Source organism: Oceanobacillus bengalensis, assembly GCF_003628445.1.
Classification (GTDB): Bacteria; Bacillota; Bacilli; order Bacillales; family Amphibacillaceae; genus Oceanobacillus; species Oceanobacillus bengalensis.
Map to the genome: position 1 here is coordinate 1 of NZ_RBZO01000003.1, position 57,671 is coordinate 57,671.

Sequence of the window (57,671 nt, forward strand, 5' to 3'; positions counted from 1 at the left end):
GTTACTTTTATTATAATAGAATCGATGCTTATAAACACGTAAAAATCCATATTTTCCAGAAATTAATAAGGGACTTTTTCAGTGCCCTCTGCTGACGCACTACGGTGTCTCATCTAGGCCTCTCCTCCCACAGAAGTCTTCGTGTCTTTCCTCCACTATTATCCTGCTCTACTTTTCTACAAATTAGAAATATGCTTTTGTTTAACAAAGAACTATCCAAAACGTGATTTCATGTTCTATAACCTCAAAATAATTAGAGCAACTACCATAGCGGAGGCAGAATACGTAGACTCCTCGAAAATAAAGAACAATTTTCTTCGTGCGATGTGTCGCTGTCGAAGCATTCCTTGTCCTACGGGAAAAGCACGTGTCCGAAGACCCCGCAGCGGCGGTCTTTCCGCGAGGAGGCTGAGGCCGTGCCCGTGGAAAGCGAAGTATTCTGCCGCAGCGAATCCAAGCACATAACAATCATAAGAATGAGCGAGAGCGTTACAAAAGTTAATTTTCGTTACTTCACATTTCATATCAAAAATCTTTGGAGAGCTACCTTATTAGAAACTATCGGATAAACGGATTGTTTTCTTTTTCATGCTTTATCGTCGTTTTCGGTCCATGGCCTGGATAAACTGTATACGCTTCATCTAACGTATAAAAGTTATTACGAATGGTTGCAGCTAACTGGTTAAAATCTCCCCCTACCAAATCTGTCCTACCAATCCCTTGCCGAAATAAAACATCTCCTCCAATAATGAATTGTTCATCATGAAATATAAAACTTACACTTCCTGGTGAATGTCCTGGTGTATGGATTACATCAAAAGTGAAGAAGTTGATTTGTACTGTTTCTACCTTCAGTTTGTTTTCTGCTTCACCTATAATGATTTCATCCTTAAGTAAAGATAATGATCCATTTAATTGTGGATTGCCTAACCATGTGTGCTCCAATTCATGCAAATATAACTCAAGTTTATATCTTTTTCTAAGCTCGTCCACGGCACCAATATGATCAAAATGAGCATGCGTTAATAATATTGCTTGTGGAATGATTCCCTCTTGCGATAATGTTGCTTGTATCCTATCAGCATCTGCACCCGGGTCAATAATCAGCGCTTCTTTGTCCTTGATTATTAGATAACAATTAGTACCAATCGGCCCCACAGGTAATACTTTTACTTTCATTCAAAATCCCTCCAATTCCTTTATAATAAAATACTCTGTATATTTCTCGACAAACTCCATAGATTACTATAAAATAGTAGTTGATATATACATAATAAATCAAACATAATTCCCAATTCAGGTAATAATTAATTAGGGAGAGATACTTAAGGAGGTATGTAGAAAATGATGATGCATATCGTGTTAGCGGTATTATTTCTATTAGTTGCCATACTAGCTGTTATTTCAGTAGTTCGTCAATTAAAATTTAAAAATCTATTTGCATTACTGTTTTCAGGGCTTACAGCTGTAGCATTTGGATTTTTCTCCATCGCAACTTTGATTTCCGAGATATCCTCATTGTAGAATTAATACTTTATTATAAGAAAAGCTGCTTATCGAAAGCAGCTTTTCTTATTTATAAGGTTACTCTAACGTTTGGTGTTCTCATTTTTGTACGTCTAGCCTTATTCTTCTTTTTCAAAATCTAGAAAACGCAATAGATCTCCATAAATTAAATCGTCAGAGTGCTGTAATTCCGTTTGAACTTTATCACCGATTAAACTACATGCATTCTCTTCTTGCCCCTTATCGGAAGTTGTTTCATCATCTGTGGCAACTGGCTCTCCTGTTTGACGATCATAGCAGATACCAACAGTTGAGATATATTTTTCACTTATAAAGTCGCCATTTCTCAGTGCAATATATTCTTTACGATTATCAGAAAATAAATCATTCCCAAAGTAAACACCATTGTCTTCTTCAATTCCTAGTAAGCTTAACATCGTAGGTTTAATGTCAATCTGTCCAGCCACATCGGACATTACTTCCCCTTCACCATGGCCAGGAATATGAATAAATAAAGGTACTTTCTGTAATTGTACTTGATCATATGGTGTAATCTCTTCCTTATCCAAATACATACTCATCGCTTTATTATGATTAGCGCTTATTCCAATATGGTCACCCATAATAACGATAATCGAGTCTTCATATAAACCAGATGCTTTCAACTGACTAAAGAATTCTTCAAGCGCTTCGTCCATGTAACGGACTGCTGGGAAGTAATTATTTAACGTATTCGAGTTTGAGTCATACGCATCAATCGATTGATCTTCTTCATCTAATTCAAATGGAAAATGGTTCGTTAGTGTAATAAATTTAGCATAATATGGTTCTTCCATTGATTGTAAATACTTAATTGACTGTTCAAAGAAAGGTTTATCCTTTAAGCCCCATCCAATCGAGTTCTCATCTGTAACTTGATAAGCTGTCTCATCATAAAACAAGTCGAATCCTAAACTATCATACATTTGAAACCTATTCCAGAAGCTCCCATTATTCGCATGTAGTACAGAAGATGTATAGCCTTCTTCTTTGATAATTTCTGGAGTTCCATGGTATTCATTCCCACCATGGGTGAAAAAGACAGCCCCTCTGGATAATGGATAAAGTGAATTTTCGATGAGAAATTCAGAATCAGATGTGTTTCCTTGTCCCGTTTGCTCATAGAAATTTTCGAAATAGTACGTATCCTCATCCTGGGTTAGTTGATTCAAGAAAGGCGTTACTTCCTCCCCATTTACCTCATTATTTATTACAAAGGTTTGAAGAGACTCTGCGTTGATCCAGATAACATTTTTTCCTTCAGCAACACCAAACATTTCAGATTTCTCATCTGATATTTTCACATTTTCATTGATATAGTCCATAATGTCAACTAGCTCATTTCCGTCAGCAAATACACGCTGTGTTTCGGCTTTTGAATGTTGAACAATATCATAGACATGATAATTAAATAGGCCAATATTTTTCACCAAATACTCACGATCAAATCCTCGAGTAAATAACTGTGGTCTCTCCATTTCAGCTAAAAAGAAATTACCGGCTAGTAACAACAACGAAATGGAAAGTGCAAATACCTTACCGCTTCGTTGGTATTGTACAACCATCTCATCTTGACGCTTTTTACTTAAATACCAAATGATAGCTGCATCTACGAAAAGTAAAAGATCATAAGGTTTAATAAGCGTTAATATACTTGATCCTAAATCAGACATATTGCTTCCCATAAAGAGTTGTGGAATCGTAATAAAATCTGTAAATTGTCTATAGAACACAAGATTTGCAAAGACGATAAAAGATGTAATAAATACAGAGTATCGTATATATTTCATCTGTCTAGATGGCTTCTTAAACCAAACACTTATCGCAAGGATTAGAAAAGCCGAAACAAATGGATTAATAAACAAGATAACTTCTTGCATTACATTTTCTAACTCAATATTAAACATAAATCGATACACAAGATATGTTTTTAGACCGAATAAAATACTAGCAACCACATATAGCGGCAGCTTCGGACGTTTTAAATTCATACAATTATCCTCCCAAATTTCTTCTAATACTTTCTATCTATCTATTAAGAAATAATGAAAACAAGAAAAGATGGAGTAGTAGTTTTCATTATAATATATACTATAAGACGTATTATACAATAAAAAGGTTTCATTTACTTTACATTATCTTAATAATTATATATATTATAATGTTCTATTTTCGTGGTAAATAAACCCTTACGTTTTAATTACTTTTATCTAACATCTGTTTTACAAGAAATGCTCCACCAATGATACCCGCATCATTTCCTAACCTGGCAGTCTTTATTTCACACATTTCACGTAAGTTAGGTATTGCATATTTTTCAAATGCAGTAGTAATTTCTGTAATTAAGTAATCTCCTGCTTTAGAAACACCACCACCAATTAATATTACCGATGGATTTATAACGGTCGCTATATTTGCTATTGCTAATCCCAATACATCCGTAGTTTTTTTAACAATATGCACACAGGTCTTATCCCCACTCTTTGCTAAATCAAAAATATCCCTGGCAGATAATCCCCCTTTTTGCTTATAAAGCAAAGCTAAGTCGCTATTTGGATTTAAGGCAACCGCATCCATCCCTTGTCTTGTAATTCCAGTTGCAGAAGAAATGGTTTCTAAACAGCCAACTCCACCACAATTACACGGTGTTCCATTAGGATCGACCTTAATATGACCGATTTCACCAGCCATACCATTTTCTCCATTCAGGATAGAGCCGTTAACAATAATTCCACCACCAACACCAGTTCCAAGTGTAACAGCGATTATATTTTTCGCTTGATTTCCAGCACCTTGCCAATTTTCTCCTAGTGCAGCAATGTTAGCATCGTTTTGCACGAATACTGGGAGCTTACTTTTTTCAGTTAATTGTCCAGCCAAGTCGAAATTTTTCCAGCCAATATTTACCGCCTCGAATACAATCCCTGTTTCTGAATCAATAAATCCGGGAGCTCCTACACCAATTCCTAAAACAGATTTTATGTCTATATTTGCACTCGTAAATTTATGGTTTATCGCGTTCCATATATCATCGACAATTGCATGACCAGCATTTGTTTTATTTGTTTTTATTTCCCACTTTTCAATAATTTCTCCAATATGATTAATAAATCCTATCTTTACGGTTGTACCACCAATATCAATACCAATCATCATATCCTGCATTACCATTTTTCCTCTCTTCTAGATAATCTTGTTCTTTCTTTTCTCAATATTAATTTTGCAAACGTATAGTCATCCTGGTGAATGAATTTATAGGAGAACAAATCATCTATCTCCATTTCCATTAGCTCTATATCACCAATTCTGTCACCTGTATATACAAACGTTCCGTATTTTTTCAATAATTGTCTGACATCATAAACGGTTTTCAATGTAATCACCAACCAATATTATATCAAATTTATAGGCGTTAATGAAGTACGGACTAAAAAAACCCAAATCGATTTAACGATCTGGGTCTTGTGGATGTAAAAATTCTGGCCGATTTCTTTGCTGAGGAATTGGTGTACGAATAAATATCTCCTTAAATCCACGAAATGAAAATGGTAAAAATGGCCAGAAGTAAGGAATTTTAAAAGTTGTCATTCGTGTTAAGTAAAGAATCCATAATGTGATTCCACCTATATAACCAATAATACCAAAGGAAGCGGTGATAAGTAGTAGAACAATACGTACGATGTGATTCGCTAAACTCATCTCGTAACTTGGTGTCGCATACGTTCCAATCGCTGCAACAGCAATATATAGAATGACTTCATTTGAGAACCAACCAACTTCAACTGAAATTTGTCCAATTAAAATTGCCGCTACTAAGCCTAAAGCAGTCGCAAGTGAGGAAGGACTGTGAATGGCCGCCATTCGCAGCATATCCATTCCAATTTCAGCAATAATAAACTGGAGTAATATTGGTATATTTCCCTGTTCATTTGGTCCAATGAAATCTAGTCCCGCTGGAAGAAGGTCTGGTTGTACGGAAACCAAATAATATAATGGCAATATAAATATTGAAAGAAATACAGCAAGATAACGCACCATTCGTAAATATGCACCGATTAACGGCTTTTGCCTGTATTCCTCTGCATGCTGCAAGTGCTGCCAGTAAGTTGCAGGGGTTATCATGACACTTGGTGAGCCATCAATAATGATTAAGACATGACCTTCATATAAATGGGCTGCTGCAGTGTCAGGCCTTTCTGTGTACCTAATGGTTGGATATGGATTCCAGTGACGGCCACTAATGTATTCTTCAATCGTTTTCTCAGCCATTGGTATGCCATCCGTATCAATCTTCTTTAAAATATGTTTTAAATGCTCTACCCGCTCTGGTTCCGCAATATCCGCAAGATAACAGATCGCTATATCAGTCTTGGAACGTCTTCCTATCTGCAGGTATTCCATCCGTAACGATCGATCCCTTACCCTTCTTCTAGTTAGAGACGTATTAAAAACAATCGTCTCCACATAACCATCCCTTGAACCCCGTACTACTCTTTCTAAATCTGGTTCCCCTGGTGAACGAACGGTATATGTACGAGCATCAATAATAATTACTTTTTCAATGCCCTCCACAATAAGAACAGTTGGACCTGCTAAAACGGTATCTGCAGCTTGATTAAGATCCTCCACATTATCCAATTCCATATATGGGATGTAGGTTTTCAACAACTTTTGTAATGGATCAGGTTCTAATTGCTCAGGTTCTAATTTTGCCAAGAATTTCATTAATAGATGTAAAATATCATCCTTTGCAAATCCATCGACCATAAACATAGCCATTTTTCTACCTGCGTATTCTAAATCTAAACGGATTAAGTCAAAGCTCTCATCAACGCCTAAGCGTTCATTCATATATTCAACATTTTTGGTAAATGATCGAAATACTGGCTGTTTTTCACTTTCCATTCATCTTCACACCTGTCATTTCCTAATTTACGTTTAGTTTCTTCTTGTTTATAATTTCTATACGTTATAAACCAAACTCATCTAAGAAAGACGGTTCTTACAAGCTAATATGAATCAAGGACCAGGCTCACCGATTATTTCTTCATATAGTTCTTTAAAACTTTCATTAGTTGAATCCATACGATACGCTTTACGGATATTCTCTCTAGCAGCTTCTATATTACCTTGATTAAAGTAAAGCAAAGATAAATTATGATAAGATTCTGGAATAGCTTCATAGGTTATGCTGTTTTCTAAATCATCGATTGCCCGTTCAATCATATCGAGTTCGATATATGCGTAGGAACGTTGAAAGAGTAGTAGACCCTCTCTATCTCCACCTGTTTCTAGCGCTTCTGTTGCAACTTCTACTACAGTTTCAAACTGTTCTTCCTCTATTAGTGATTCAATTTCCATTAAATAATAAGTTTGATTATTTAGGTTATTATAGGTACCAAAATAGATGAGACCCGCGACCATTACTACATAAACAAGCATAGCTACAAACTGCATCACTATTTTTTTCTTATTTGGTAGATGAATAATTGCAGACGCAATAAAGCCCGCAACTAATCCACCGATGTGTGCTGCCATATCAATTTGCTCTAACGTAAACCCAAATGCAATATTAATACCGAGTACAACTAAAATATTTAATCCCATCGTTTGGAAAAAGATTCGTTTATGAATGATACCAAAAAACAATAAGGCGCCAAACAATCCAAATATAGCACCAGATGCTCCAGCAGATACATTTGCAGAAAATGCGAAACTAGCAAGCCCACCACCGATACCTGCTAAAGAATAAATAAAAATAAAACGCCATTTCCCGTAGATTTTTTCAACAGCTGTTCCCAAATAATAAACTGCGAGCATATTCATTAATAAATGGAGAAAGCCAATGTGTAAAAACATGGAACTAATTATTCTCCACCATTCATTATTCTCAATGATGGCAGGATTGTATTTCGCACCATAATCAATCAAGGTATCAATTACCATACTTCCGCCGTTTATTTCAAGCAGAATAAACATGATAATATTTAAAATAATGATGGCAAAGGTAAAAAATGGCTTTCCAAATGAAAATACATTATGAATTTCCTTACGTTTCTCTTCAACCGTTAAAACAAGCTTCTCTTTGTATCTTTTCCGTTCTACTTCCAATTCTTCATCTGAAAAATAGGAATCATCCTGGGTGATTTTGTTTACGTCCAGTGTATCTATAAGTCTCGTTAATTCTGATTTATAATTCTCTTCATCTAGATAGTAAACGTTCATCTTAACTGGATTTTTCTCTTTCAATTGCATCGGTCTCTTTAAAGCTTCCCAATCATCAACTGGAGGGTACGAAGAAACATAAATATTATATATCTCTATCTCTTTTCCCCTTAATAACTTCTTCATATTCTTAGCCTTTTGAAAAACGATGGCAATATCTTTTCGCAAATGATTTTGCCAATCAAAGCCTTTATGAATCAATCTGATAACTTTCGATTTTTTGTTTTGATATAATTCAAGCCAAATCTCATTTATATTTGTATCTATATGTAAAATTTCATACTTTTCACTTTCAACTAATTGATAAGCTATCTTATATAACATATATTGTTCATTTAAATGCATATATTCACATCCTTCCTTTCATCATAACAATTGTAACATTTAAAAAAGAAGTTGCACGTTAGACAACTTCTTCATCCATCCTTTTTACATTTCGTTTCTAAATAAGCTTGGAAGTAATTTTGCTCTTAACCCGGGGAGATTCATGGAAATTTTTACAGCTAGTTTCCTGATAATACCTATTGCTAATAGTGCATTCATCACACGGTATCTCCATTTATATAAAAATGAGACAGCTGATGCGATAAAGACAATACTGACGAAAGCTCTCAATATTAACACCTCTTTTATCAATGGTATTAATAGTTTTGCTTATTCCACATCAATTATGCATTGTACAAGTAAAGTAAAACTCTCACCACAAAATGTGATAAGAGTTTTGTTATTTACAAATTATTTTGTTTCACGGTGTAAAGTGTGTTTTTTAAGACGTGGGCAATATTTCATAAGCTCGATACGCTCAGGATTATTACGTTTATTTTTCTTAGTAATATAATTACGATCACCTGTCTCAGTACAAGCTAGTGTTACGTTTACGCGCATGATTTTCCCTCCAAACTATAAAAACTTGCTAATGGTTCCTAAAAACATTTAAAGACCTAATTTATAATACCAAAATTTAAATAAACAATCAATATTAAATGGAAAATAATTAAAGTTTTCTTGTAGTGCTATCTATGGTATAACTGTATTGTGTTAAAAAAAGAAGATCAGCTAGACTTATGCAGATAGATAAATGGTATAATTACTTATCTGCTAAAAAAGGAGGTAACAAAATGATTTCTGTAGTAATTTCCATCCTAATTGTTGCAGTAGCTTTATTCGTGCTGTCCTATTTCGTCAATGATAAATTTGAAGAACTAGAAGGGCAAGTGGAACAATTATCGATTACTACCATGCAAGATACATATCAAATGAAGAAAAAAATTAAGATTTTAGAGGAAGAACTTCTACCAAATAATCTTGATGATGATATGCTATCAAATCAAAAATAGATCAATCTAATAAAGAAGGAGAAACATATGAAACAACTTCTACGCTATTTTTCAGTAGGATTATTTGCCGCTGGAATCATCATGCTCATTGGATTGTACTTTACAGATACAAGAGATGTTGAAGAGTATACTGCGAAAGAATTAATACCCTATGTTGAAAATGAAGGTTATCATGTCATAGATAATGAAGAATATATTTCTTTAACATTAAACTCTAATAAAGTAACTGAAGAAGATAACCAATCAAAAGAAGCAGATTCCACAAAGACGGAAAGTCCTAAAGAAGATAAAGAAGAACCAGCTAAAGATGTAAAAGAATCAGCCAATGAAGAAAAAGACACAAGAAAAGAAAATGAAGAAGACAAAGAGAAAGAAAAAGAAGAAGAAGTAAAAGTAACAAATTACACACTTACGATCGAATCTGGAATGCTCACCTCAACAATTAGTTCTATATTAGAGGAAAATAAAATTATCGATAATGCCAGAGAATTTACCAACTATTTAGATGATAACGATTATAGTTTACTTGTTCAGCTTGGTGATTTCAAATTGAATAGTGATATGAGTTTCTATGAATTAGCTGAGGCAATTACGAATTAGGTAGTCTCACCCAAAACATATCTTATATCCAAAACAACAAAGGGTAGATAGCGTAACGAAAAGCTATCTACCCTTTTAGTATATCCACAAATCTTAATTCAAGTTAAAATTCTCACCTTTAACAAGATATAATATACTTTCACCTACGTTTGTAACATGATCCGCATACCTTTCTAGGTATCTAGCACAAAAAGAGACTTGCATAATATACTGTATTTTATCTGGATTTGTAGCTGTTTCTCCTAACAACTCGCTAACAACCGTTCTATACAATCTGTCTACTTGATCATCCATTTCACCTAGCTTCCCTGCTATACCTGCATCTTCATTTTGGAAAGCTAGAATAGCTGTTTGTAGCATTTTTGTTGTTATTTCATGCATGTTTTTTATGTTTTGTGGGATAGTAGAGAAATTCTTACCTAGCTTTATCGTTGATTTGGCAATATTCTTTGCATTGTCTGCCATTCTTTCAATGTCTGTTACAATTCGTAATGCAATAATAATTCTCCGTAAATCAGTTGCCACAGGATGTTGCTTGGCAATAAGTAAAATTGCTTTATCATTAATTTCCATTTCAGACCGATCGATATGATAATCATTTTCGATTACTCGTTTTGCTTTTTCTAAGTCTTGGTTATAAAAAGCCGTAATTGCCTCATTTAAAGCTTCTTTTGCAGCGAAGGCTAATTTTACTATTTGATTATTCAATGCTTCTATCTCATTTTTAAATTGATCTCTTGTTACCATATTTCATCCACCTCCACTAGGTTCATTTCCACCATTATACCTAAAGATTATTAATTTCGTATAAATATTTTGTAAGATTTCGTTTACAATAGATGAAAATAGCCAAGAGCACAACAAAGTTGGGCTCTTGGCTGTCTATTCATTTTCTGTTTCTTCTTCTGAGTCATCAGTAGTAGAGCCGTTGTTTCCACTTGCTCTCTCTTTTTTCAACTCGAAATAGGTGTCCATAATTTGTTCACCTATTTTATTATTAATACCAGTATAGCTTGGATTTAGATTCGGTACTACAATTGCAAAGGCAATCTCCGGATTATCATAAGGTGCGTATCCAATCAAATTTAGGTTTACCGTTTCGACGCCATATACATCACCATTTGCATCTGTTTCAAATACTTCACTTTCAGCTGTACCCGTTTTACCTGCTGGTTTGTATTCTTTATTTCTGAAGTAACTTGCAGCGGTTCCGCCTTGCTCCTGGAATACCCTACGGAATCCTTCCTGTACCCGATCAAGATAGTCCATACTAATTCGATTTAATACTTTGGGATTTTGCGTTTGATAAATTGCACCGACCTCATCTTCTGATGCTTTCGGTTCACGTAATTCCTTCATAAAATGAGGCTCTACACGGTTGCCACCATTTGCAATTGTAGATACATATTGCGCTAATTGCATGGTCGTATACGTATCAAACTGTCCGACTGCATAGTGGAGTAAATTACCAGCTTGAAAGTCGGTACCTACATAGCCAGTTGCTTCATAAGGAAAATCAATCCCCGTTTTTACTCCAAGACCAAATTGCGAAAAATAATTTCTAAATTCCTGAAAAGCATTGTTTAGAGATATGCGATCAATTGCGACACTGCTACCGTTAGGATATGGATATCGATAATCTCCACCTAATCTTAATGCAATATATCCCATATAAACGTTTGAAGATACTTTTAACGCATCTATATCATTTACTGCACCAAGAGTACTGCTCCAAGAACTGAATGGATTTTGCGGTAATCCAATTGTACGATCGTAGAATACTTGGCCAGGCGAAATAACTCCAGATTCAAAACCAGATAATACCGTTGCTCCTTTTACGACTGAACCAGGTCGATGCGCATCATAAATTGTTTTAAAAGCAGCATTACTGAATTCATCATTTTTTCTATCATAGTGCTGTCCAGAAACAGCAAGTAGTTCTCCTGTATTCGGGTCCATCACTACTGCAAGCACGTCATTTAATTTACTATTTGCAGGTACTGCCTCTTTTAAAGCGTCTAATAGTATTTTATCGACTCTTTCCTGAAACTCCATATCGATTGATAAAACTAAATCCTTTCCACGTTCTCCTTCAACAACCGTTTCTGCACCAATAATACTACCATCTTTCGTTGTTGTATATTGAATTTGCTCTTTTCTTCCTTTAAGTAAATCTTCGTAATACTCCTCTAGTCCACTTTTACCAACCCGGTCATTTCTACTGTAACCTCTTGTTAAATAATAACTTTCATTTTCAGCTGGAATACCCTCTTCCTGAGTTGTAATCGAACCGAGTAAACTCTGTATTGTAGATTCATATAAATATTCCCGGTCCCAATCTGTTGTAGCATTGATCCCTGGCAATTCCGCTAAATGTTCGGAGACTTTGGCATACTCATCAACTGTTACCCCCTCATTCTTGACAATTTGAGGAGTCAGGGAATATGCCTTATCCAATTCTTTCTTAATTGAAATTACTTCTTTCTCTTCCAAACTAAAATTGCTGATTTCCTCTTCTGTAATTAAATCTAATGTTGCGTTATACACTTCTGCATTAGACAAATCAGCCGTTTCTTCTGGAGAGATTCTTTCGTCAGCTTCCTCTTTATTTTCTAAATACCAGTATTCTTTCAAGTTTCTTTCCGTTAAGGTATCATCGAAGTATTCCTCTGGATCTTCATCCACCGGAACCATCGTAATAAACTCTGCTAATTTCTTAGCAACCTTAAGCCGATCAATAGCCTGTACACCTTTTGCTGGTGTATACGTAATCGAATATATTGGCTTATTATCAACAATGATGTTGTGGTATCTATCATATATTTTCCCTCTAGGAACTGGAATCTTCGTTGTGTCTTGAATCGTTCGGTCGATTTCATCTTGAAAAGCTTCCCCATTTAAGATTTGCACAACACCCAATTGAAGAATTAATACTGAAAAAAGCAAGAAAATAACAAAAAATAGTATATTTATTCGAAAGGGAAGTTGTGCTTTCTTTTTTTTCTTTTTCTTGTCAACCATCTGTTCTCCCCCACAATTTGTAAAATCATATTTTTATTCCATATTGATTTTACCATAGCTAACGATTTTTTTCGTCAGTAATCTGTTCTTTCATTAAAATTTCCTTCTTTGGAGAACTTCCCAAATATATATTCTTAACAAATAAGTAGATAAACAAATGCCCAGAACCCAGCATAACAAGAAGTACAGGGATAACTCTTTCTGCTTCAAAGAAATATACCGCAATTAAAAAAATAATTACTGATACAAGTCTACCTATATTCAGAAACAATTCACGAATTACGATGTACTCGATTCGCATTTCTCCAGCTTTACGCGCCTTTCCGATCACATCATAGGTAAGCGAGATATATGGTACATTGATAATTGGAAAGGCAATTCCAATAATAATCGCGTAAATGATTAATAACAAATAATTTATTTCAAATAAAATAATGAAAATCGAGAAATACACTAGGAGTGCCCCTAATAATATTGCTTTTTTCCTAAATGCTGGCTTAATGAATTTTGTCACGATAAAATAAAGAACAGCAGAGAGCCCTGACAGCACGAGATTAAAAGTACCTAAAGCGAACTCACTTTGTGTAACGACGAACACCCAAATCGAAATCACAAATGCAAATACACCTTCTCTCATCCCTTGAAAAAAATGAGCATGTAGGATTCGTTTCCAGTTTTTATTATGATGCCTTTCTGCTAAGATACGTTTAAAGTAGAAAGTGCCTTCTGCTTTTCTTCGATTAATAAAGAAACTCAAAACTACCGCAAGTATGAACAACGTAAATGAAATGGTAAAGATGGTGGTATACCCAATATTATCGGACATCTTTGATATAATAATCCCTGCTAATAGTGGTCCAACCATACCACCAAGTGATTGCAGAATTCCCAAAAAGCCATTAAAGAAATCTCTCGTATCTGGTTCCGTAATCTCGAAAGTCAATACATTAAATGCTAGCCAATAAAATCCATACCCAATACCTAGCAAACTTCCCAGTAAAAAATTGTACTTAGAGGCTGCATCACCAATCAATAGAACACATAAAAAAAACAATGCTAAAAATGTTACACCTAACCTTAATACAATGATACGGTCAACCTTCTTCGCAACCCTACCCGCGAGTATGAAGGTGAGCCCCATAAAAAGATTCGTTGCAAGATGGTAAACAGCAATCGTTACATAGTCACCCGACTGTCTCCACAAATAAATGTTTACAAAAGTATTGGAAAGAAATATCCCTAAAGAATAGAATCCCCCTATTAATAATAAAAGCAACAAATCCCGACTAATATTTAATTTCTTCAAGAATGTTTGTAGTGTTTTCTGCATATCTAACTACTCCTTTTGTCTTTTCTTAGTGTAAACGAATAAAGAGTAGATATACGCAAAAAAGCGAAGAGCACCTGTTTGATCTGTGTAACTTCACCGATTGGCTTGTAACGTGGTGAAAACATTACTTTTTTAGCAGCACGGCCCATTTCATTTTTCTTCGTGTATACTTCTATACCTTTTCAATTCATAACAACCATCAGTATAAATATCATAAGAGAACTCATTACCTAAAAAAGAAGACATAATCTCAAAAACAGAGAATTATGCCTTTTTTTATAATATAGGGATTTTTTTGAGGTGCATGAAAATCCCACGTATTTTTTTGTATTAGTTATTTAGCTGCAGAATAATTCTTCGCAACTTCATCCCAATTTACTACATTCCAGAATGCTGAAATGTAATCAGGACGTTTGTTTTGATATTTAAGATAATAAGCATGCTCCCAAACATCCAAGCCTAATAATGGTGTTTTCCCTTCCATTAACGGTGAATCTTGGTTTGGAGTGCTTGTAACTTCTAGTTCTCCATTATTCACGACTAACCAAGCCCAACCTGAACCGAAGCGAGTCTTTGCAGCATTTGCAAATTCTTCTTTAAAAGCATCTAAACTACCAAATTTTTCATTTATTTTATCCGCTAATTCTCCAGTTGGTTCGCCACCACCTGTTGGTGATAATGTTTTCCAGAATAAACTATGGTTAGCATGTCCACCACCATTGTTACGTACAGCTGTACGTTTTGCTTCAGGAACAGCATCTAAATTACTGATTAATTCTTCTACTGTTTTTCCAGCAAGGTCTGTACCTTCAACAGCACCATTTAAATTTGTAACATACGTATTATGATGCTTCGTATGATGTATGTTCATTGTTTCTTTATCGATAGTAGGTTCAAGTGCATCGTATGCATAAGGTAACTCTGGTAATTCAAATTTTGCCATAATTAATCTTCCTCCCTAAATGAATTGGTTAAAAAAGGTATTAAACCCTTTAATTAGAAGATTATCACTGCTACACTACACTTGCAAATTATTTGCTCCTAAATATGAACAAAAATAAAAAAACAAGCCAACGCTTGTTTAAAAGGTGGCTCGGGACGGAATCGAACCGCCGACACAAGGATTTTCAGTCCTCTGCTCTACCGACTGAGCTACCAAGCCATATTTAGTTTAAAAACGAAGATGAAGTTCTTGCTTGAAATTTAGCGTCGAAGCTTATTCGAAGAGGATAACGACTCTACCTCTACTTCTACTAGTTTATTCAAAGATGATTGGTGTATCGAGGTTACTCGTAGCTTATTCGGGAGAAGTATTGCTCGTTGCTCTACCGACTGAGCTACCAAGCCATATTTAGTTTAATTATTTCTCAAGTTACTATCAAATTATATGTATGGAGGAGGTAGAGGGATTCGAACCCCCGCGCGGTTTGACCCGCCTGTCGGTTTTCAAGACCGATCCCTTCAGCCAGACTTGGGTATACCTCCGAGTTTATTATGGTGGACCCTGTAGGACTCGAACCTACGACCGATCGGTTATGAGCCGATAGCTCTAACCAACTGAGCTAAGGGTCCTAAATGTTTTTTATCAAATGGGGCGACCGGTGGGGATTGAACCCACGAATGCCGGAGCCACAATCCGGTGCGTTAACCACTTCGCCACGACCGCCATTTTAAACATTATATAATTGGTAGCGGCGGAGGGGATCGAACCCACGACCTCACGGGTATGAACCGTACGCTCTCGCCAGCTGAGCTACGCCGCCACTTGGCTCCACAGGTAGGATTCGAACCTACGACCGATCGGTTAACAGCCGATTGCTCTACCACTGAGCTACTGTGGAATTTTATATTGCTATTATTTATAACAGCAACGATATTTAATTTAACATAAACTTTATATGTTGTCAATAATTTCCATAAGATTTTTTGACAAACTTCTATAATCATTCTTTAAAAACGACAATGTTTATATTAACATCTTTTTCTTAATAATTCAATAGCCAAAAACATTAATTATATAATCAAATAAAACATAGGAAAGGAAGGTCTTCACCTTCCTTCTCCTCCTTTAATCTCCTAACACATCTTCAGCAATATTTACAGCATGGTCCCCGATTCGTTCTAAATTACTAATAATATCAACGAATACTATTCCAGCTGGGCCACTGCATAAACCTTCATTCATACGAATGATATGTTTCTTTCGGTAATCGCGTTCCATTTTATCAATTTGCTCTTCCTTCTGAACAACCTCAAGCGCCTTTTCTCTATTTGACTCATCTAATGCATTGACTGCTTGTTTAACAGTCATCAAAGTAAGGTCAAACATGTTATTTAAATCTTCTAATGCGCCTTCAGTAAGATGGACTTTATTTGAAATTTTATAGTCGACTAATTCAATAATATTCTCAAAATGATCACCAATACGCTCAATATCACGAACAGTATCCATTAAAGCGGTGTGCTTAGCACTTTCCGCTTCAGACAATGAACCAGCAGAGACTTGTACCAAATAATCCGTGATTTTCTGATCAAGATTATTTAATGCACCTTCTATCTGCATTGCCGCTTCCGAATGCTTTTGTGAATTCGTTGTTAAGTAAAGAATCGTTTCTTCTAATCCCTTAGCCGCATATTCTCCCATACGCACAATTTCAGATTTTGCTTGATCCAAAGCAAGTGCAGAAGATCTTTCAATAAAAATTGGATCTAAATGCTGTGGCTTGTACTCAACAATTGCATCCTCACCTGGAATGATTTTTGTAACAATCCATGCAAGCCCCGCAATAAACGGGAATTGAATTACTGTGTTTAGAATGTTAAAGCTACCGTGCGCAAAAGCAATTGTCATCTCCGCATTCAAGTTTAATTGTCCTTGTAACCAAACAACATACGCTGTAAAAGGTACCAATAAAATTAAGAAAATTGTAGAACCTACTACGTTAAAAATAACATGAGTCAATGCTGCTCTTTTCGCTGCAACTGACGCACCAATCGATGCTAAAATCGCAGTTATGGTTGTTCCGATATTATCACCGAACAATACAGGCAAGGCCGCATCTAGTGCCATTGCCCCTTCTGCATATAGTCCCTGTAGAATTCCAACTGTTGCACTAGAACTTTGAACAATTAATGTGAAAACAGTACCAATAACAACCCCAAGTATTGGATTATCACTCATACTCACCGTAAGCTCATGAAATGCTTCTAAACTACGTAATGGTTTCATTCCACTGCTCATTAATTCCAAACCGTAAAATAGAGCACCAAAGCCAAAAACAGCTTGACCAGCGGCAGTAATAATTGGTTTTTTAAAGAAGAAAATAGTAAATGCTCCAATTGCTAAAATCGGTAAAGAATAGGCACCAATATCAATTCCAATGATAAAAGCAGTAACGGTTGTACCGATATTTGCACCCATTATAACACCAATCGCTTGCTTGAGTGTCATAAATCCTGCACTTACTAGCCCCACAGTAATTACTGTCGTACCAGAACTACTCTGAATAAGTATAGTTACAATGATACCAGCGAGTACACCTAAAAACGGATTACTTGTAAATCGATCAAGTATATCTCGTAACCGATCACCAGCTGATTTCTGTAGCCCATCCCCCATAAATTTAATACCTAGAAGGAAAATACCTAGTCCACCTAAAAATTCAAAAATTAGTCCTTGCAAATCTAGTTCCAATTATGTAACATCCCTTCACTGATGTGATTCTTTTTATACCCTCATCTATCTTAATGATAAGTTAAGGTATTGTAAATATTTTTCGTCAAAAATTTACATTAAATTTACAAATCATACTATCTACTGTTATTTTCCCTCGAATTTTAAATCTCATTCATTGTAAAAAATATTTAATTTCCCTTCTAATTCATTATTTTTCACACAAAAAAACTCCCACAATAATAGGAGTATTTCTGTTTTAATATACTTTTTCAACTAGTATTTTTGTTCCATCGACTTGCTTTACACGAATTTTACTGTTTTTCTCTATCCATTGACCATTTGAAACAGCACTAAAATCCTTTCCATTAACATTTATAACACCAACTGGACGTAAATCTGTTCGTGTAATTCCTTCTTGATTTAGAAGCTCTTGGTATGCCATATTCATGGAGTTATAACCTGCTTCACTCGTTAGTTGGTCTTTCAGCGCAAGTTTGGTCCACATGTTTCGCCGTTTGAATACCTTTAAGAATAAAAACGATCCTGCTGTACCAATAATAACACCTAATACAGCGTATAATCCAGCAGTGAAACTAGGTGCTACCAACGCAACTGCAACTAACATAATTCCTAACCCTAACGTTGCAAGTGTTCCATCATTTACAACTTTTCCATCTACAATTATAAGTAATAATCCAACAAAGTATAAAATAAGCATAATAATAAAAGAGCTTGTTTCTACTACATATGCACCAAAGTACACAGTCATAAAGCCAATTCCTAATAAACCAAATATACCCCGTGCATTAACTAATATTTCCCCCAAAAGAAATAATGTACCAAGACCTGTTATTACGATTCCAATCCATTCTATATTAAATAATTCCATTAAAATCCCCCCCTCTTAAATAATAGTACGGATTTCTAATATAAATTGTTTCATTTAAAAGGAGAAAATACAATGCATTTTTTTAAAAGAATGTCACTTTATATAATTATTCTAATGCTAATTGCAAGTATATATAAAGACTTATCTTTAGGGACTGCAAATAATAAGGTAATGGACATACCAGCTAATACAGAGACAATTAACCATATATCATATGATATCATGCAAATAAAAATTTCACCTGGTGATACCTTGTTATCAGTCGTTGAGGGGATTAATAGCAGCAATGCAAAACTCAATTTTGATAACTTGATAAATGATTTCAAAGCATTAAATCCAAATGTGGATCCTTACAAGCTCGAGCCAAATACCTTTTATTATTTTCCAGTATATAACAGAAAGGAGACTGAATAAAATCCAGTCTCCTCATTATATCTAAAAAAATGGTATTATAAAGAGGGTAATCAGAATAGAAATTGCACCTGCTGCAATTGCTATATTACCTAAAGTGTCTGCACCACGGCTTCTAGAAACAAATCCCATAATAATACCAGCAGCACCTAAAATGACTGGCCATACAAAAAAGGAAATAATCGATAGGGCTAGACCTATCCATCCATACATCGTATTTACTTCCCCATCACTATCAGCCATGTTTCTTACTTCATAATCGTTTGCGGTGAATTCAGCTGCGTACTCTTCATTTCTAGAGCTATCTGGTTCAATGCCGACATAATCTTGGTTCTTAATTTCTTCCCCATGATTTGGTGCAGCTTCTATATGGTCTTTCTCATCTGGATACTTTTCCATATATCTGACCTCCTTCTTAAGTTGAGGTGCAGTTATAGTGTATGGATTCTGGGCATTTCTATTATGTTATTTTATGGAAGCAGGTTAACTTTCTGTTGCAACATGCATATAGTACTTAAGAATCTCAATAAAGGATGTTCAAAAAGGAGTTAGTTAAATGTCTTTTATCATCAAAGAATTGGTTAAAAATAAATTAAAACAAATCAGCGCAAATGAACTATTACAGTATGGAAAACAATACGGATTCACATTATCACAAAACCAGGCTTCAGAAATTACTCATTTTTTAAGAAATAACACGCTCGATCCCTTTCAAACAAAGGATCGTGAAGAAATGTTCCGCAAGTTGGCAGAAATTACCGATATTGAAACAGCAAAACAAGCTAGAAAACTATTAGACGAAATCATTAAATCCTATGGGCTAGCTTATTTATTCGAGTAAAAAAGAGGGTAACGAAATTGTTATCCCTCTTTTCTTTTAGCTATTCATTATTTTATCTCTAAGGTTTTCCTGAAATTCACCTTTTCTGATCATTTCTATCTCAAATTTATATGGTGCTTTTTTATTTTTCTTATCTTCACCGACATAAGGTGTTTCCAATATCTTCGGAAGTTCATCTAATTGCGGGTGTTTAATGATGTAATGTAGTGCATTAAAGCCAATATGGCCAAAACCAATATTCTCATGTCGATCCTTATGTGCACCTCGTACATTTTTACTATCATTAACATGAATAACTTTAATGCGATTTACACCGATTGTTTTATCGAATTCATTCAAAACACCATCAAAATCATTCACAATATCATATCCAGCATCATGTATATGACAAGTATCTAAACATACGGACAACTTATCGTTATGTGTGACCCCATCAATTATTTTAGCTATTTCTTCAAATTTCCGACCGATCTCAGTCCCTTTACCAGCCATTGTCTCTAATGCAATCTGTACATCCTGATCTTTTTCAAGTACTTCATTTAAACCTTCAATAATCTTCTTTATACCTTCTTCAGGACCTGCACCTACATGAGCACCAGGGTGCAAGACTATCTGCTTTGCACCAATTGCCATCGTTCGCTCAATTTCACTGCGGAGGAAATTCACACCTAATTCAAATGTAGCGGGTTTTGTAGTATTTCCGATATTAATAATGTAGGGTGCGTGTACAATAATATCAGATATCCCATTCTCCTTCATATGTTCAAGGCCTGCTTCAATGTTTAATTCCTCGATTGGTTTTCTTCTGGTGTTTTGTGGTGCTCCAGTATAAATCATTAACGTATTAGCCCCGTAGGAAACTGCTTCCTCACTCGACCCTAACAACATTTTTTTACCACTCAATGATACATGTGAACCTAATTTCAACAACTTTTACACCTCTCCTTGTCACATTTCTAATCTATTTTCTTTTATTTTTTACATTCTTTCCTAACTGCTTCTTAATGGACTCTTGTTGTCTCTTCATTTTCTTCTTATACCCTGGTTTTACTTTATTTACCTTACGAACCTGTTTCCATGCCTCTTTTTCAAGGTTTGTCGTTGTTTTTGTCCTTAATTGACGCTCATTCCACGGTTTCGCTTCCAACCATTCACCATTTTTTACATCGACAAAGGTAAATGCTAGACCTTTTTCTTCTAGCTTGTTAATTAGTTTTAAATCCTCTTCATTATAAAGACTAATTGCGGTTCCTTCCATACCAGCCCTAGCCGTTCTACCTACGCGATGTATATAGAATTCTTCCTCTTTTGGGATTTGTGCATTTATGACATGGCTTACTCCTTTAATATCAATACCTCTTGCTGCTAAGTCTGTCGCAACAATATATTGATATCTAAGGTTTTGAATTTCCTTCAGTACACGTTTTCTTTCTCTCGGAGTTAACCCACCATGAATCAACCCAACTTCTAGACCTCTTTCAATAAGTGAGTCTGCTAATTCATTTGCTTGCTTTTTCCCATTTGTAAAAATAATGGCAAGATAAGGATGAATCACATTTGAAATTTCCAGAATAACATCCGCTTCATTCCGATGTTTTAACGCAATTAGGCGATGTTCCATTGTCTCTGGTGAGAAATGATCTTCTACTTTAATATAAATTGGATTTTCTAAGTATTTCTTAAAAAAGTGCTGAAGTCTTTCTGGAATGGTTGCTGAGAAGACTAGTAGTTGGATATCCTTTTTAGAACGGACAAGCAATTTGTCTACATCATCGATAAATCCTAAATCTAGCATTAAATCTGCTTCATCAATGACAAATGATTTAGCAGAGAAAATGGATAAAACATTTTCGTTAACTAAATCGAGAATTCTTCCTGGTGTCCCCACAATAATGTGAGGCGCTTCTTTTAATTTATCCTTCATCTTTTGTTTATCCGTTCCACCTACAAGAAGTTTAGCAATCCATTCGCCTTCCTTATCAGCTAGCGTAATGATTTTCTTCACCTCATCATATAGCTGTGTGGCTAACTCTCTAGTTGGTGCTGTGATCACGAATTGAACTTCACGTTTTGTCGTATCTAATTGATTAAATAATGGTAATAAAAATGCATGTGTCTTTCCCGAACCTGTACGAGACTGTCCAATGACACTTTGTCCTTTTAATACCTTTGGAATTACTTTTTCTTGTACTTCAGTTGGTTGCTTAAACTTTAGTTTCCCTATAACATCAATCATTCTCTGATCTAAAGAAAAAGCCTCAAATTTACTTTTGTTTGTATTCATCATGTAGAACTCCTTTGTTAAATAAATTGAAAGGGGTCTGTATTCATTTTCGATGTTACTACTTCTATCGTCGCCTTATCTTTTAACATCGTATCTAAATAGGACTTTGTAGCTTCTTTCATTACCTTTTCTATATAATGCCCAGCGTCTATTACTGCTAATCCAGCTGCCCATGCGTCTTGCGCAACATGAAAGGACATATCTCCCGTTATATAAACATCTGCCCCTTTTCGTTTTGCAAGATGAATATATTTTTCACCGCTACCACCCAATACGGCAACTTTTTTTACCGTTTTTTCTAAGTCACCAGTTACACGTACATGATTCATTTCTGTTCTGTTTTTAACATGTTCACATAAATCAATAAGTGTAGTAGAGCTCGCCAAACTTCCAATTCTTCCAACACCCATTTTTTCCCCTTTATTCTTAAGTGGAAAAATGTCATATGCTGGTTCTTCGTATGGATGTTTCTCTATCATTTTACTAATCGCATCATTTAAGTTTTCTTCTTTTACAATTGTTTCTATTCGAACTTCATCTACATGTGCTAACTCGTGCCTCGTACCTATATGTGGGTTGGTTCCTTCTAGCGGTTTGAACGCCCTTTTCCCTTCCGTTTGAAAAGAACAATGGCTATAGTTACCAATATGACCTGCTCCATTTTCAGATAGAACATCTTGAACAATTTTAGTATGTGTCTTTGGAACATATACAGCTATCTTATACAAGTTCTTAGACTCGGATTCGACAAGTACGCTCGTATCTTTTATTCCTAACAAATTACAAAGTATATCATTTACGCCACCATTTGCAATATCTAAATTTGTATGTGCTGCATAAACCGTTATATCATGTTGAATCAATTTACTGATTATACGCCCTTGAGGAGTATCCGCATTTAATTGCTTTAGCGATTTAAACAGCAAGGGATGATGCGCAATAATTAAATTCACCCCTTCTCGAATCGCTTCATCTACAACTGATTCTAACACATCTAATGTAATCATAATTTTTTTAACAACTTTATTATAGGATCCAACCTGTAACCCTACATTGTCCCACTCATATGCCAACTTTTTCGGTGCCCACTTTTCAATAAGTTGAAATACATCTGAATGTAATAATTGTTTATTCACCCCTTAAGACCTCCTTTATCCATAATTTTTCTAGTTCAAATTTTTCAATTTTATCCAAGTCTTGTCCTTGTGCATTCTTCATTTGATTTATTACTTGTTCTAATTTGTCATATTCATGTTTCCACTTTTTATAAAAGACATCTGTTCTATTTTCTAATAATAAAGGACCAAATAATAATTGCTTTTCTGTTAGTTGTTTTAAAGGATTTAACTTTGTTTCCAGGTCAGCAACAACTACCTCATAAATATGACCATTTTCCTCTATAATTGATTCATTTGTAATAACAAAATGGTTATCATTAAACCATCTCCTAACACCTCTAGCATCAACATTAGGCTGTGCAATAATTCGCTTTACATTTTTAAGTTGCGCCTTCCCGTCTTCTAAAATCGATTTTATTAATGAACCACCCATACCAGCAATAACAATATGATCTACTTTCTCATCATTATCAATTACAGCTAGACCATCTCCAAGCCTAACCTCAACCCGGTCGTTTAACCCATATGATTTCACTGTACGTAGGGCACTCTGATAAGGTCCTTCATTGACTTCACCCGCAATTGCTTTCGCAGTCTTATCCTGCAAGCAAACATAACAAGGCAAATAAGCATGGTCAGAGCCAATATCCGCAAAATAGCCCCCTTTTGATAAGTATGTGGCAACCTGTAACAATCGATTAGATAGTTTTACTGAATTTCCCATTTTACTCTCCTCTATATATCTTAGGCTGTTTTCGTATTAATTATTGCTTTTAATATAAAATGTATAGTAATTTAAAAGGATATGCTAAATCACACCGTTCCGGAAACACACTTTGCTATTATCCTGCTCTACTTCTCTACAAATTAGAAATATGCTTTTGTTTAAGATAGAACAATTATCTTAAACGTTATTTCATGGTTTATAACCTCAAAATAATTTGATCGACTATCATAGCGTAGGCAGAATGCATAGACTACTCGAAAATACAGACCAATTTTCTCACGAAGATGTATCGCTGTCGAAGTATTCCTTGTCCTACGGAAAAAGCACGGTCCGAAGACACCTCAGAAGCGTTCTTGGCGTCACGAGGGGGCTCGTGCCGTGCTCGCGGAAAGCGAAGTATTCTGCCGCAGTGAATGACGATATAAACCAATCATAAGTGTGAGCGAGAGCTTAATTGTTTGAATTCAAATAAGTCCGTAGTTTATATCTTTTACGTCTAAGCGTATATCTAAGAAAAATCAACAACCCTTTAGAAAGAGCCATATCTTAAAAGCTTATCATAAAAACCAAAGCATTGTGTCAGTTACAATCATCTGAAAAAGAAAAGCTTTCTGTTTATAGCAGAAAGCTTAAGATAGTACCTATTTATTGTTTTTCACTTAACCAATCAGCTAGTAGACTAGCTTCTTCAGCAGGCATTTGTACAGCAGGCATACCACCTTGACCATTTTGAATAATACTTACGATTTCATCTGAAGAATATTTTGATCCAATGGTTGTTAAATCAGGACCCATACCACCAGATAAATCAGCACCATGACATGCTGCACAATTATTAGAGAATACTGCTTCAGGATCTGTTGATACTTCTCCTTCAGCAACTTCTGTTCCGCCTTCTTCTTCATTTTGTAGTGCTTCACGTTGATCAGCACCTACATAAGAGATGATAATAACTGCTAGTACCCCTATTACAGCAATAATTGCATATGGTATAACTGGGTTTTTCATCTTCTGTTTCCTCCTTATGTAATCCCCTAAATATTTTTCTATATACTAGAATATATATAGTTTACTCGAAAATCAATTGACTTTAAAGAATAAAGCTGTGAAATTTTATAAAACAATGTAAAAAATGGAAAAAATAATTCCGATAACACTACTATAAATTAAATATTTCAACTTAAATTTACGGCCGAAAACGAACCATAGAAAAAAATTAAAAAAGATAATAAGATACAGAAAAAAATCACTATATATGTACTGTTGACTAACAAAAAGACTTAATAAAAAAACGAGAAATAATGATACAACAAGGGCCAAATGATAAAATTTTTGTGTCTTTTTCTTTAGATATATATAACTACTTACGGAATATCCAATAAAAAGAATTAATATCCCTAGTTGCAAAATGGCTGGAAATTTCGTAAAATAAATCACAAGAAAAGAAAACGGTAACAATAATAAAACTAATATCGTTTGTAAGATAATATTCCATTTTGGAAGTTGAACTTTTGCTGACTCACTTCCGTTTTCTTCACCTTTTGTGTAAAGTGCTAGTAGAAAATCACAATATTTATCTGGTAGTAAATGATGCTCTTTCCAAAAAACAATTTCTTTAACTATTATTTGTGTACGTTCATTTTCTAACAGGGCTGTTCACCTCTAAACCAAGCAAATGATAAAAGGACTAAGAGTCATTGATCACATACACTGCTCTCAATGACTTTAACATTAATCCAAAAAGTCTTTCAACCGTTTACTACGACTTGGGTGTCTTAATTTACGAAGTGCTTTTGCTTCAATTTGTCTAATGCGTTCTCGAGTTACACCGAAAACTTTTCCAACTTCTTCAAGTGTTCTTGTACGACCGTCATCAAGTCCAAATCGTAAGCGTAGTACATTCTCTTCCCTGTCTGTTAGCGTGTCTAGTACATCTTCCAACTGTTCTTTAAGTAACTCATACGCGGCATGATCTGAAGGAGATACAGCTTCAGAATCTTCAATAAAGTCACCTAAGTGTGAGTCGTCTTCCTCACCGATTGGTGTTTCAAGTGAGACAGGTTCTTGAGCAATCTTCAGAATCTCTCGCACTTTTTCAGGAGGCAACTCCATTTCTTCACCAATTTCCTCTGGAGAAGGTTCTCTACCTAAATCTTGCAGAAGGGAACGTTGAACACGAATAAGCTTATTGATTGTTTCTACCATATGAACTGGAATTCGAATCGTTCTTGCCTGGTCTGCAATTGCTCTCGTGATAGCTTGACGAATCCACCAAGTAGCATACGTACTAAATTTGAAACCTTTACGATAATCAAATTTTTCAACAGCTTTAATAAGCCCCATGTTTCCTTCTTGAATAAGATCTAAGAAAAGCATTCCACGACCTACATAGCGTTTTGCTATGCTAACAACTAATCGTAAATTCGCTTCAGCTAGACGACGTTTTGCTTCCTCATCGCCTTCTTCAATACGACTAGCAAGTTCAATCTCTTCAGTAGCTGACAACAAATTCACACGGCCAATTTCTTTCAAGTACATCCGAACAGGATCATTAATCTTAATACCTAGAGGAACACTTAAATCTTTTAAATTAAACTCTTCTTCCTTTTCGATTTCTTTCATTTTAGGGTCGTCCTCTGACTCTCCAAGCACTTCTACACCTTGTTCTTCTAGGTACTCATAGAACTCATCCATTTGATGTGAATCAATATCAAAATTTGACAAACCATCAGCTATTTCCTCATATGCTAAGGTCCCTCTTTTCTTGCCCATTTCAACTAATTTCTCTTTCGCATGTTCAAGAGTGATTTCGGTTTCCTTCGTACTTGCTTGTTCTTTTTTAGCCATGAGTTCCCCTCCTTCCAAAATTATAATTGCTAATTTGACCGTTTCAACTGCTTTTGTATCTCAATAATTTGCACTAGTATTTGCGCTGCTTTAATTGGGTTGTTTTGTTGCTCAGCAAGTCGCTGTTCTTCTTTTAGTGACTTAATTCTGCCATAAACATTACTGTATGATTGAATGATTCGAACGTAATCATTTATTTCTTTGTCACTTATTTCTTCCATTGTTGGCAACATTGCAATTTCTGATACAAGTTGTTTTAATTCTTCGTCATTCAACTTTTCTAAAAACAAACTAACATCAGGATCCTTTCCCTCTTCATAAAAGGCAAATAAGTATGTTGCAATTATTTTATGAGCATCGATATTAAAGCCTGCTCCTAATTCCTCTTGGACTTTCTCTGTTATAAGTGAATCCTGTAACATATAAGATAGAAGTTTTCTTTCCGCATTCTGATAAGCTGGTAATAATTGCTTATTTTTACGTTTTGGGATTGCTCTATTAGTATTACTGTTCTTAGGAGTACTATCCCTTAAAGATCCTTGTTTTTCTCTAAGTACTCGTAGTTCCTCGGATAATGATTCAAGGCTTACATTATATTCCTTTTCGATTTCCTTCAGATAAAATTCTCGCTCGATGGAACTTTCAACACTTGCTAACTCTTTAAGAATGACATCTATATAGTTTAAGCGATCGGCTTCCAGACTTAAATTATAATCTTTTTTTACGTACCGCATGTAAAAACTCATATACGTATCACTTAACTTAATGATTTCGTTCTTAAAAGCCTCTCCACCATACGCTTTAATATAACTATCTGGATCTAAATTATCTTGCAAATTGGCAACTTTTACGTTGCAACCAGCATTTTGAAGTATATTTGCTGCTTTATAGGTTGCGTCAAGACCTGCGCGATCTCCGTCATAACAAATAATTACTGTATCAACATATCGCTTCAACAACTTTGCTTGCATTTCGGTCAGTGACGTACCCATTGTTGCAATGACATTTTTGATACCCACTTGATATGCCGAAATCACATCCATATATCCTTCAAATAATACTACTTCATTTTCCTTACGAATATGTCTTTTTGCCAAATCAAAATTAAAAAGTAGCTTCCCTTTTTGAAACAGCTCACTTTCAGCACTGTTCAAATATTTCGGCTCAAGACCTGTAATAGATCTGCCACCAAAGGCAATGGTTTTTCCTATATGATTCCGAATAGGGAAGATTACTCTGCCACGGAATCGGTCAGTTACACTATTGTCATTTTGCAAAGAAAGTAAACCCGCTTTAACTAGTAAAGCTTGATGAAATCCCTTTTTCTTTAGAAATTCTGCTGTGAAATCTTTTGAATTTGGCGCAAAACCTAATTGGAATTCATCAATTACCTCATCATTTAAACCCCTATCTTTTAAGTACTGGTAACCTTCTTTTCCATCCTTTGTATACCTGATAAGGTGGTGATATAGCTTCGTAAGCCACTCGTAGGCAGCAAGGACATTCTGATTTTCCTTTGAAGCAGGTGACTGATGGTCAGTATTAGCTTCTGGAAGCCCGATACCACTTCTATCCGCTAAAAATTTCATAGCTTCGAAAAACGAGTAATTTTCCATTTCCATGACAAAAGTGACTACATTCCCACCCTTACCACATCCAAAGCAGTGAAATATCTGTTTCTCTTGTGTAACAGAAAAAGATGGGCTTTTCTCACCATGGAACGGACAAAGTCCAAAATAGTTTCTTCCTTGTTTCTTTAATTGAACAAACTCACCAATAACGTCAACAATATCATTGGCTTTTCTTACTTCTTCAATTACCTCTTCAGGTATTTGATTGGCCATTCTAACCACCATACTATTAATATTCGTTATAATTTAAGAAATTCCTTCACATTTCGACAATTTTTTCTCCGAATTCGAAAAAAATTTCATTCTTTTCCTTGAATGTGTCTAGAAGGCGGGTTTGCATATTAGATTGAATTACCATATAATAAATAATACTTATAGAATAGCTATAATGTATATTCTACAAAAGTTCTTTAGATTCCTTCTAAATTACGAATGTTTTATTTTTCAGAATATGTTCTAGTCTGCCTTTATTTATTATATATCTTTACACAAATTATTATTATAATACATTCTAATTAAAAATACCATTATAAATCCTTATTTCCTTCAATAAAAAATGAATATTTTTTAGGAAAGGCCTTAATCGGCTATTCCAACAAGAAAACATTCTACCTATCATAAAGTAGAATGTTTTTCTTTATTCGTTCATATTCGTATGAATCATTTGCAAAATAACATTTGCTGTTTCTTCAACTGCCTTATTCGATACATCAATTACTTTACAACCTATTCTGTCCACAACTTTATTGAAATAATCAAGTTCCTGTAGAATTCTATCTAAGTTAGCATAGGTTGCTTGATCTCCAAGTCCTAATGCCTTTAATCGCTCTTTTCTTATTTCATTCAACTTTTCAGGTTTAATTCTTAATCCAATACACTTATTAGGATCAACCTCAAATAATTCTTCAGGTGGATCAACTTCAGGGACAATCGGTACGTTTGCAACTTTAATTCTCTTATGTGCCAAATATTGAGATAACGGTGTCTTGGAAGTCCTAGAAACACCCACAAGGATAATATCTGCTCTTGCAATCCCTCTTGGATCTCTTCCATCATCATATTTGACAGCAAATTCAATTGCTTCTACTCGTTTAAAGTAATCTTCATCTAATTTGTGAACAAGACCCGCTTCAAGCCTTGGCGCTTTCTTAAATACACTTTCCATGGAAGCAATCATCGGTCCCATAATATCAATTGCTTCAATACCAAATTCTTTAGCTTGTTCATTCAAATATTGACGTAAATCAGGATCCACTAATGTAAAGCCAATAATTCCGGCCTTTTCTTTAGCAAGTTGTAAAGACTCATCGATTGTTTCTTTATCTTCTACATATGGAATACGGTTTATTTTATAACCAACACCATTAAACTGACTTAACCCCGCTTTTATTACTAATTCAGCTGTTTCACCTACTGAATCAGATAGAATATAAACATAACGTTCGGTCATAATGAAAATACACCTCCACCTGAATGCTTATTATATATGACTATCAATTCCGAGTTCAACAAATGCCTTTGTTATTGTAGTTTTTGTAATTCTTCCTGTAACGACTAAACCATCTTCCGTATCCTTAACAACAGGAAGTGCATCGATTTGTTTTGTGATCAATCGTTGCGCAGCGTCTAATAATAAATCATCTTTCCTGCAAACTGTGATATTTGGCATTCTAGTCATAATGATATGTACAGCAATCGCGTTTAAATCCTGTTGGCCAATACTTGCCCGAAGCAAATCCTTTCGAGATAACACCCCAGATAAGCAAGACTTATCGTTAACAACGAATAGCGTTCCAACATCTTCTAAGAACATTGCAGAGATAGCATCATAAACAGAGACATCTTCTTTGACTATGATTGGAATTTGTTGAAATTCATGAACTTGAAATGTTTTAATTTTATCTGAAATTAATTCGGACCCTGTTTTACCTGTAAAGAAATATCCAACACGAGGTCTTGCTTCTAAAAAACCTGCCATTGTTAATATTGCTAAGTCTGGTCTCAATGTAGCTCTTGTTAAATTCAACTTATCAGCAATATGTTCACCAGTTATTGGGCCATTTTCTTTTACGATATCAATAATTTTTTCTTGTCTATCTGATAGTTTCACCTTTTCACCGCCTTGCTATATGACACACTATTTAAAATATTATTATATACCATTTAAATCGAAAAGGGAAATTACGTTATACTATTGTTCATTATTTTCTTAAGAACAATAGTATAACCAATACAATATTTTAGTTATGCTGCTTCCATTCAATTAAAGTTAAATTAGCAAATTCATTAATAAGTAACGCGACATTCTTTACCAATGCCAACCTGTTATTTCTAATCTTTTCATCATCCGCCATTACCATATTATTGTCAAAGAATGCGTGAATCGGCTCTGCCAGTTCACTTAGAGTTGCAATTGCAAGGGTAGCATCCTTATTTTGATTTGCCTGACGATAAGGCAGGACGTTAGCTTGATACTGTTCGAATAACGCTTTTTCAGACGCTGTTTCAAAGTAAGCAGGATTAACTTCAGTGCTTTCTGCTTTACTAGCTAAATTCAATATACGTACAAAAGCTTCTTGTACCGGTTTAAAGGCTTCATCATTTCTTTTTTCTGATAAAATTTGCGCTTTTTTCTCCGTGTATTCGAATACGCCAATTTGTTTATCCAAGACCGCATGAATAATGTCTTGTTCAACTTCTATTTCTTTTAACAAGTACATTGCACGTAATTGGAAAAATTCATGTAAATTATTCGTTACCGTCACCCAATCCTCTTGTTCTATATCAACGGAACGATATAATTTCGTCGCCACATTTAGAATTGCTTCTAACGAAATATCCCACCTGCTATCTTTTAGCATTCGTAAAATCCCTGTTGCTTGGCGCCGTAATCCATAAGGATCTCCAGAACCAGTAGGAACAAGACCAATGGAGATACAACCCACAATGGTATCTAATTTATCTGCAATACTTACAATTGTTCCAACAATTGTTTCAGGTAAATTACCATTTGCTTGCCTTGGTAAATAATGTTCACGAATTGCTCCTGCTACTACTTCATTTTCTCCAAAATGGATCGCATAATGTTCACCTATGACACCTTGAAGCTCAGTAAATTCACCTACCATATTCGTCATTTGATCAAATTTAGAAATTTCAGCAGCCCTAATAGCGTCTCTAGTCGCATCCTTATCAAGCGATAACATCGATGTTAGTGATTTAGTTATAGATACAACTCGTTTTACCTTTTCCGCATATGTTCCTAGTTTTTCTTGGAAAATAACACGTTCAAGTTTTTCTAGATAGTAATCAATACTCTGTTTCTTGTCTTCATTGTAAAAGAATTCTGCATCAGCAAGACGCGCACGAAGTACTTTTTCGTTACCTTTAGCAACCGTGTTGATATTATTGTTATCTCCATTCCGAACAGCTACGAATGCAGGCAATAACTCACCTTTTTTTGTCTTAACTGGGAAATAGCGTTGATGCTCCTTCATCGATGTAATCAACACTTCAGATGGCAATTTTAAATATTTCTCCTCAAATGAACCGACAAATACAGTTGGATATTCTACTAAATTTCGAACTTCATTTAACAGGTCATTTTCAACAGGGATAACAATATCTTCTTTGGCTTCTAGTTCCTTTATACCTTCTAATATTAAGCTTTCGCGTTCCTTAGAGTCGACAATGACATACTGACTTTTCATTTTCGACTGGTACTCTACTGGATTTGTTAGTTGAATTTTGTCACCTAAAAATCGATGTCCAAATGTTGTATTACCTGTTTTCACAGATGCAACTTCAAAAGGGATCACTTCTTCTTCAAATAAAGCAACAATCCAACGAATCGGTCGTGCATATCGTAAGGTTTCTGTAGACCAACGCATATTTTTTCCAAACTGAATAGATTCAATTACCTTATTGAAGGAAGGCAATAATTCATTTGTTGGCTTGCCTTCAATATGTTTTTTTACAAAGATGTATGACATACCATTTAGTTCTTTTGTATAAATGTCATCAACGGTTTTTCCTTGACCTTTTGTAAAACCAATCGCAGCCTTGGTCCAATTGCCACTTTCATCCTTCGCGATCTTTTCTGCAGGCCCCTTCGCTTCTTCTTCAATTGTTGTTTGAACTTCAGCAACACCCATTATTAAAACGGCTAATCTTCTTGGCGTCGAAAAAGAACGTACATTGTCAAACGAAATTCGTAATTCTTGTAGCCATTTCTTGGTATTTTCTAGTAATTGTTGCTCAGCCTGATCCACAAAACGTGCGGGCAATTCTTCTAAGCCGATTTCAAATAAGACGTTTTTAGACATTTTACTTCTCCTCCTTCTTCAGCATTGGGAATCCAAGCCTTTCTCTTTCTGCAACATAGGTTTTTGCAATTTTTCTTGCTAAATTACGAATTCTCCCTATATATCCCGTACGTTCTGTTACAGAGATTACCCCTTTTGCGTCAAGTAAATTGAATGTATGTGAACATTTCAGGACATAGTCATAAGCAGGAAATACGAGGCCTTTTTCCATTGCACGTTTTGCCTCTCCTTCATACATGGAGAATAATTCGAAAAGCATATCTGTATTTGATTCCTCAAAAGTATATTTAGAGTGTTCATATTCAGGCTGATAAAATATATCACGATAGGTAAAATCTTCATTCCATGCTAGTTCAAATACATTTTCTTTATCCTGGATATAGGATGCTAGTCGTTCAATTCCATATGTTAATTCTACTGTTACTGGATTTGCTTCAAGACCGCCGATTTGCTGAAAATACGTAAATTGGGTAATTTCCATTCCATCAAGCCATACTTCCCAACCTAATCCAGCAGCACCTAATGTAGGGTTTTCCCAGTTATCCTCTACGAAACGAATATCATGCTCTAAAGGATCAATCCCCAATTTTTTTAATGAGTCTAAATAAAGCTCTTGGATATTGTCTGGTGATGGTTTCATAATTACTTGAAACTGATGATGCTGGTATAGACGGTTTGGGTTTTCACCGTATCTTCCGTCGTCTGGACGTCTGGATGGTTCCACATAAGCAACATTCCATGGTTCAGGTCCTAAACTGCGAAGCAACGTCATTGGAGACATTGTCCCAGCACCCTTTTCCACATCATATGCTTGAACAAGCAGACATTTTTGATCTGACCAATAGTTTTGAAGCGTTAAGATCATTTCTTGTATATTCATTGTTCTACCTCCATTTTAATTTAAAAATAAAGTTCTTTTCGTATTGTTTGTTGTTTCTTTGGCCTCGTAGTTGATATAAACTGCGATGTAGAGCTCGTTGATTTCCGCTGCGGGCAGTACGCTTTCCGCGGGCACGGCCTCAGCCCCCTCAGAAGCAAAAGACGCTTCTTCCTGGTCTTCGGACACGTGCTTTTCCCGCAGGAGTCGACTGCCCTCCGCTACAATCAATATTATATTAGCAGTAATAAGATTACAAAGTTGAATAGCACAAACCTAGTGGAGGCAATACACGTAGACTCCTGCGGGAGGATAGGCCTAGGTGAGACTGCGTAGTGCGTTAGCACGAAGAAGGCTCACCAGCCGCCCGCGGAAAGCGAAGTGTATTGCTGGAACGGTAGTGTATGCTGTTTCACAGGTTACGTCGCGTTTTATATCTATTGTGTCAAAAGCAACAATTTTTTGTAACGAGCCTAATTTAAAATAAAAAACCGTCCCTATGTCTAGTGATAGACATAGGGACGGTTTTTACCGCGGTTCCACCCTACTTGCTTTAGAAAACAAAGCCACTTTATTATATTGCTCAGGAATGCCCTTCCCTACTACTCCTATATCCAGCTTCCACCATCCTGGACTCGCTATAACAAGAATAGAGTAGGTACTCCTTTCCCTCAACGCATTATTCTTATGTAATAAATTATGTACAAATGATACTGCATCTAGCACAATCTGTCAATAAAATTCTATTTTAGCAGATGAAGTTGATTTAAAAACTTTCTAGATTTAAGAAAATAACCACCATAACGATCATAATATGCATCTAATGTATTACGAAGGATCTTCTTGTTTTCTTCCTTTATTGATATTGTTCCTACTCTTTCTAATCCTACTTCGGAAAAAACATACAGTAATTTAGAAAGAGAATTAGGTAAATGAACGCCATTTTGGTCTTGGTGCATACAACGCCTGCAAAGTAGCCCACCCTCTGCAATCGAAAAAGCATATGGTGCTTCTTTACTACCGCAACTCGCACAACAATGAACAGTAGGAGCAAATCCACCTTTTTTAAATAATTTCATTTCATACATCATAACTGGAATATCCGAGTCTTCATTATTCGAAATCCAGTCCAATGTTTTCAGTAACTGATCATAAACAGTTGCATCTGGAGATTTATCTTCCATTATTTTGTCTGTTAATTCCATAATATATGCTGCGTAAGCGGTTTTGACAATATCTTCACGTATGAAACGATATGATTCAATCATTTCTCCCTGCTGGATCGTACTTAATCCTTTATTTAGATAGACAAAGAATTGTGCGTAAATGAACGGCTGCGTTACAGCAGCCATTCTACTTTTAGGTTTTTTCGCACCTCTAGCTAGGGCGGTGAATTTACCTTGTTTTTTACTAAAGAGAGTTACAAGTTTGTGTGTTTCGCCATAATCCTTCGTTCTCATTACAATTCCATCAACTTTTTCAAGCACATAGCTTCACCTTTCTTATCCATACAGATGAAAAACTAACATACAATCTAATTTAATTCCCCATTTTAATCACTAGGTGCTTAAGGTCTAAGTTACATTATAGGTTTGTTTCTATTGTTGACTCTTCAATGCTTTCCTTCCTATACTCCCCTTGTCTTGTTTCATGTTCCAACTCTTTATATAACAAATAGGTTTCAATGTTGCCTGTTTGACTAAAAAGTTTCCATGTAAGGTCGATCATGAAAAACCCACCTTTCCCTGATTTAATAATGTAACTTTATCTTAGCTTGACCATAATGGAGTATTAAATTAGTATAAAAATTTACCATGTTTACAAATTAATACTCATCGTTTCTAAATCCGTATTCAAATAATTGACTTTGTTTATTTCTCCAATCTTTCTTAACTTTCACCCATAATTCAAGATACACTTTAGAGCCTAATAATGCTTCAATATCTTTTCGGGCGCTCTTTCCGATATTTTTCAGCATTGTCCCTTGTTTACCGATAAGGATCCCCTTTTGGGTTTTCCTTTCTGTTACAATTGTTGCTTGAATAAAGATTGTGTCGTTATCTCGCTTTTCGAGATTCTCCATAACGACGGCTATTGAATGTGGTATTTCTTCTCTTGTTAGTTCTAGAACCTTTTCTCTAATTAACTCTGTAATAATGAATCTTTCTGGGTGATCCGTTACTTGGTCCTTTGGATAGTATTGTGGTCCTTCAGGTAAATGACCTTTTAGTATATCTAAGAGGTGTAATACATTATTTCCTTCTAGAGCAGAGATAGGAATAATTTCTTCAAAATTCCCTTTATCCTTATACTGTGTAATTAAGTTTAGTACGTCTTCTGGGTGAATTAAATCTATCTTATTAATAATTAAAAAGACTGGACTATTTACAAGCTTAAGCCGATCAAGTATATACTGATCACCTTTCCCATAGCCTTCTTTTGCATTAATCATAAAAAGAATCGCATCTACTTCATTTAATGTATTTTCAGCAACTTTCATCATAAAGTCACCTAGTCGATGTTTTGGTTTATGGATTCCTGGCGTATCAATAAAAATCATTTGTGCATCATCCATTGTTAAAACACCTTGAATTTTATTTCTAGTTGTTTGCGGTTTATCACTCATAATTGCAATTTTTTGTCCGATTACCCTATTTAGAAAAGTAGATTTACCTACATTTGGTCTGCCAATAATTGCTATAAATCCTGATTTATAATTGTTTTCCATGTAATTATCCTCCGATGCGATATTTCCTTAATTATTATCATACTACATTTTGGTAATACTTTTCACGTATTCGACAAAAGCTCTAAAAATGTACTTATTTTTGTACGTAAAAGTACGAATACAAAAGAGGCTGCGACAAAAGAGTTTTTACTCAATTAAAATCCGAACATGATTAAAACATATAGACTGCTCGAGAAATATACTTCACTTTCCACGTGGGGGCTGATGAGAGCCGCCTTCTTGCTTGGTGCTCCCACATCTCCTAGTAATGCTTCACAGTGTAGTTTCTCCGAGCGAGGGAAGTTCACTCAGCGAAGTACTTTACTACGGCGCCTCATCCAGGCACGTGAAAACTACGTATATTTCCTACACTAGATTAGTGCACTGTTCATCTTTAGAGTAAACACTTTAGTTATGTCCCAGCCTCTTATCAAAAGAGGTGATAAATTTTTGGTATGAAAATGATAAGACCAATAATTACGGCAGTTATTGCAGCTACAAGCACCGCTCCTGCCGCAACATCCTTGATAAATTTTGCTTGAGGATGTATTTCAGGTTTAAAATAATCAACCATTCTTTCCATCACACTGTTTATCACTTCTGTTACCAGAACTTGACCGACAACTAAAACAATAATAGCCCATTCCAATGTTGACAACTTAACAATAAGTCCAGCGATAAAAACAAATAGCGCAGCGAAAAGATGGATACGAAAATTAAGTTCCGTTTTAAAGACCTGTTCAAGTCCATTCCAAGCGTGTATGAAACCAATACGCCTTTTCTTACCTTTCAAGACCAAATTCACCTAGTATTTCTTCTTGTTTTGTGAACATTACCTTCTCTTCGTCCTTTTCCATATGATCATATCCTAATAAATGGAGTAATCCATGTACAGAAAGGAAACCTAATTCTCTTTGAAAAGAATGGTTATATTCTTCAGCCTGTTCAATTGTTTTATCAATAGATATAATGATATCACCAAGTGTTACTGGGAGATCCTCACCGATGATTTCCATCTCTCCATCAACAGACTCCTGCATGGCAAATGAAATAACATCCGTTGGGGTATCTTTTTGTCTATAATTTTTGTTAATCTCTCTAATTTCTTCATTCGTAACAAAATTCACCGACACTTCCGCTTCACTTGGAACATTCTCTCTTTCCGCAGCAAATTGTAGCAAACGTTCTAGCAAATCAATATCAGCTGCAGCGACTTTATTTGTATTATCTTGAAAATCAATATTCATTTATTTTTCCTCCTTTGCAGGGTACTGTATACGCGAATGAAAGATTCCTTTTAGCGTCTCACAGATTGTTCTCTGAATTCGTTTTAACTCTTTTAAGGTTAATGGACTTTCATCTAGTTGACCATCAGTCATTCTGTCACTAATGATTGATGCAACAATTTCTTCAATTTTTTCCTCTGTAGGCTCTTTAAGAGAACGCACTGCTGCTTCAACACTGTCACAGATGCAAATAATGGCCGCTTCACTTGTCTGTGGTTTAGGACCTGGATACCTAAAATCAGATTCTTTAACATTTACATTATTTTCCTTCTCTTTATAATAAAAGTATTTTAGTAAAGTTGAGCCGTGATGCTGTTTAGCAATATCAATGATTTCCTTTGGCATTTTATGTTTCTTCAAGAGTTCTGCTCCATCATAAGGATGATTAATAATGATCTTCGCACTCTCCTTTGGATCGATGAAATCATGTGGATTGCGTATTGATAATTGATTTTCTATAAAATAATGTGGCTTAACCGTCTTCCCAATATCATGGTAATAAGCACCAACTCGTGCCAAAAGGCCATTAGCACCGATAGACTCACAAGCTGTCTCACTTAAATTAGCTACCATAACAGAATGATGGTATGTACCTGGTGCTTCTGTTAAAATTTTCTTTAATAAAGGCTGATTCGGATTAGACAGTTGAAGTAACTTTGTATCCGACAATATCCCTAAACCTGTTTCAAAGAAAGGTAACAAACCTATTGCTAAAACAGCAGAAAGAAATGCAGATGCAAAAGCAAAACTAGAGTAAATTAATAAGTCAACAAAGGCATATTTTTCAAAGGATAGCAATAGAAATAATAGTACCGTAACAATATTTATAACAGTTATTCCAATACCAGTCTTTAATATAGCCGTTCTATCTTTTACATTCGTTAAAAAGAAAATACTAGCAAATTGCGAAAAAAGAAAATACGTACCAGCTTCAGAATTTAACGCACCAGCTATTTCCCCATTGAAGATTATACTACCTAGAATAGAGAAAAGTATAGCAAAAATAAACGCTAACCTCTCATGTATTAACAGTTTTAATAGCAATGCACCCGTCGCAATTGGCACGATGAAATACAGCTTGCTTTCATCCGTTGCAAACAAGCTAACAATCTTCATTAAAGAGACACTCAATATCGTAACAGAAACAATCGTAATAAGCTTCCTTGTGTCAAGGTTATTTTTTCTTTTCACCGTATTCAGTTCTAATGCCATAAACAAGCATATTAAGATGATTAAGAAACCCAATCCAAGGAGAGGATAAATATTTCCCTCATTATCAAGCACGCCCACCAATTCGAGCCGATTATATATTTCATTCGTTATTGTCTGGCCTTCTCTTACGATAACCTCTCCAGCACGAATCATTACAGGTGCAACACCACTAGCCGCCTCTTTTCTTGCTTCACTCGTCTCTTCTACATCAAAAAATGAATTTTCCACAACTGCAAAATGACTTAAATCCTGTAATGGGGATTTAAAGTCCTCATCTAATGTAGCAAATTTGATGGCCTCATTCACATTAGCAATTGCTGTTTGGATGTTTTCCGTCCTAACCCCGTTATTCAGTGTTTCTTCTACAGCTTCAATCAATACTGTACGTCCAGCTTCCCGGTCCTCCTTAGGGATATTAATTAACTGAATCAAGGTTTGATTCTTTACGGACGCAACAATATTTTCTGATAAGATATTTTTTAGACGCTCGACAATCGCTTCTTCAGTAAAAGGAGAAACGATGTCATCATCTTCCTTTTCCCTTTCAACATTGGCTTCCTCCTCAACAGTTGAAATCGCCTCAAAAATTTCATTTATGTAATTAATCTGTTCCTGTGTAATTTCATTATTAATATTATATCGGTCAACAACGGATTGAACGGTTTCTCTCGTTTTCCTTTCCGTTTCTTGTTCGTTTTCAATGGTGATTGGAGAACGAATTGTTTCTGTTGCCATACTAAATCGATCAATATTGTATGTTTTTGTATGTACATTATTAAAAGTGAGTAAAAATATGAAGATTCCAACAAAAATGGTAGAAAGAAGGATTAACAGCCAACTATCTCTTTTTTTAAATAACGATTGCATCTTTTTCTTCTTCATTCGTATCCCTCCTTTTTTAGACAGATGATATAGAAATAAGACCCAACATATCTATTAGGGTCCTATTTCTATAATGTTCTTCATTAATTACTTGTATCGTATGCTTCAATTATTTTTTGTACCAGTGGATGTCTGACGACGTCTGTTTGGCTTAGATGGATGTGAGAAATCCCATCTACATTAGTAAGCAACTGCTCTGCTACTTGGAGTCCACTTGTTACACCTTTGGGTAAATCGATTTGTGTAATATCACCAGTAATAACCATCTTCGACCCAAATCCTAAGCGTGTAAGAAACATTTTCATTTGGGCAGAGGTAGTATTCTGTGCTTCATCAAGAATTACAAATGCATCATCTAACGTACGACCACGCATATATGCAAGAGGCGCTATCTCAATCGTTTCTCGTTCAATTAAACGAAGTGTATGTTCTGCACCTAAAACGTCATGTAGGGCATCGTATAACGGCCTTAAGTACGGATCTACTTTCTCTTTTAAATCCCCAGGTAAAAATCCTAGACTTTCTCCAGCTTCAACAGCAGGTCTTGTTAGGATGATACGCTTTACTGATCCATTTTTTAATGCATGAACCGCCATTACCACAGCAAGATACGTTTTTCCAGTACCAGCGGGTCCGATTCCAAAGACGAGGTCGTTTGCTTTAATCGCATTAATATATTTTTTTTGTCCAAGTGTTTTTACACGAATGGATTTTCCTTTTACGTTTTTCGTTATTTCATCCTCAAATAGTGTTTCTAATTGGTTTATCTTTCCCTTTTTAGCTAAATCTACAGCGTATACAATATCTCGCTCCGAAATGACGATCCCTTTTTTAATTACAGTTAAAAGTGTTACTAAGATTTCCTGTACCAGAGAAATTTCCTGTTCTTTACCTGATACACGAACTAACTCCCCTCTAGTTACAATAGAGACATTTAATTGTTTTTCAAGTATTTTTAGATGCCTATCATTTGCACCGAATAAAGCTAATGCATCATTTGGATTAGATAAATGTAAGTCAATCTCTGTTAAGTTCTCAGGCATAATCAGTCTCCTTGATTTATAGGTTGTATCTCTACAATATTTTCCTCAGCAGTAATGTATATAGTCATTCTAACTTTACCATCTTCTATACTTTCGTGCAAAACTTTTTCTGACAATATTTTTGCATCTGGACCTAATCGTAAAAGAAGTTCCGATTTTGCTTGTTCAATACCAATCTGTACAGCTTCCTCTCTTGTTCTTTCATCCTGATAATATTTCTTTTCACTCAGTATATTGTCCACTATTTTTATTGGCATTTCCCATTTAAAGAAATGAATAGGCTTCTCTATTATTTCATAATGAACATTTTCAAATGTTGGCTTACCAAATCCCCATACTGGCACATTAAGACCTGCAATTTGTACATAATATTTTTTCTCTTTATTACCTGTTAGCTCTTCATAGTTATATTCAAGTGGAATGGTAACATCTACTTCATACCATGTTTTTGCTCTTATTTCCCCTTCTGCTGGAACGATATCAAACTGCTTGTCCTCTTTTTCGTCATCTTCTTCATTATTTTCTGCTACTTTAAGCGCACCAGAAACTAATAGATCACCAGGTTCAACATAATCATTTACTTTTACCATTGGAAGTCCCTTTGCAACATACATGTTTTGAATAACGCCTTTTTTTGTTGCAATTAAATTTCTCGGTTGGTTCGGTTCCTCTTCTTTAACAATTAATTTTTCGACTCCTTCAAGGTAATAAGTTGTCCCTTTTTGATTCACACCGACCCACAGCAACTCTGGAACATCTTTAACTAGTTTTTGCTGTATCGTATTTGGTGAGTCGAGTGAAAGAATCCAAGCCCCCTTATGAATACCATAATTTGTTAATTGTTTACTAATCTTTTCTTCAATATCTTTTGGTACACCTGTTATTTTTACATCCCATATTATATTTGATAAAAAAATAACAAGTAAGAAACTTAATATTAGGCTTATTAACAAAGGTTTTCGATTCATAAAACGCTTAAAAAGAAAAGGGTAGCCTTTTTTATCAATAAAGTATAATTTATATTTTGACCCTCTAATTAATTTTCTTGCCGTGCGTATATCAGCTACCTTAATGTTCCCCTCACAAGTGTCTTCTGCTATTTTTCTTATATTCCAAACCGTAATACCGTGACTCGTGCATCTTTGAAAGAACATTTCTGGTTTGGTGCCTTTCACTGAAATGGTAACATATCCTGTTAAGTAAGTTCCTTGTACTTGTCTCATTTCCTCCTCCTATATGTATCTATTCTGGAATAAATTTAATATCAGAGATTGTACCTTCTAGTAAAATCTCTTCTGGTAACATCATTTTCAAAACAAATTCTTTTCCAATTATTTGGACGTAGCCTTTATTAATTTTTAATTTAAGTTCCTTTTCTGAATATGTTGCTAATCCTTGATGATTTTCAATATAAACATGGATTTGACCTATAATTGTAATGCGGGGCAATTCAAGGATCACATCAGAAGGAAGTGCAAAAGAATTTATTAATAAGGATCTTACATGCTGCCTGAACTTTTTCACGTATGCATCCCCCTCTCATATTCATATTATGAAAGGAATAATTAGATAAGAACTGACTAGGAAAATCTGTTGGTGAAAGATAAAAAAATAATAAAGGGGGATGTGCCGTTTGATTTGGCTCGTAATTAATATAAAATTGTTGAGTAACGAAAATTAACACTCTGTAAAGCTCTCGCACACTCTTATGACTGTAATGAGCAGCAGAATACTTCGCTTTCTGGAACAGGATGATAGAGGAAAACCCTTTCCTTAGGCCGCAATTTATATCTTTTGAGGAAAAAATTAACCTGTAAAAATTAAAAACCCCCACAATGACTACAAATGCGTCATTGTGGGGGGGTGTTTGTTTATTATTTTATTTTTCTTTCTTCAATAACACTACGATATGGTTTAGTTGCACGAGGTGGACCTAGTACCTCTGCCATAATAATTCCTTGTATTAAACCTTTTTTGCTCAGATTATTACTTATTTCCTCCTTCAGCTTCACTTGGTCACGTGATAACTGTTCAACAGGATTATGAATAGAACGATTGTCAAATGCATAATGACTACTATCTTTCATTCTTTGCTGACTGATGTCTTCAAAGGAATGAATGGATTTTGTTTTTAATTGACCAGCCAACCGATCCAATTGTTCCTTCTTCTGTTCGTCCACAGATAGCGTAACCGTTGGTTGTTTTCGTTCAACAGGAGTTTGACTTCTTTTACTCGTTTGGTACCCACCAGAAGGAGTTGGAGTAGGTCTTGGTTGATTCGTTTTTTTCTCTTTCTTCTCCTCTTCCTTTTTGCCAAACAAACCGAAGATTCCAGAAAGAATGACTAAAATGATGAAAAAATTATCAAAAATCCACTCCATCCAACCCCTCCTTTTCAATTAAATGTGTAAAATTAATCCTTATCATGTTCATCATTGTCTTTAGTTAATTTACCAATCGTATCACGCATGTCAGTATCTGCATTAATATTTTGGTAATTTAAATAGTCCATGACTCCCATTTTACCTGATCGTAATGCTTCAGCAAGTGCCAATGGTACATCTGCTTCCGCTTCCACAACCTTCGCACGCATTTCCTGAACACGGGCGACCATTTCCTGTTCTTGCGCTACAGCCATCGCACGACGTTCTTCTGCTTTCGCTTGTGCAATGTTCTTGTCTGCTTCTGCTTGATCCGTTTGTAAGATAGCACCAATGTTTTTACCGATATCAACATCCGCAATATCAATCGACAGAATTTCAAATGCCGTTCCTGCATCTAGTCCTTTTGCTAAAACTGTATGAGAAATCATATCAGGATTTTCTAACACTTTTGCGTGGGTCTCGGAACTACCAATTGTACTAACAACACCCTCACCAACACGGGCAATGATTGTTTCCTCACCAGCACCACCGACTAAACGATCAATGTTTGCTCTAACTGTTATTCTTGCTTTTGCTTTTACTTCGATCCCATCAATCGCAATACCAGCAATAAATGGTGTTTCGATTACTTTTGGATTTACACTCATTTGTACAGCTTCTAAAACATCACGCCCAGCTAAATCAATCGCTGCTGCCCTTTCAAATGTTAATTCGATGTTCGCACGATGTGCAGCAATTAACGCATTTACAACGCGATCAACATTACCACCTGCTAAATAATGACTTTCCAGTTGATTTGTCGATACATTAAGTCCAGCCTTATGTGCTTTAATTAATGGGCTAATTACACGGTTTGGAACAACTCGACGTAAACGCATACCAATTAATGTAAATATACTAACTTTAACTCCTGCCGCTAGGGCACTAATCCATAGTGCTACAGGAATAAATGTGAACAATATTGCTACCGCAATTAAGATAACCCCGATAATGATCACGGGTAATAAAAACTCCATATCCATATAAATTTCCTCCAATTATACTTATTTTAATTCCCTTACAACGACGCGCACTCCTTCTACCTTAACAACTTTAATCGGCGAGTCTTTGTCAATAAAAGTTCCTTCAGAAATGACGTCAATTCGTTCCTTATCGAATTCTCCAGTGCCTGATGGTCTAAGCGGCGTAATTGCCGTCCCTTCTAATCCGATTAATTCTAAGCGATTTACAGCAGATACATAACCTAATTCAGTCTTCGTGCTATCCTTTAAGATGATGTGCCTAAAAACTCCCTTATCCAAGCCTATTCTCTTAAATAATACGATACTGGCGATCACTGCAACAACAAAGGCAATACTAATACTTAGCGTCATTTGTCCAATATCATACCCTGACATGAGCAAGGACCCAATAATGGCCCCAATACCCAATAGACCAACAATACCACCAGGAACAAAGAATTCCGCAATAATAAGTATGACTCCTAGTACAAGTAGAATTATTGCTTCCATACCAGCAAGTCCTGCAACAATATGTCCATAGAAAAATAATATTAGTGCTGTAAGCCCCATTATTCCTGGTACACCAAACCCTGGAGAATAAAGTTCCACAATTAACCCGAGACTAGCAACAGAAAGGAGAATGGAATATACGACTGGATTTGTCAGGAATCTAGCAACTTCTTCGGCTAGGGATGGCTCTGTTTCGACAACTGTGGCATTAGATAAACCCAATTCATGCAATAATTCTACACGATCATCAACAATTCCTTCTGCATATCCTACTTCAACCGCATCATTTGGCCCAAGGGTTAGAAATTTCCCTTCAGGAGCCCCATATTCAGGCAAATCAATACTTGCATCCGCCATCGCAATAGCATAAAGTGGATCTCTACCATTAGACTGTGCAGCAGAACTCATTTTCTCTATCCAAGCTGACTGTGCTTTCTCATCAGCTGCTGTCCCATCTCCATTGATAACGCCACTAGCACCCATCGTTGCGTGAGGTACAAAATAAATATTATCTGTGTTTAGCGCAATATAAGAACCTGCTGATAATGCTTCATTAATAATAAACGAAGTAGTTGGAACTTCCAAGCTTTGTAAGAGAGTAGCGATTTGACCTGCTGAATCTACTCTTCCACCTGGAGTGTCAATTTCAAAAATGATGTGATCAGCTCCAGACTCTATAGCCTCCTCGGAGGACCTTTTTAAAAAGGCTTCAAGACCTCGTTCAACTTCTCTTTCAACTGGAATAACGTAAACTAAATTACCACTACCATCTTCAGCATGCGTTTCTACATCTTCAATATGAATAAAAGGGATCAAAAGAAGAAATCCGATGAAAGTTATGTAGAATAATGTACGTTTTCTCCACTGCAAATTTTATCACCCCCTTATATCCTTTATTTTACTTACGGATTTCTCTTGGAAAAGGTTTCACTTTGCTAAAAACTCTCAGGAAACAAAACTCTCTAACTTGATACTACCACATCCAGCATGGCAAAAGAAAATTTATTGATATACTCCCCACCTAAAAAAATATATATACATAACAAGAAAAAATCTAAGGGGATATTATAAAAATTAAATTTTTCAGGAATACAATCGAATAAATCGCTATTAAAAAAGAAAAGATTCTCAACCGTGTAGGTCAAGAATCTTTTCTTTAAAATTAATTTAATAGTTGTAAAACAACTTCTTTTATTTGAGAACCGTCTGCCTTCCCTTTTACTTTTGGCATAACAGCACTCATAACTTTACCCATATCTTTTTTCGAAGTAGCATTAACATCCTGAATCGTTTCCTGAACGATTTTTGAAAGTTCTTCTTTCGATAACTGTTCAGGCATGTACTTTTTGACAATAGACAATTCAGTCTCTACTTTATTAACAAGATCTTCGCGACCAGCTGATTTGAATTCTTGGAGGGAATCTTTTCTTTGTTTGACCTCTCTAGACAGAATCGTTAACTCTTCATCTTCTGAAAGGGTATCTTTTCCAAGTTTAATTGATTCATTCTGTATGGAAGCTTTAATCATGCGAATGACACTTAGAGATTCTTTATCTTTGTTCTTCATCGCTTGCTTCATATCTTGGTTTAAAGTTTCTAGTAGTGACATGCTCTAAGCACCTTCTTTAGAATTTACGCTTTCTAGCAGCTTCAGATTTCTTCTTACGTTTAACACTAGGTTTTTCATAGTGTTCACGCTTGCGATATTCCTGTAGGGTACCACTTTTTGATACACTACGTTTAAAGCGACGAAGAGCATCTTCAAGAGACTCGTTTTTACGAACGCGAGTTGTATTTGACATGCTAATTTCCCTCCCTCCGAAGCATAAAACAAAATTATACGGGCATATGTAAAGACCTTTCACATGCCTTTATAAAGTATAATATAATACTAGAAATTGGTCAACTGATTATTTAATGAAAACTAACTTAGATTCAGTTGCTTTTACATCAGCAAACAGATATTATTAATCGCTTGTTCCTTTGCTTCCACTAATAATAGCGCTACCAGACGTTACACCAAGTATAGATTAACCCCTACAGATGCATGCTCTTTTGACTCCACTAACCGTTTGCGTAATTTGAGCTTTCGTTGTTACCGGTTTAAGTAAGGTATGGTCAATATATTTTCCAGGTCTCGATTCACACATTAGCTTTCCTATACATCTGATGATGTTATGGATTCTTCAAAATGATAGGAGATGCTTGCTAATGCATAGATAGCAGCAGTTTCAGTCCGAAGAATTCTAGGACCTAGGCGCACAGGGTGAAAGGCATTTTGCTTTAATTGTTCAGCCTCTGAATTAGAAAAGCCACCTTCAGGCCCAATAATTATTAACAGGCTATCATTTTTATTTGTATTATTTAAAACTTCTCCAAATGATTGGTAGTAGTCCGTTTTTGCTTCTTCTTCATAAGCAAAAATTCTTATATCGTAAGACGAACTAAACTGAATCAAATCCCTGAGATCCATTGGTGATAGAACTTCTGGGATTTGATTTCGATGACTTTGTTCACTTGCTTCTTTTACAATTTTTTTGAATCGAATTAATTTCTTATCGACCTTTTTATTATCCCACACGACAACAGACCTATCCGATTTAAAAGGTATAAATTTAGCTGCTCCAAGTTCTGTTCCTTTTTGCAATACATAATCAAATTTGTCTCCTTTTGGAATCCCTTGGGCAATTGTTACCTGGACAGGAAGTTCAACTGTTTCATCTAGCCAGTCTAAGATTTTTGCTTCAACTTTTGTTGCTTGAATATCCACAATTTCACATAATGCTGCATTAGATTGGTCATTATTACAAATTATTTTATCTCCAACTTTAAATCGCATAACTTTAATCATGTGGTGAACATCTTCACCTTGAATAGTAACGTTCAGTTCACTCCATGCATCTGTCGGTATAAAGTATCGTTGCAAAACACGCACCTACTTTTTAAGCTTTCTTTGCAACCATTGAGACCCAGTCTTCCATCTCATTTATTGCAACAATTTCAAATCCCTGTTTAAGGAGTTTCTCCTTAACTAATTGTTTCTTATTTTGGATGATACCAGATGTAATGAATAATCCACCATCCGCTAGATTATTCCACGCATCATCTATAAAGCGAACAATGATTTCTGCTAAAATATTAGAAACAATAATATCTGCCTTCTCATTGACATGGTCTAATAAATTATTTTGTTTTGCAATAATTCTTTCATGTAATTTATTAACTTTTGCATTTAGTTTCGTACTTTTTACTGCAACTTCATCTAAATCATATGCATATACTTTCTCTGCACCTAACATCACAGATGCGATACTTAACACACCAGAGCCACTTCCTACATCAATGACAATGTCGCCTTTATTCATGTACTGTTCCAATGCTTGGATACTTAGCACTGTAGTAGGATGTGTGCCAGTTCCAAAAGCCATTCCTGGGTCTAATTCAATAATTAATTCATCGCTGTCTACAGGTGTATATTCTTCCCATGTCGGTGTAATTGTAATTCGCTTCGATATTTTCACTGGTTTATAATATTTCTTCCATGCAGTTGCCCATTCCTCTTCATTTACTTCAGATAATGTCACTTGATTCTCACCGATGTCAATATCATAAACCAATAAGTTATTAATCGCTTGTTTAATTTCATCCACCGTTTCGCCCAGGAAACTATTAACAGGAAGATAAGCTTTGATTCTGACACCCTCTTTTGGATAGTCATTCGGATCTAGCTCATAGATTTCTCCAAATTGTGTTTCTCTATCTATTACTAAATCTAACGGATCTTCAATTACAAGTCCACTGGCGCCAGTTTCATGTAGGATGTTCGAGATTGGTTCAATTGCTTCATTTGTTGTTAATATAGAAATTTCCGACCAATTCATATTGATTCACCCATTCTTTAGGAATTCGATTATGTACGAAGGGGTTGAGACAAAAAGTGTTTTTAATATAGAAAATCCGAATTTGTTCTAAAAATATACCCGCAACGGAAATATACTTTGCTTTCCACAGGCGGCTGATGAGCCCCTTCGTGTAGGTGCGCCAGCGTCTACTAGTAAGGCTACGGAGTAAGGTTCCTCGGCGCAAGGCATTGAAGGAGTTTCTCAAAGTAGAAGCCTCACTACGCTGTCTCATCTAGGCCATCCCTTCCTGTGGGAGTCTACGTATATTTCCTCCGCTAAGGTAGTAAAACGTTCAATTATACTGATAAACACTTAGCTATGTCCCAGCACCTTTAATCATTGTTTCTAAATGCTTTTTTAAAACGTTTAAAGAGCGAACTATCTTGTTCGTCCGTTGCTTCATTACCACGTAATTCATTAAATTCTCGCAATAAGTCTTTTTGCCTATCTGACAGGCTTGTTGGTGTAACAATTCGTACCCTGATTAATTGATCACCTTGTCCTCTACCTCTTACATTTGGAGCCCCTTTGCCTTTAAGACGGAACATTTTTCCTGTTTGTGTACCTGCAGGAACTTTTAGTTTAACTTTCCCATGTACAGTGGGAACTTCAACCTCATCACCTAATGCAGCCTGGGTAAAGTTGATAGGTAGTTCACAATGAATGTTATCACCATCACGTTCAAAGAAATCATGGTCCCTTATTTGGATTACAACAAATAAGTCTCCTGATGGACCACCATTTACACCAGGTTCCCCTTTTCCAGCAACTCTAATTTGTTGTCCTTCATCAATACCTGCTGGAATAGTAAGATGGATTTTTTTATTCTTTTTAACTTTACCCGCTCCACCACATGTATTACATTTATCCTTAATCATTTTACCTTTTCCACCACAGTAGTGACATACTCTGCGGTTTACTACTTTACCAAATGGCGTGTTCTGTTCTTGATTTAATTGTCCACTACCATGACAATGGGAACATGTATCAACATCTGTACCTGGTTTAGCACCAGAACCGTGGCATGTGTCGCAATTCTCTTCCCTTGGAATTTTAATATCCGTTTCTTTACCAAAGATAGCTTCTTCAAAATCTAAGACCATGGAGTATTGTAGATCAGCACCTGCTTGAGGGGCATTCGGATCACGCCTACGTCCTCCGCCGCCGAAGAACATGTCAAAGATATCTCCAAATCCGCCGAAGTCTTCTCCCCCGCCAAAGCCTCCGAAGCCTCCTGCATTTGGATTTGCATGGCCAAACTGATCATATTGTGTTCGCTTGCCTTCATCACTTAAAACTTCATAGGCTTCCTTCACTTCTTTAAACTTATCTGCTGCATCCGCTTCTTTATTAACATCAGGATGGTATTTTCTGGCTAATTTGCGATATGCCTTTTTTATTTCTTCTTTTGAAGCACTTTTTTCTATACCTAGCACCTCATAATAATCTCGCTTACTCACTGAAAAATCACTCTCCCGACTAACTTCATGAATAGATTTTATATTATCATCAATTGAACATTGGTAGCAACTTTGTTATTACATAACTACTTCCGTAAAAAAGTCAAAGCCAAGAGAGACCTGACTTTGACTTTTTTTGGTATCCTAAAACGTATACTCGAAGAATGCACGAACCACTATAGGCATGGAATTATTTGATTATCTTTATTTGTTATCTTTGTCATCATCCACTTCTTGGTAATCTGCATCAACGACATCATCTGAGCTGTCTTCATTTTGAGCACCAGCAGCTTGTGCTTCAGCGTTAGCTTGTTCATATAGTTTAACGGATAGTTGTTGCACCACTTCTTGTAATGCCTCTTTTTTCGCTTTGATTTGTTCTATATCATTTGACTCTAAAGCCTTCTTCAGCTCTTCTTTTGCAGCTTCTGCCTTTTGCTTTTCATCATCAGATACTTTGTCACCTAAGTCTTTCAATGTCTTATCCGTACTAAATACTAACTGGTCTGCTTCATTACGTAGATCTACTTCTTCACGACGCTTCTTATCAGCATCAGCATTTTCTTCAGCTTCTCTTACCATACGATCTACTTCATCATCTGATAGACCAGAAGAAGATTTAATTGTAATGGATTGTTCTTTATTTGTGCCCAAATCTTTTGCACGCACATTTACAATACCATTTGAATCAATATCGAACGATACTTCAATTTGAGGTATTCCTCTTGGTGCTGCTGGAATATCCGCTAATTGGAAACGTCCAAGTGTTTTATTATCTGCTGCCATTTCACGTTCGCCTTGTAATACGTGAATATCTACAGCAGTTTGATTGTCAGCCGCAGTAGAGAATACTTGTGAGTGACTTGTTGGAATGGTTGTATTACGTTCAATTAGTTTAGTAGAAACACCACCCATTGTTTCAATACCAAGTGAAAGTGGAGTAACGTCTAGTAATAGAACATCTTTTACGTCTCCTTGAAGAACGCCACCTTGTATAGCCGCACCTAATGCAACTACTTCATCAGGATTTACTCCTTTGGAAGGCTCTTTTCCAAGTTCTTTCTTAATTGCTTCTTGTACTGCTGGAATACGAGTAGAACCACCTACAAGTATAACCTTATCAATTTCACTTTGAGAAAGTCCTGCATCAGCCATTGCTTTTCTGGTTGGGATCATTGTACGTTCAACTAAATCAGATGATAATTCTTCAAATTTAGCACGTGTTAAATTCATTTCTAAGTGTAATGGTCCAGCTTCACCCGCTGTAATAAACGGTAGAGAAATTTGCGTTTGTGTTACACCAGAAAGATCTTTTTTAGCTTTTTCTGCTGCATCTTTCAAGCGTTGTGTTGCCATTTTATCGTTGGATAGGTCAATGCCATTTTCTTTTTTGAACTCTGCGACAAGGTGATTAATAATTACTTGGTCAAAGTCATCTCCACCTAAGCGATTATCTCCAGCTGTAGCTACTACTTCAAATGTACCATCACCAATATCTAGAATAGACACGTCAAACGTACCACCACCAAGGTCAAATACTAGAATCGTTTGATCTTGATCATTCTTATCAATACCATATGCAAGTGCAGCTGCAGTTGGTTCGTTAATAATACGCTCCACTTCTAATCCTGCAATTCTACCTGCATCTTTTGTTGCTTGACGTTCGGAATCATTAAAGTAAGCTGGAACAGTAATAACTGCTTTGTCCACCTTTTCACCAATATAATCTTCTGCATAAGCTTTAATATGTTGTAAAATAATTGCTGATACTTCTTGAGGTGTATATTCTTTATCCTCAATTGTCACTTTATAATCTGTTCCCATATGACGTTTAATCGATTGAATGGTATTAGGGTTTGTAATTGCTTGACGTTTCGCTACTTCCCCTACTTGTCTTTCTCCATTTTTAAACGCAACAACAGATGGAGTTGTTCGATTCCCCTCTGGATTGGGGATAACAACCGCTTCTCCACCTTCCATAACAGACACACATGAGTTTGTTGTACCTAAGTCAATTCCAATGATTTTGCTCATAACTTTCATTTCCTCCTTAACAACTTAACCTATTATTTATTTATTTACTTTCACCATTGCTGGCCTGATAACACGATCTTTAAGTATATAACCTTTTTGTAATTCTTCTACTACTAGATTTGATTCAAATGATTCGTCTTCAACTTGCATCACTGCATGATGTAAGTTAGGATCAAATTCTTGCCCTTCCGTTTCAATTGTTTCCACACCTTGTGATTTTAATGCGTCTAACAATTGCCTATGAACCATGCTGATACCGTCAACGATGCTTTTTGTTTCATCAGTTGTCTCAACTTGTAACGCACGTTCTAAGTTATCAATTGCTGGCAGTAATTCTGTTACTAAATCCTGAGATTTATATTTCCTGTCAGCTTCTTTTTCCTTTTGTGTACGTTTCTTATAGTTATCAAATTCTGCTTGAAGTCTAAGCATCCTTTGATACGTATCTTCTTTTTCCTTCTGAAGCAATTCTACCTTTTCTTCTAGCTCTTTAAAAACAAGATTGCTTTCTTCATCTTTCACATCTTCATTCGAATCAATTACTTCCTGTTCTGTCTCTTCGCCAAGCTCTTCTTCATTCATTGTTTTGTTGTTTTCTTCCACTATTGCCACCTCCAAAATTCAGATAAATGCTTTACACCTTAGTTATCATACTGGTATGAAGCGAATCTGGCAAAAAAAACATCTCAAAAATGTGGTAGGTTCCCCCTACCACATTTCACCTGAATTCACTCGTAGGATTTGTACCATTTGTATAAAGCATCAGACATTTCATTTGATAAACTAGATAGAAGTGAAATCACCTTTTTATATTCCATACGTGTTGGACCTAACAATGCAATTGTCCCCATTTGCCCCTTACCTAACTGATAAGATGCTGTAATTAAACTTAAATCTTTAATTGCATCCACTTCATTTTCAGTTCCAATGGTTACTTCAATACCATGCTTCGTATTTTTTAATAAATTAGCAATTTCATTTTCATTGTCCATCATTGTATAAAATGACCGTATCTTGTCAACATTATTAAATTCTGGTTGCAGAAGGATATTCGATTTTCCACCAATATATAGTTTTACTGGGTGTTCATGTAAGAAAATTGCCTTTAAATATTCGTAGGATGTATCAAAATCTCGAAGATACAATTTCATTAAAGCAGTAATCTCTTTCTGGAATACTTCTTCTATACGCACAATTGGTACGCCTTGTAAGCGTTCATTCAAGATATTTACCATTTTCTCAATATCTGAAGCATTGATTACGGTTGGAATGGTAAACGAGCGATGTTCCACATGACCAGTATCCGTAACTAGTATAGCAACGGCTGTATGGTCATTCAGTGGCACAATCTGAATTTGCTTTAGTTTCGTATCATTTAGTTCTGGTCCTAGAATAATGGACGTATAATTGGTTAACTCGGATAATACCTCTGCCGACATTTGAACGATTTGTTCAAACTCAAAAAAACCATCTTTAATAATATCGTTAATAATTTTAATGTCATTTCGAATCGATATAGGAGCAATTAAATGATCAACATAATAACGATACCCTTTTTCAGATGGTACACGCCCTGAAGAGGAGTGTGTCTTCTCTAAAAATCCTAGTTCCTCTAAATCCGCCATTTCATTACGAATGGTGGCCGCACTATAAGGAATATCCTCTTTTTTAGAAAGTGCCCGAGATCCAACTGGATGTGCAGTATCAATGAAATCATCGATAATCATTTGTAATAGTAATAATTGCCTTTCAGTCAACATGATGTTCACCCCTGTTAGCACTCGCACCTATCGAGTGCTAATGCTACTAATAAGGTAACAAATCCTTATTTTTTTGTCAATAAAGTTGTTTTATACTCGTAGCAAATCTTTCTCTTCAATCATAAATTTTTCAAACACAACATTTGCTAAAAGCATTCCTTCATCGGTCAGGCGTACATATTCATCACCCACATCTAATAACCTAGATTCTGTTAATGATTCCAATTCACGTTTATATAGTACATCAATTGAAAAACCGAATTTATTTAGAAATTGTCTTTTATTTATCCCTTCCAATTTACGTAATCCTAAAAAGACTTCTTCTTCTACATTTTCTCTTAACGTGATTTCTTCAGTTTGTAAGACGGGTTTTCCGTCTTCCATTGCCTTTTTCACGTAAGCAGGTAATGGTCTAAGGTTTATAATTCTTTTTCCAGGTAAATAACCATGAGCTCCTGCCCCAAAACCATAATAAAACCCATTACTCCAGTACGTTAAATTATGTTTACTTTCATACCCGGGTTTTGCAAAGTTACTAATTTCATATTGCCTGATACCATTTTTTCTCATTGTTTCTTTTAGAAGCTCGTACATTCGAACTTCATCATCTTCTGTTGGGCGAGGCAATAACCCTTTCCTATGACGTAGGTAAAAGATTGTCTTAGGCTCAATTTGTAAACCATATGTTGCATAGTGTGGTAAATTGAATGATAATGCCGCGTTGAGCGATGTTTTAAATTGTTCAACCGTTTGATTTGGGAGAGCATACATCAAATCCAAACTAATATTGGTAAATTGCTGTCTATTTAGTAAGTCAACCGTATGGTATACATCACGAACCCGATGGACTCTTCCTAGCTCTTTGAGTAACGTATCATCCATCACTTGCACGCCAAATGAAATCCGGGTTATCCCATAATCCTTTAGTAATTTAGTCTTTTCTTCATCAATATCACCAGGATTCACTTCAATGGTGTACTCCTCACAACTTGCTACATCAAACTTCTTATCAATAATTGTGAGTAGAAAACGTAATTGTTTTAAATTTAACGCTGTTGGTGTACCCCCACCAATATAAAGGGTTCTGACCTTATTCTTTCTCCCTTTTATGTTTTCATTTATTTCATTTTCTAATGCATACAAATATTCTGTTGCAAGTTTTTCGTTATAGAAAAACTTTACAAAATCACAATAATGACAAATTTGCTGGCAAAACGGAATATGTATATAAACAGACTTCACTTGTTCCATTTTCTCACTCTCTTTCAAACGGAAAAAGGAAAAACTTTTTGCATCGAATAGCAATCAAAGTTTTCCCTCACCATTATTTAATCTTCGTTCATTTGTAATACTGCCATAAATGCTTCCTGTGGTACTTCTACAGATCCTACCATCTTCATGCGCTTTTTACCTTCTTTTTGTTTCTCAAGTAATTTGCGTTTGCGTGAAATATCCCCACCATAAAGCTTTGCAGTTACATCTTTCCGAACGGCTTTTATCGTAGAACGAGCAATAATCTTGTTTCCTATCGCAGCTTGAACGGGAACTTCAAATTGCTGTCTAGGGATAAGCTCTTTTAATTTCTCCACAATTTGCTTTCCTCTATTAAAAGCAAAGTCACGGTGAACAATAAAGCTCAACGCATCAATCGTATCGGAATTTAGTAAAATATCCATCTTCACCAATTTCGATGGTTGATATCCAATCAATTCATAATCAAAGGATGCATAACCTTTCGTTTGTGACTTTAATTGATCAAAAAAGTCATAAACAATTTCAGAAAGTGGAATCTGATAAATAACATTTACTCGAATGTCATCAATATACTGCATATCAATAAAGTTTCCACGTTTTTTCTGAGAGATTTCCATTACAGCACCAACATAATCATTAGGAACCATAATGGTAGCCTTTACGAATGGCTCTCTAATCTCCTGGATTACTTGTGGGTCAGGCATTTTAGAAGGATTATCAACCGTAATTGTCTCTGAGTCCGTTTTTTCTACTTCAAAAATAACACTTGGTGCAGTTGTAATTAAACTGATATTGAACTCTCGCTCAATACGCTCTTGGACAATTTCCATATGAAGTAACCCTAAGAAACCACAGCGGAATCCAAATCCTAGTGCTTGCGATGTTTCTGGTTCATATTGTAATGCAGAATCGTTAAGCTCTAATCTCTCGAGTGCTTCTCTTAAATCATTGTAATCGTTCGAGTCTACTGGGTACAATCCGCAAAATACCATTGGGTTTAAACGCCTGTATCCTGGTAGCGCCTCCTCAGCTGGCCTTTTTGCATTTGTAATGGTATCCCCTACTCTTGTATCACCAACATGCTTAATTGACGCAGTGATAAACCCAACATCACCGACAGTTAGTGAATCTCTTGAGGTAGCTTTTGGAGAGAATACGCCGACCTCATTTACTTCAAACTCTTTTCCTGTAGCCATCATCTTTATTTTATCGCCAACTTTAACTGTTCCTTCTTTAATACAAACGTAAGCAACAACGCCACGGTAGGAATCATAAAGCGAGTCAAAAATTAGCGCTTTTAATGGAGCATCTGGTTTTCCAGCTGGCTCTGGTACAACTTGGGCAATACGTTCAAGGATCTCTTCAATCCCAATATTCGCTTTCGCAGAAGCTAATATCGCATCATCACCATCGATTCCAAGCACATCTTCTAGTTCTTTTTTCACTCGTTCTGGATCAGCACTCGGTAAATCAATCTTATTAATGACTGGAATTATTTCTAAGTCATTTTCCATTGCTAAATAAACATTAGCTAAAGTCTGTGCTTCAATACCCTGTGCAGCATCAACTACAAGAATTGCCCCCTCACATGCAGCAAGACTCCTTGATACTTCATATGTAAAATCAACATGACCAGGTGTATCGATTAAATGGAAAATGTACTCTTCTCCGTCTTTACTTGTATACTTTAATTGGACGGCATTCAATTTAATTGTTATTCCTCTTTCACGTTCTAAATCCATACCGTCCAATAATTGTTCCTTCATTTCACGTTTTGAAACTGTTTCCGTATTCTCCAATATCCGATCTGCTAAAGTAGACTTACCATGATCAATATGTGCTATAATCGAAAAATTACGTACCTTCCTTTGTTTGTTCCCCATTCTGATGTTCACTCCTACATTCCTTTATCTTCATGTTCGATAAAAGTCTCTAAATTATAAGGGTAGTCAATAAGATTGATTATAGCAATTGAACCCGCGATATTCAATTATGAACCTTTTCTATACACCGTTACCTAAAAAAATAGATTAGATATCTGGTAGAGTATTTGGACAACTACTTCATAAAACCCCTGTACACTCGTTTCTAAAAAGGATGCTGTTTTTTGTGTTAAATGCTCATTATGGTCCGTATCCATCACGTCTTCATCTATTGACTTGCTAACAATTGTTTCTTCTTCCCTCTCTATATCCGTCGTTTTTTCTGGCACGAATATCGTTTCTTCTGATTTATGGTCTGCAGCCGTTTCCGTACGATTATCCTGACTCATCCCATACAGTGTACCAGATAGGAAAAAAACAACGAATAATAATAGAACAATAATTGAACGGACCATTTGAACTCCTCCTAAGGATTTGCATTTACAGACTCAGCATCCCAATAAAATTCACTAAATACTTCGGCCAAGGCATCGGCTGATCGGTATAATTCCTCCAAGTTATTATCTACTCCACCAAATTCGATTAGAACAGAATTTTCGGATAAATCCTGATTATACACTCCATTATTTCCTGCTCCACCCTGCTTAA

56 protein-coding genes, 6 tRNA genes and 1 other annotated feature (1 of these 63 running past the window's edge) are annotated in these 57,671 nt (G+C 35.6%); of the genes, 5 read left to right on the forward strand and 57 right to left on the reverse strand.

The window, feature by feature from the left end; genetic code table 11:
• Positions 1–558: 558 nt before the first annotated feature.
• A complete protein-coding gene (locus D8M05_RS02680) occupies positions 559–1,179 on the reverse strand; it encodes an MBL fold metallo-hydrolase (RefSeq protein WP_121128394.1) in 621 nt (206 codons plus the stop codon).
• A gap of 171 nt (positions 1,180–1,350) precedes the next feature.
• Between D8M05_RS02680 and D8M05_RS02685 the strand changes: the two genes are divergently transcribed.
• Positions 1,351–1,524 (forward strand): DUF2759 family protein, encoded by a 174-nt coding sequence (locus D8M05_RS02685; RefSeq protein ID WP_121128745.1) that lies wholly within the window; start codon positions 1,351–1,353, stop codon positions 1,522–1,524.
• A gap of 101 nt (positions 1,525–1,625) precedes the next feature.
• On the opposite strand, the gene D8M05_RS02690 is transcribed toward D8M05_RS02685, so the two are convergent.
• From D8M05_RS02690 to rpmG, 7 genes are all read right to left on the reverse strand, one after another.
• Positions 1,626–3,536 (reverse strand): LTA synthase family protein, encoded by a 1,911-nt coding sequence (locus tag D8M05_RS02690; RefSeq protein WP_121128396.1) that lies wholly within the window; start codon positions 3,534–3,536, stop codon positions 1,626–1,628.
• A 205-nt stretch (positions 3,537–3,741) separates the two neighbouring features.
• Positions 3,742–4,710: an ROK family glucokinase gene (locus D8M05_RS02695; protein ID WP_121128747.1), complete on the reverse strand. Its 969-nt coding sequence runs from the start codon at positions 4,708–4,710 to the stop codon at positions 3,742–3,744.
• Positions 4,710–4,928 carry a YqgQ family protein gene (locus D8M05_RS02700; protein WP_379543048.1) on the reverse strand — a complete coding sequence of 73 codons (219 nt, stop codon included), beginning with the start codon at positions 4,926–4,928 and terminating at the stop codon, positions 4,710–4,712. The genes D8M05_RS02695 and D8M05_RS02700 overlap by 1 nt, the downstream gene beginning before the upstream one ends.
• 64 nt (positions 4,929–4,992) lie before the next feature.
• Complete coding sequence (locus tag D8M05_RS02705) at positions 4,993–6,450, reverse strand: spore germination protein (protein ID WP_121128400.1); 1,458 nt, start codon at positions 6,448–6,450, stop codon at positions 4,993–4,995.
• Between the two features lie 114 nt (positions 6,451–6,564).
• Positions 6,565–8,115, reverse strand: coding sequence for a rhomboid family intramembrane serine protease (locus D8M05_RS02710; RefSeq protein ID WP_121128402.1), 1,551 nt, complete (start codon positions 8,113–8,115; stop codon positions 6,565–6,567).
• An 84-nt stretch (positions 8,116–8,199) separates the two neighbouring features.
• Positions 8,200–8,385: a hypothetical protein gene (locus tag D8M05_RS02715; protein WP_121128403.1), complete on the reverse strand. Its 186-nt coding sequence runs from the start codon at positions 8,383–8,385 to the stop codon at positions 8,200–8,202.
• 120 nt (positions 8,386–8,505) lie between these two features.
• Complete coding sequence (rpmG, locus tag D8M05_RS02720) at positions 8,506–8,655, reverse strand: 50S ribosomal protein L33 (protein ID WP_121128405.1); 150 nt, start codon at positions 8,653–8,655, stop codon at positions 8,506–8,508.
• Between the two features lie 233 nt (positions 8,656–8,888).
• On the opposite strand from rpmG, the gene D8M05_RS02725 reads away from it, so the two are divergent.
• Together D8M05_RS02725 and D8M05_RS20080 are read left to right on the forward strand one after the other, a co-directional pair.
• Positions 8,889–9,107 carry a hypothetical protein gene (locus tag D8M05_RS02725; protein ID WP_121128407.1) on the forward strand — a complete coding sequence of 73 codons (219 nt, stop codon included), beginning with the start codon at positions 8,889–8,891 and terminating at the stop codon, positions 9,105–9,107.
• 27 nt (positions 9,108–9,134) lie between these two features.
• The gene (locus tag D8M05_RS20080; RefSeq protein ID WP_121128409.1) at positions 9,135–9,707 is read left to right on the forward strand and encodes a hypothetical protein; all 573 of its coding nucleotides are present in this window, start codon (positions 9,135–9,137) and stop codon (positions 9,705–9,707) included.
• A gap of 93 nt (positions 9,708–9,800) precedes the next feature.
• Here D8M05_RS20080 and phoU read toward each other — a convergent pair whose 3' ends face one another.
• The 12 genes from phoU to D8M05_RS02790 all read right to left on the reverse strand — a co-directional run bounded on the left by phoU (position 9,801) and on the right by D8M05_RS02790 (position 18,623).
• Entirely contained in the window at positions 9,801–10,454 is a 654-nt protein-coding gene (phoU, locus tag D8M05_RS02735) for a phosphate signaling complex protein PhoU (protein WP_121128411.1), read from the reverse strand.
• A 135-nt stretch (positions 10,455–10,589) separates the two neighbouring features.
• On the reverse strand, positions 10,590–12,728 hold the full coding sequence (locus D8M05_RS02740; protein ID WP_121128413.1) for a peptidoglycan D,D-transpeptidase FtsI family protein: 2,139 nt from the start codon (positions 12,726–12,728) through the stop codon (positions 10,590–10,592).
• Positions 12,729–12,786: 58 nt separating this feature from the next.
• Positions 12,787–14,058: an MFS transporter gene (locus tag D8M05_RS02745; RefSeq protein ID WP_121128415.1), complete on the reverse strand. Its 1,272-nt coding sequence runs from the start codon at positions 14,056–14,058 to the stop codon at positions 12,787–12,789.
• A 334-nt stretch (positions 14,059–14,392) separates the two neighbouring features.
• The gene (gene sodA, locus D8M05_RS02750; protein ID WP_121128417.1) at positions 14,393–15,001 is read right to left on the reverse strand and encodes a superoxide dismutase SodA; all 609 of its coding nucleotides are present in this window, start codon (positions 14,999–15,001) and stop codon (positions 14,393–14,395) included.
• A 146-nt stretch (positions 15,002–15,147) separates the two neighbouring features.
• Positions 15,148–15,220, reverse strand: a tRNA-Phe gene (locus D8M05_RS02755).
• Between the two features lie 230 nt (positions 15,221–15,450).
• Positions 15,451–15,543: transfer RNA gene (locus D8M05_RS02760), tRNA-Ser, on the reverse strand.
• Between the two features lie 10 nt (positions 15,544–15,553).
• Positions 15,554–15,630 (reverse strand) — tRNA-Ile (locus D8M05_RS02765).
• 18 nt (positions 15,631–15,648) lie between these two features.
• Positions 15,649–15,724 (reverse strand) — tRNA-His (locus D8M05_RS02770).
• A gap of 20 nt (positions 15,725–15,744) precedes the next feature.
• Positions 15,745–15,821 (reverse strand) — tRNA-Met (locus tag D8M05_RS02775).
• 3 nt (positions 15,822–15,824) lie between these two features.
• A tRNA-Asn gene (locus D8M05_RS02780) sits at positions 15,825–15,899 on the reverse strand.
• A gap of 227 nt (positions 15,900–16,126) precedes the next feature.
• Positions 16,127–17,752, reverse strand: a complete 1,626-nt coding sequence (locus D8M05_RS02785; protein ID WP_121128419.1) for a Na/Pi cotransporter family protein — start codon at positions 17,750–17,752, stop codon at positions 16,127–16,129.
• A gap of 238 nt (positions 17,753–17,990) precedes the next feature.
• On the reverse strand, positions 17,991–18,623 hold the full coding sequence (locus D8M05_RS02790; protein ID WP_121128421.1) for an NfeD family protein: 633 nt from the start codon (positions 18,621–18,623) through the stop codon (positions 17,991–17,993).
• A 72-nt stretch (positions 18,624–18,695) separates the two neighbouring features.
• On the opposite strand from D8M05_RS02790, the gene D8M05_RS02795 reads away from it, so the two are divergent.
• Positions 18,696–19,037 carry a hypothetical protein gene (locus tag D8M05_RS02795; RefSeq protein WP_121128423.1) on the forward strand — a complete coding sequence of 114 codons (342 nt, stop codon included), beginning with the start codon at positions 18,696–18,698 and terminating at the stop codon, positions 19,035–19,037.
• 21 nt (positions 19,038–19,058) lie between these two features.
• On the opposite strand, the gene D8M05_RS02800 is transcribed toward D8M05_RS02795, so the two are convergent.
• Positions 19,059–19,433, reverse strand: a complete 375-nt coding sequence (locus D8M05_RS02800) for a hypothetical protein (RefSeq protein ID WP_121128425.1) — start codon at positions 19,431–19,433, stop codon at positions 19,059–19,061.
• Positions 19,434–19,590: 157 nt separating this feature from the next.
• Here D8M05_RS02800 and D8M05_RS02805 point away from each other — a divergent pair, with 157 nt between their 5' ends.
• Positions 19,591–19,875, forward strand: coding sequence for a DUF2624 domain-containing protein (locus tag D8M05_RS02805; protein WP_121128427.1), 285 nt, complete (start codon positions 19,591–19,593; stop codon positions 19,873–19,875).
• A 36-nt stretch (positions 19,876–19,911) separates the two neighbouring features.
• On the opposite strand, the gene D8M05_RS02810 is transcribed toward D8M05_RS02805, so the two are convergent.
• The 36 genes from D8M05_RS02810 to spoIIP form a co-directional block, all read right to left on the reverse strand.
• Positions 19,912–20,805, reverse strand: coding sequence for a deoxyribonuclease IV (locus D8M05_RS02810; RefSeq protein ID WP_121128429.1), 894 nt, complete (start codon positions 20,803–20,805; stop codon positions 19,912–19,914).
• A 31-nt stretch (positions 20,806–20,836) separates the two neighbouring features.
• Entirely contained in the window at positions 20,837–22,162 is a 1,326-nt protein-coding gene (locus tag D8M05_RS02815; protein WP_425454161.1) for a DEAD/DEAH box helicase, read from the reverse strand.
• A gap of 14 nt (positions 22,163–22,176) precedes the next feature.
• A complete protein-coding gene (locus tag D8M05_RS02820) occupies positions 22,177–23,295 on the reverse strand; it encodes a Nif3-like dinuclear metal center hexameric protein (protein ID WP_121128433.1) in 1,119 nt (372 codons plus the stop codon).
• On the reverse strand, positions 23,288–24,001 hold the full coding sequence (locus D8M05_RS02825; RefSeq protein ID WP_121128435.1) for a tRNA (adenine(22)-N(1))-methyltransferase: 714 nt from the start codon (positions 23,999–24,001) through the stop codon (positions 23,288–23,290). Before D8M05_RS02825 ends, D8M05_RS02820 begins: the two co-directional genes overlap by 8 nt.
• Positions 24,002–24,649: 648 nt before the next feature.
• Positions 24,650–25,012, reverse strand: a complete 363-nt coding sequence (cccA, locus tag D8M05_RS02830; protein ID WP_121128437.1) for a cytochrome c550 — start codon at positions 25,010–25,012, stop codon at positions 24,650–24,652.
• A gap of 723 nt (positions 25,013–25,735) precedes the next feature.
• Positions 25,736–26,851 (reverse strand): RNA polymerase sigma factor RpoD, encoded by a 1,116-nt coding sequence (gene rpoD / locus D8M05_RS02835; protein ID WP_121128439.1) that lies wholly within the window; start codon positions 26,849–26,851, stop codon positions 25,736–25,738.
• A gap of 29 nt (positions 26,852–26,880) precedes the next feature.
• A complete protein-coding gene (gene dnaG / locus D8M05_RS02840) occupies positions 26,881–28,695 on the reverse strand; it encodes a DNA primase (protein WP_121128441.1) in 1,815 nt (604 codons plus the stop codon).
• 424 nt (positions 28,696–29,119) lie between these two features.
• Positions 29,120–29,932 carry a pyruvate, water dikinase regulatory protein gene (locus tag D8M05_RS02845; protein ID WP_121128443.1) on the reverse strand — a complete coding sequence of 271 codons (813 nt, stop codon included), beginning with the start codon at positions 29,930–29,932 and terminating at the stop codon, positions 29,120–29,122.
• 30 nt (positions 29,933–29,962) lie between these two features.
• On the reverse strand, positions 29,963–30,592 hold the full coding sequence (ccpN, locus tag D8M05_RS02850) for a transcriptional regulator CcpN (protein ID WP_121128445.1): 630 nt from the start codon (positions 30,590–30,592) through the stop codon (positions 29,963–29,965).
• A 130-nt stretch (positions 30,593–30,722) separates the two neighbouring features.
• Positions 30,723–32,807: a glycine--tRNA ligase subunit beta gene (gene glyS / locus D8M05_RS02855; protein WP_121128447.1), complete on the reverse strand. Its 2,085-nt coding sequence runs from the start codon at positions 32,805–32,807 to the stop codon at positions 30,723–30,725.
• A gap of 1 nt (position 32,808) precedes the next feature.
• A complete protein-coding gene (glyQ, locus tag D8M05_RS02860; RefSeq protein ID WP_121128448.1) occupies positions 32,809–33,687 on the reverse strand; it encodes a glycine--tRNA ligase subunit alpha in 879 nt (292 codons plus the stop codon).
• A 15-nt stretch (positions 33,688–33,702) separates the two neighbouring features.
• Positions 33,703–33,873 (reverse strand): hypothetical protein, encoded by a 171-nt coding sequence (locus tag D8M05_RS02865; protein ID WP_245985165.1) that lies wholly within the window; start codon positions 33,871–33,873, stop codon positions 33,703–33,705.
• A gap of 325 nt (positions 33,874–34,198) precedes the next feature.
• Positions 34,199–34,368: a binding site (T-box leader), on the reverse strand.
• Positions 34,369–34,427: 59 nt separating this feature from the next.
• A complete protein-coding gene (recO, locus tag D8M05_RS02870) occupies positions 34,428–35,171 on the reverse strand; it encodes a DNA repair protein RecO (RefSeq protein ID WP_121128453.1) in 744 nt (247 codons plus the stop codon).
• 97 nt (positions 35,172–35,268) lie between these two features.
• Positions 35,269–35,412 (reverse strand): YqzL family protein, encoded by a 144-nt coding sequence (locus tag D8M05_RS02875; RefSeq protein ID WP_121128455.1) that lies wholly within the window; start codon positions 35,410–35,412, stop codon positions 35,269–35,271.
• 97 nt (positions 35,413–35,509) lie between these two features.
• Positions 35,510–36,412, reverse strand: coding sequence for a GTPase Era (era, locus tag D8M05_RS02880; RefSeq protein WP_121128457.1), 903 nt, complete (start codon positions 36,410–36,412; stop codon positions 35,510–35,512).
• 430 nt (positions 36,413–36,842) lie between these two features.
• On the reverse strand, positions 36,843–37,205 hold the full coding sequence (locus D8M05_RS02885; RefSeq protein WP_245985166.1) for a diacylglycerol kinase family protein: 363 nt from the start codon (positions 37,203–37,205) through the stop codon (positions 36,843–36,845).
• Positions 37,195–37,659: an rRNA maturation RNase YbeY gene (gene ybeY, locus D8M05_RS02890; RefSeq protein WP_121128462.1), complete on the reverse strand. Its 465-nt coding sequence runs from the start codon at positions 37,657–37,659 to the stop codon at positions 37,195–37,197. The genes D8M05_RS02885 and ybeY overlap by 11 nt, the downstream gene beginning before the upstream one ends.
• Positions 37,660–39,792, reverse strand: a complete 2,133-nt coding sequence (locus D8M05_RS02895; protein ID WP_121128464.1) for an HD family phosphohydrolase — start codon at positions 39,790–39,792, stop codon at positions 37,660–37,662.
• Positions 39,793–39,875: 83 nt separating this feature from the next.
• Positions 39,876–40,835, reverse strand: coding sequence for a PhoH family protein (locus D8M05_RS02900; protein ID WP_121128466.1), 960 nt, complete (start codon positions 40,833–40,835; stop codon positions 39,876–39,878).
• A 2-nt stretch (positions 40,836–40,837) separates the two neighbouring features.
• The gene (gene yqfD, locus D8M05_RS02905; RefSeq protein WP_121128468.1) at positions 40,838–42,058 is read right to left on the reverse strand and encodes a sporulation protein YqfD; all 1,221 of its coding nucleotides are present in this window, start codon (positions 42,056–42,058) and stop codon (positions 40,838–40,840) included.
• A gap of 19 nt (positions 42,059–42,077) precedes the next feature.
• Positions 42,078–42,359 carry a sporulation protein YqfC gene (gene yqfC, locus D8M05_RS02910; RefSeq protein WP_121128470.1) on the reverse strand — a complete coding sequence of 94 codons (282 nt, stop codon included), beginning with the start codon at positions 42,357–42,359 and terminating at the stop codon, positions 42,078–42,080.
• A gap of 350 nt (positions 42,360–42,709) precedes the next feature.
• On the reverse strand, positions 42,710–43,216 hold the full coding sequence (locus tag D8M05_RS02915; RefSeq protein ID WP_121128472.1) for a hypothetical protein: 507 nt from the start codon (positions 43,214–43,216) through the stop codon (positions 42,710–42,712).
• A 32-nt stretch (positions 43,217–43,248) separates the two neighbouring features.
• Positions 43,249–44,241, reverse strand: a complete 993-nt coding sequence (floA, locus tag D8M05_RS02920; RefSeq protein WP_121128474.1) for a flotillin-like protein FloA — start codon at positions 44,239–44,241, stop codon at positions 43,249–43,251.
• A gap of 21 nt (positions 44,242–44,262) precedes the next feature.
• Positions 44,263–45,600 (reverse strand): NfeD family protein, encoded by a 1,338-nt coding sequence (locus D8M05_RS02925; protein WP_121128476.1) that lies wholly within the window; start codon positions 45,598–45,600, stop codon positions 44,263–44,265.
• A gap of 292 nt (positions 45,601–45,892) precedes the next feature.
• Positions 45,893–46,339: a GatB/YqeY domain-containing protein gene (locus tag D8M05_RS02930; RefSeq protein WP_121128478.1), complete on the reverse strand. Its 447-nt coding sequence runs from the start codon at positions 46,337–46,339 to the stop codon at positions 45,893–45,895.
• 16 nt (positions 46,340–46,355) lie between these two features.
• Positions 46,356–46,532: a 30S ribosomal protein S21 gene (gene rpsU, locus D8M05_RS02935; RefSeq protein WP_010650937.1), complete on the reverse strand. Its 177-nt coding sequence runs from the start codon at positions 46,530–46,532 to the stop codon at positions 46,356–46,358.
• Positions 46,533–46,888: 356 nt separating this feature from the next.
• A complete protein-coding gene (locus tag D8M05_RS02940; RefSeq protein WP_121128480.1) occupies positions 46,889–47,656 on the reverse strand; it encodes a 16S rRNA (uracil(1498)-N(3))-methyltransferase in 768 nt (255 codons plus the stop codon).
• 16 nt (positions 47,657–47,672) lie between these two features.
• A complete protein-coding gene (gene prmA / locus D8M05_RS02945) occupies positions 47,673–48,611 on the reverse strand; it encodes a 50S ribosomal protein L11 methyltransferase (protein ID WP_121128482.1) in 939 nt (312 codons plus the stop codon).
• 353 nt (positions 48,612–48,964) lie between these two features.
• Positions 48,965–50,092 (reverse strand): molecular chaperone DnaJ, encoded by a 1,128-nt coding sequence (gene dnaJ, locus D8M05_RS02950; RefSeq protein ID WP_121128483.1) that lies wholly within the window; start codon positions 50,090–50,092, stop codon positions 48,965–48,967.
• A 204-nt stretch (positions 50,093–50,296) separates the two neighbouring features.
• The gene (gene dnaK / locus D8M05_RS02955) at positions 50,297–52,126 is read right to left on the reverse strand and encodes a molecular chaperone DnaK (RefSeq protein ID WP_121128485.1); all 1,830 of its coding nucleotides are present in this window, start codon (positions 52,124–52,126) and stop codon (positions 50,297–50,299) included.
• Positions 52,127–52,162: 36 nt separating this feature from the next.
• Positions 52,163–52,732 carry a nucleotide exchange factor GrpE gene (gene grpE / locus D8M05_RS02960; protein WP_379543143.1) on the reverse strand — a complete coding sequence of 190 codons (570 nt, stop codon included), beginning with the start codon at positions 52,730–52,732 and terminating at the stop codon, positions 52,163–52,165.
• 122 nt (positions 52,733–52,854) lie between these two features.
• Positions 52,855–53,886, reverse strand: coding sequence for a heat-inducible transcriptional repressor HrcA (hrcA, locus tag D8M05_RS02965; protein ID WP_121128487.1), 1,032 nt, complete (start codon positions 53,884–53,886; stop codon positions 52,855–52,857).
• A 90-nt stretch (positions 53,887–53,976) separates the two neighbouring features.
• Positions 53,977–55,137 (reverse strand): radical SAM family heme chaperone HemW, encoded by a 1,161-nt coding sequence (gene hemW, locus D8M05_RS02970; RefSeq protein WP_121128751.1) that lies wholly within the window; start codon positions 55,135–55,137, stop codon positions 53,977–53,979.
• Positions 55,138–55,214: 77 nt separating this feature from the next.
• A complete protein-coding gene (gene lepA / locus D8M05_RS02975; protein WP_121128489.1) occupies positions 55,215–57,023 on the reverse strand; it encodes a translation elongation factor 4 in 1,809 nt (602 codons plus the stop codon).
• 134 nt (positions 57,024–57,157) lie between these two features.
• Entirely contained in the window at positions 57,158–57,478 is a 321-nt protein-coding gene (locus D8M05_RS02980) for a hypothetical protein (RefSeq protein WP_121128491.1), read from the reverse strand.
• 11 nt (positions 57,479–57,489) lie between these two features.
• Positions 57,490–57,671: the 3' end of a stage II sporulation protein P gene (gene spoIIP / locus D8M05_RS02985; RefSeq protein ID WP_121128492.1), read on the reverse strand. 985 nt of this gene lie beyond the right edge of the window; 182 of the gene's 1,167 nt are visible here — the last part of the coding sequence; its start codon lies beyond the right edge, outside the window; the stop codon is at positions 57,490–57,492.

Coding starts and splice junctions, on each gene's coding strand:
- D8M05_RS02685 (WP_121128745.1), top strand. CDS start 1,351: ATGCATATCGTGTTAGCGGTATTATTTCTATTAGTTGCCATACTAGCT.
- era (WP_121128457.1), bottom strand. CDS start 36,412: ATGGAAAACAATTATAAATCAGGATTTATAGCAATTATTGGCAGACCA.
- hemW (WP_121128751.1), bottom strand. CDS start 55,137: ATGGAACAAGTGAAGTCTGTTTATATACATATTCCGTTTTGCCAGCAA.
- D8M05_RS02900 (WP_121128466.1), bottom strand. CDS start 40,835: ATGCCTGAGAACTTAACAGAGATTGACTTACATTTATCTAATCCAAAT.
- D8M05_RS02690 (WP_121128396.1), bottom strand. CDS start 3,536: ATGAATTTAAAACGTCCGAAGCTGCCGCTATATGTGGTTGCTAGTATT.
- D8M05_RS02930 (WP_121128478.1), bottom strand. CDS start 46,339: ATGTCACTACTAGAAACTTTAAACCAAGATATGAAGCAAGCGATGAAG.
- D8M05_RS02895 (WP_121128464.1), bottom strand. CDS start 39,792: ATGAAGAAGAAAAAGATGCAATCGTTATTTAAAAAAAGAGATAGTTGG.
- lepA (WP_121128489.1), bottom strand. CDS start 57,023: ATGGGGAACAAACAAAGGAAGGTACGTAATTTTTCGATTATAGCACAT.
- D8M05_RS02875 (WP_121128455.1), bottom strand. CDS start 35,412: ATGATCGACCTTACATGGAAACTTTTTAGTCAAACAGGCAACATTGAA.
- D8M05_RS02845 (WP_121128443.1), bottom strand. CDS start 29,932: ATGACCGAACGTTATGTTTATATTCTATCTGATTCAGTAGGTGAAACA.
- dnaG (WP_121128441.1), bottom strand. CDS start 28,695: ATGGCCAATCAAATACCTGAAGAGGTAATTGAAGAAGTAAGAAAAGCC.
- yqfD (WP_121128468.1), bottom strand. CDS start 42,058: ATGAGACAAGTACAAGGAACTTACTTAACAGGATATGTTACCATTTCA.
- glyS (WP_121128447.1), bottom strand. CDS start 32,807: ATGTCTAAAAACGTCTTATTTGAAATCGGCTTAGAAGAATTGCCCGCA.
- D8M05_RS02740 (WP_121128413.1), bottom strand. CDS start 12,728: ATGGTTGACAAGAAAAAGAAAAAAAAGAAAGCACAACTTCCCTTTCGA.
- D8M05_RS02705 (WP_121128400.1), bottom strand. CDS start 6,450: ATGGAAAGTGAAAAACAGCCAGTATTTCGATCATTTACCAAAAATGTT.
- D8M05_RS02795 (WP_121128423.1), top strand. CDS start 18,696: ATGCATTTTTTTAAAAGAATGTCACTTTATATAATTATTCTAATGCTA.
- D8M05_RS02790 (WP_121128421.1), bottom strand. CDS start 18,623: ATGGAATTATTTAATATAGAATGGATTGGAATCGTAATAACAGGTCTT.
- cccA (WP_121128437.1), bottom strand. CDS start 25,012: ATGAAAAACCCAGTTATACCATATGCAATTATTGCTGTAATAGGGGTA.
- D8M05_RS02745 (WP_121128415.1), bottom strand. CDS start 14,058: ATGCAGAAAACACTACAAACATTCTTGAAGAAATTAAATATTAGTCGG.
- hrcA (WP_121128487.1), bottom strand. CDS start 53,886: ATGTTGACTGAAAGGCAATTATTACTATTACAAATGATTATCGATGAT.
- D8M05_RS02680 (WP_121128394.1), bottom strand. CDS start 1,179: ATGAAAGTAAAAGTATTACCTGTGGGGCCGATTGGTACTAATTGTTAT.
- D8M05_RS02825 (WP_121128435.1), bottom strand. CDS start 24,001: ATGGGAAATTCAGTAAAACTATCTAATCGATTGTTACAGGTTGCCACA.
- dnaK (WP_121128485.1), bottom strand. CDS start 52,126: ATGAGCAAAATCATTGGAATTGACTTAGGTACAACAAACTCATGTGTG.
- D8M05_RS02980 (WP_121128491.1), bottom strand. CDS start 57,478: ATGGTCCGTTCAATTATTGTTCTATTATTATTCGTTGTTTTTTTCCTA.
- D8M05_RS02710 (WP_121128402.1), bottom strand. CDS start 8,115: ATGCATTTAAATGAACAATATATGTTATATAAGATAGCTTATCAATTA.
- ybeY (WP_121128462.1), bottom strand. CDS start 37,659: ATGAATATTGATTTTCAAGATAATACAAATAAAGTCGCTGCAGCTGAT.
- floA (WP_121128474.1), bottom strand. CDS start 44,241: ATGGATATGGAGTTTTTATTACCCGTGATCATTATCGGGGTTATCTTA.
- D8M05_RS20080 (WP_121128409.1), top strand. CDS start 9,135: ATGAAACAACTTCTACGCTATTTTTCAGTAGGATTATTTGCCGCTGGA.
- D8M05_RS02800 (WP_121128425.1), bottom strand. CDS start 19,433: ATGGAAAAGTATCCAGATGAGAAAGACCATATAGAAGCTGCACCAAAT.
- rpoD (WP_121128439.1), bottom strand. CDS start 26,851: ATGGCTAAAAAAGAACAAGCAAGTACGAAGGAAACCGAAATCACTCTT.
- D8M05_RS02725 (WP_121128407.1), top strand. CDS start 8,889: ATGATTTCTGTAGTAATTTCCATCCTAATTGTTGCAGTAGCTTTATTC.
- phoU (WP_121128411.1), bottom strand. CDS start 10,454: ATGGTAACAAGAGATCAATTTAAAAATGAGATAGAAGCATTGAATAAT.
- D8M05_RS02805 (WP_121128427.1), top strand. CDS start 19,591: ATGTCTTTTATCATCAAAGAATTGGTTAAAAATAAATTAAAACAAATC.
- glyQ (WP_121128448.1), bottom strand. CDS start 33,687: ATGAATATACAAGAAATGATCTTAACGCTTCAAAACTATTGGTCAGAT.
- D8M05_RS02695 (WP_121128747.1), bottom strand. CDS start 4,710: ATGCAGGATATGATGATTGGTATTGATATTGGTGGTACAACCGTAAAG.
- D8M05_RS02815 (WP_425454161.1), bottom strand. CDS start 22,162: ATGATGAATACAAACAAAAGTAAATTTGAGGCTTTTTCTTTAGATCAG.
- rpmG (WP_121128405.1), bottom strand. CDS start 8,655: ATGCGCGTAAACGTAACACTAGCTTGTACTGAGACAGGTGATCGTAAT.
- sodA (WP_121128417.1), bottom strand. CDS start 15,001: ATGGCAAAATTTGAATTACCAGAGTTACCTTATGCATACGATGCACTT.
- rpsU (WP_010650937.1), bottom strand. CDS start 46,532: ATGTCAAATACAACTCGCGTTCGTAAAAACGAGTCTCTTGAAGATGCT.
- prmA (WP_121128482.1), bottom strand. CDS start 48,611: ATGAATTGGTCGGAAATTTCTATATTAACAACAAATGAAGCAATTGAA.
- D8M05_RS02915 (WP_121128472.1), bottom strand. CDS start 43,216: ATGGAGTGGATTTTTGATAATTTTTTCATCATTTTAGTCATTCTTTCT.